65 protein-coding genes and 4 tRNA genes (2 of these 69 only partly in view) are annotated in these 52,267 nt (G+C 66.7%); 54 read left to right on the top strand and 15 right to left on the bottom strand.

The features are described 5' to 3' along the window. On the top strand, positions 1–1,781 hold the 3' portion of the coding sequence (locus BGO82_RS10130) for a methyl-accepting chemotaxis protein (RefSeq protein ID WP_291305430.1). It extends 31 nt beyond the left edge of the window; only the last 1,781 of its 1,812 coding nucleotides appear in the window; its start codon lies beyond the left edge, outside the window; its stop codon occupies positions 1,779–1,781. 3 nt (positions 1,782–1,784) lie between these two features. On the opposite strand, the gene BGO82_RS10125 is transcribed toward BGO82_RS10130, so the two are convergent. Genes BGO82_RS10125 through BGO82_RS10105 form a run of 5 tightly spaced genes read right to left on the bottom strand, consistent with a single transcriptional unit; the run spans position 1,785 to position 4,330 of the window. Beyond that, positions 1,785–2,582: an alpha/beta hydrolase gene (locus BGO82_RS10125; RefSeq protein ID WP_291305429.1), complete on the bottom strand. Its 798-nt coding sequence runs from the start codon at positions 2,580–2,582 to the stop codon at positions 1,785–1,787. Positions 2,583–2,595: 13 nt separating this feature from the next. Continuing rightward, a complete protein-coding gene (locus BGO82_RS10120; protein ID WP_291305428.1) occupies positions 2,596–3,102 on the bottom strand; it encodes an SRPBCC domain-containing protein in 507 nt (168 codons plus the stop codon). A gap of 11 nt (positions 3,103–3,113) precedes the next feature. After that, positions 3,114–3,344 (bottom strand): hypothetical protein, encoded by a 231-nt coding sequence (locus tag BGO82_RS10115; RefSeq protein ID WP_291305427.1) that lies wholly within the window; start codon positions 3,342–3,344, stop codon positions 3,114–3,116. Beyond that, on the bottom strand, positions 3,341–3,967 hold the full coding sequence (locus BGO82_RS10110; RefSeq protein ID WP_291305426.1) for an SRPBCC domain-containing protein: 627 nt from the start codon (positions 3,965–3,967) through the stop codon (positions 3,341–3,343). The genes BGO82_RS10115 and BGO82_RS10110 overlap by 4 nt, the downstream gene beginning before the upstream one ends. Before the next feature lie 18 nt (positions 3,968–3,985). Continuing rightward, complete coding sequence (locus BGO82_RS10105) at positions 3,986–4,330, bottom strand: metalloregulator ArsR/SmtB family transcription factor (protein WP_291305425.1); 345 nt, start codon at positions 4,328–4,330, stop codon at positions 3,986–3,988. A 194-nt stretch (positions 4,331–4,524) separates the two neighbouring features. Here BGO82_RS10105 and BGO82_RS10100 point away from each other — a divergent pair, with 194 nt between their 5' ends. Genes BGO82_RS10100 through BGO82_RS10080 form a run of 5 tightly spaced genes read left to right on the top strand, consistent with a single transcriptional unit; the run spans position 4,525 to position 7,533 of the window. Next, entirely contained in the window at positions 4,525–4,956 is a 432-nt protein-coding gene (locus BGO82_RS10100) for a YciI family protein (protein WP_291305424.1), read from the top strand. A gap of 10 nt (positions 4,957–4,966) precedes the next feature. Beyond that, positions 4,967–5,338 carry a YciI family protein gene (locus tag BGO82_RS10095; RefSeq protein ID WP_291305423.1) on the top strand — a complete coding sequence of 124 codons (372 nt, stop codon included), beginning with the start codon at positions 4,967–4,969 and terminating at the stop codon, positions 5,336–5,338. A gap of 9 nt (positions 5,339–5,347) precedes the next feature. After that, positions 5,348–5,767 (top strand): YciI family protein, encoded by a 420-nt coding sequence (locus tag BGO82_RS10090; protein ID WP_291305422.1) that lies wholly within the window; start codon positions 5,348–5,350, stop codon positions 5,765–5,767. Positions 5,768–5,809: 42 nt separating this feature from the next. Then, entirely contained in the window at positions 5,810–7,066 is a 1,257-nt protein-coding gene (locus BGO82_RS10085; RefSeq protein WP_291305421.1) for an RNA polymerase sigma factor, read from the top strand. After that, the gene (locus tag BGO82_RS10080; RefSeq protein ID WP_291305420.1) at positions 7,063–7,533 is read left to right on the top strand and encodes a GNAT family N-acetyltransferase; all 471 of its coding nucleotides are present in this window, start codon (positions 7,063–7,065) and stop codon (positions 7,531–7,533) included. Before BGO82_RS10085 ends, BGO82_RS10080 begins: the two co-directional genes overlap by 4 nt. Here BGO82_RS10080 and BGO82_RS10075 read toward each other — a convergent pair whose 3' ends face one another. The 4 genes from BGO82_RS10075 to BGO82_RS10060 all read right to left on the bottom strand — a co-directional run bounded on the left by BGO82_RS10075 (position 7,534) and on the right by BGO82_RS10060 (position 11,152). Further along, positions 7,534–7,884: a cupin domain-containing protein gene (locus BGO82_RS10075; protein WP_291305419.1), complete on the bottom strand. Its 351-nt coding sequence runs from the start codon at positions 7,882–7,884 to the stop codon at positions 7,534–7,536. It lies immediately after the preceding gene. Positions 7,885–7,954: 70 nt separating this feature from the next. Continuing rightward, positions 7,955–8,209 carry a PilZ domain-containing protein gene (locus BGO82_RS10070; RefSeq protein ID WP_291305418.1) on the bottom strand — a complete coding sequence of 85 codons (255 nt, stop codon included), beginning with the start codon at positions 8,207–8,209 and terminating at the stop codon, positions 7,955–7,957. A 106-nt stretch (positions 8,210–8,315) separates the two neighbouring features. Further along, complete coding sequence (locus tag BGO82_RS10065) at positions 8,316–10,076, bottom strand: adenylate/guanylate cyclase domain-containing protein (protein ID WP_291305417.1); 1,761 nt, start codon at positions 10,074–10,076, stop codon at positions 8,316–8,318. Between the two features lie 83 nt (positions 10,077–10,159). Beyond that, positions 10,160–11,152 carry a hypothetical protein gene (locus tag BGO82_RS10060; RefSeq protein ID WP_291305416.1) on the bottom strand — a complete coding sequence of 331 codons (993 nt, stop codon included), beginning with the start codon at positions 11,150–11,152 and terminating at the stop codon, positions 10,160–10,162. A gap of 140 nt (positions 11,153–11,292) precedes the next feature. On the opposite strand from BGO82_RS10060, the gene BGO82_RS10055 reads away from it, so the two are divergent. From BGO82_RS10055 to BGO82_RS10045, 3 genes are all read left to right on the top strand, one after another. Further along, positions 11,293–11,871 carry a nitroreductase gene (locus tag BGO82_RS10055; protein ID WP_291305415.1) on the top strand — a complete coding sequence of 193 codons (579 nt, stop codon included), beginning with the start codon at positions 11,293–11,295 and terminating at the stop codon, positions 11,869–11,871. A 57-nt stretch (positions 11,872–11,928) separates the two neighbouring features. Further along, positions 11,929–13,068, top strand: coding sequence for a transglycosylase SLT domain-containing protein (locus BGO82_RS10050; protein ID WP_291305414.1), 1,140 nt, complete (start codon positions 11,929–11,931; stop codon positions 13,066–13,068). 83 nt (positions 13,069–13,151) lie between these two features. Further along, positions 13,152–14,363, top strand: coding sequence for a DUF2336 domain-containing protein (locus tag BGO82_RS10045; RefSeq protein WP_291305413.1), 1,212 nt, complete (start codon positions 13,152–13,154; stop codon positions 14,361–14,363). Positions 14,364–14,388: 25 nt separating this feature from the next. Here BGO82_RS10045 and BGO82_RS10040 read toward each other — a convergent pair whose 3' ends face one another. Continuing rightward, positions 14,389–15,165 carry an NAD kinase gene (locus tag BGO82_RS10040; protein ID WP_291305412.1) on the bottom strand — a complete coding sequence of 259 codons (777 nt, stop codon included), beginning with the start codon at positions 15,163–15,165 and terminating at the stop codon, positions 14,389–14,391. A 144-nt stretch (positions 15,166–15,309) separates the two neighbouring features. Here BGO82_RS10040 and BGO82_RS10035 point away from each other — a divergent pair. Next, positions 15,310–15,384, top strand: a tRNA-Thr gene (locus BGO82_RS10035). Positions 15,385–15,439: 55 nt separating this feature from the next. On the opposite strand, the gene BGO82_RS10030 is transcribed toward BGO82_RS10035, so the two are convergent. Beyond that, a complete protein-coding gene (locus BGO82_RS10030; protein WP_291305411.1) occupies positions 15,440–16,180 on the bottom strand; it encodes a metallophosphoesterase family protein in 741 nt (246 codons plus the stop codon). Between the two features lie 79 nt (positions 16,181–16,259). Between BGO82_RS10030 and BGO82_RS10025 the strand changes: the two genes are divergently transcribed. Then, the gene (locus tag BGO82_RS10025; protein ID WP_291305410.1) at positions 16,260–16,913 is read left to right on the top strand and encodes a DUF1345 domain-containing protein; all 654 of its coding nucleotides are present in this window, start codon (positions 16,260–16,262) and stop codon (positions 16,911–16,913) included. Between the two features lie 109 nt (positions 16,914–17,022). Here the strand turns inward: BGO82_RS10025 and BGO82_RS10020 are convergent, their stop codons facing one another. Beyond that, the gene (locus BGO82_RS10020; RefSeq protein ID WP_291305409.1) at positions 17,023–18,051 is read right to left on the bottom strand and encodes a hypothetical protein; all 1,029 of its coding nucleotides are present in this window, start codon (positions 18,049–18,051) and stop codon (positions 17,023–17,025) included. A 13-nt stretch (positions 18,052–18,064) separates the two neighbouring features. On the opposite strand from BGO82_RS10020, the gene BGO82_RS10015 reads away from it, so the two are divergent. The 4 genes from BGO82_RS10015 to rlmB all read left to right on the top strand — a co-directional run bounded on the left by BGO82_RS10015 (position 18,065) and on the right by rlmB (position 19,467). After that, on the top strand, positions 18,065–18,358 hold the full coding sequence (locus tag BGO82_RS10015; RefSeq protein ID WP_291305408.1) for a hypothetical protein: 294 nt from the start codon (positions 18,065–18,067) through the stop codon (positions 18,356–18,358). 139 nt (positions 18,359–18,497) lie between these two features. Beyond that, a tRNA-Tyr gene (locus BGO82_RS10010) sits at positions 18,498–18,582 on the top strand. Positions 18,583–18,611: 29 nt separating this feature from the next. Further along, positions 18,612–18,685, top strand: a tRNA-Gly gene (locus BGO82_RS10005). 29 nt (positions 18,686–18,714) lie between these two features. Next, positions 18,715–19,467: a 23S rRNA (guanosine(2251)-2'-O)-methyltransferase RlmB gene (gene rlmB / locus BGO82_RS10000; RefSeq protein ID WP_291305407.1), complete on the top strand. Its 753-nt coding sequence runs from the start codon at positions 18,715–18,717 to the stop codon at positions 19,465–19,467. A 15-nt stretch (positions 19,468–19,482) separates the two neighbouring features. Here rlmB and gcvA read toward each other — a convergent pair whose 3' ends face one another. After that, positions 19,483–20,367 (bottom strand): transcriptional regulator GcvA, encoded by an 885-nt coding sequence (gene gcvA / locus BGO82_RS09995; RefSeq protein WP_291305406.1) that lies wholly within the window; start codon positions 20,365–20,367, stop codon positions 19,483–19,485. 103 nt (positions 20,368–20,470) lie between these two features. Here gcvA and BGO82_RS09990 point away from each other — a divergent pair, with 103 nt between their 5' ends. Continuing rightward, positions 20,471–20,641, top strand: a complete 171-nt coding sequence (locus BGO82_RS09990; protein ID WP_291305405.1) for a hypothetical protein — start codon at positions 20,471–20,473, stop codon at positions 20,639–20,641. A gap of 73 nt (positions 20,642–20,714) precedes the next feature. On the opposite strand, the gene BGO82_RS09985 is transcribed toward BGO82_RS09990, so the two are convergent. Next, the gene (locus BGO82_RS09985; protein WP_291305404.1) at positions 20,715–21,020 is read right to left on the bottom strand and encodes a hypothetical protein; all 306 of its coding nucleotides are present in this window, start codon (positions 21,018–21,020) and stop codon (positions 20,715–20,717) included. Between the two features lie 184 nt (positions 21,021–21,204). Here BGO82_RS09985 and BGO82_RS09980 point away from each other — a divergent pair. The 11 genes from BGO82_RS09980 (at position 21,205) to BGO82_RS09930 (ending at position 35,489) form a co-directional block, all read left to right on the top strand. Next, positions 21,205–21,280 (top strand) — tRNA-Trp (locus BGO82_RS09980). A gap of 225 nt (positions 21,281–21,505) precedes the next feature. Further along, complete coding sequence (locus tag BGO82_RS09975; protein WP_291305403.1) at positions 21,506–22,417, top strand: hypothetical protein; 912 nt, start codon at positions 21,506–21,508, stop codon at positions 22,415–22,417. A gap of 325 nt (positions 22,418–22,742) precedes the next feature. Beyond that, complete coding sequence (gene secE, locus BGO82_RS09970; RefSeq protein ID WP_291305402.1) at positions 22,743–22,937, top strand: preprotein translocase subunit SecE; 195 nt, start codon at positions 22,743–22,745, stop codon at positions 22,935–22,937. A 37-nt stretch (positions 22,938–22,974) separates the two neighbouring features. After that, positions 22,975–23,505 (top strand): transcription termination/antitermination protein NusG, encoded by a 531-nt coding sequence (gene nusG / locus BGO82_RS09965; protein ID WP_291305401.1) that lies wholly within the window; start codon positions 22,975–22,977, stop codon positions 23,503–23,505. 119 nt (positions 23,506–23,624) lie between these two features. After that, positions 23,625–24,053: a 50S ribosomal protein L11 gene (gene rplK / locus BGO82_RS09960; protein WP_291305400.1), complete on the top strand. Its 429-nt coding sequence runs from the start codon at positions 23,625–23,627 to the stop codon at positions 24,051–24,053. Between the two features lie 4 nt (positions 24,054–24,057). Next, positions 24,058–24,747: a 50S ribosomal protein L1 gene (gene rplA / locus BGO82_RS09955; RefSeq protein ID WP_291305399.1), complete on the top strand. Its 690-nt coding sequence runs from the start codon at positions 24,058–24,060 to the stop codon at positions 24,745–24,747. 317 nt (positions 24,748–25,064) lie between these two features. After that, on the top strand, positions 25,065–25,583 hold the full coding sequence (rplJ, locus tag BGO82_RS09950; RefSeq protein WP_291305707.1) for a 50S ribosomal protein L10: 519 nt from the start codon (positions 25,065–25,067) through the stop codon (positions 25,581–25,583). Between the two features lie 70 nt (positions 25,584–25,653). Beyond that, positions 25,654–26,031, top strand: coding sequence for a 50S ribosomal protein L7/L12 (gene rplL, locus BGO82_RS09945; RefSeq protein WP_291305398.1), 378 nt, complete (start codon positions 25,654–25,656; stop codon positions 26,029–26,031). Positions 26,032–26,272: 241 nt separating this feature from the next. Next, the gene (gene rpoB / locus BGO82_RS09940; RefSeq protein WP_291305397.1) at positions 26,273–30,427 is read left to right on the top strand and encodes a DNA-directed RNA polymerase subunit beta; all 4,155 of its coding nucleotides are present in this window, start codon (positions 26,273–26,275) and stop codon (positions 30,425–30,427) included. Between the two features lie 85 nt (positions 30,428–30,512). Continuing rightward, the gene (gene rpoC, locus BGO82_RS09935) at positions 30,513–34,703 is read left to right on the top strand and encodes a DNA-directed RNA polymerase subunit beta' (protein WP_291305396.1); all 4,191 of its coding nucleotides are present in this window, start codon (positions 30,513–30,515) and stop codon (positions 34,701–34,703) included. A gap of 117 nt (positions 34,704–34,820) precedes the next feature. Next, positions 34,821–35,489 carry an O-methyltransferase gene (locus BGO82_RS09930; RefSeq protein ID WP_291305395.1) on the top strand — a complete coding sequence of 223 codons (669 nt, stop codon included), beginning with the start codon at positions 34,821–34,823 and terminating at the stop codon, positions 35,487–35,489. Here BGO82_RS09930 and BGO82_RS09925 read toward each other — a convergent pair. Further along, complete coding sequence (locus BGO82_RS09925) at positions 35,467–35,961, bottom strand: MarR family transcriptional regulator (protein WP_291305394.1); 495 nt, start codon at positions 35,959–35,961, stop codon at positions 35,467–35,469. The genes BGO82_RS09930 and BGO82_RS09925 overlap by 23 nt on opposite strands. A gap of 55 nt (positions 35,962–36,016) precedes the next feature. Here BGO82_RS09925 and BGO82_RS09920 point away from each other — a divergent pair, with 55 nt between their 5' ends. The 27 genes from BGO82_RS09920 to secY form a co-directional block, all read left to right on the top strand. Beyond that, positions 36,017–36,985, top strand: coding sequence for a zinc-binding alcohol dehydrogenase family protein (locus BGO82_RS09920; RefSeq protein WP_291305393.1), 969 nt, complete (start codon positions 36,017–36,019; stop codon positions 36,983–36,985). Between the two features lie 390 nt (positions 36,986–37,375). Beyond that, positions 37,376–37,747, top strand: a complete 372-nt coding sequence (rpsL, locus tag BGO82_RS09915) for a 30S ribosomal protein S12 (RefSeq protein WP_291305392.1) — start codon at positions 37,376–37,378, stop codon at positions 37,745–37,747. Between the two features lie 12 nt (positions 37,748–37,759). Further along, positions 37,760–38,230, top strand: coding sequence for a 30S ribosomal protein S7 (gene rpsG / locus BGO82_RS09910; protein ID WP_291305391.1), 471 nt, complete (start codon positions 37,760–37,762; stop codon positions 38,228–38,230). A gap of 15 nt (positions 38,231–38,245) precedes the next feature. Next, entirely contained in the window at positions 38,246–40,336 is a 2,091-nt protein-coding gene (gene fusA, locus BGO82_RS09905; protein ID WP_291305390.1) for an elongation factor G, read from the top strand. Between the two features lie 65 nt (positions 40,337–40,401). Continuing rightward, positions 40,402–41,592: an elongation factor Tu gene (gene tuf / locus BGO82_RS09900; RefSeq protein ID WP_291305389.1), complete on the top strand. Its 1,191-nt coding sequence runs from the start codon at positions 40,402–40,404 to the stop codon at positions 41,590–41,592. A 60-nt stretch (positions 41,593–41,652) separates the two neighbouring features. Next, a complete protein-coding gene (gene rpsJ / locus BGO82_RS09895; protein ID WP_035038345.1) occupies positions 41,653–41,961 on the top strand; it encodes a 30S ribosomal protein S10 in 309 nt (102 codons plus the stop codon). A gap of 81 nt (positions 41,962–42,042) precedes the next feature. After that, a complete protein-coding gene (gene rplC / locus BGO82_RS09890) occupies positions 42,043–42,744 on the top strand; it encodes a 50S ribosomal protein L3 (protein WP_291305388.1) in 702 nt (233 codons plus the stop codon). After that, the gene (rplD, locus tag BGO82_RS09885; RefSeq protein ID WP_291305387.1) at positions 42,744–43,364 is read left to right on the top strand and encodes a 50S ribosomal protein L4; all 621 of its coding nucleotides are present in this window, start codon (positions 42,744–42,746) and stop codon (positions 43,362–43,364) included. The genes rplC and rplD overlap by 1 nt, the downstream gene beginning before the upstream one ends. Then, complete coding sequence (locus BGO82_RS09880; protein ID WP_291305386.1) at positions 43,361–43,654, top strand: 50S ribosomal protein L23; 294 nt, start codon at positions 43,361–43,363, stop codon at positions 43,652–43,654. The genes rplD and BGO82_RS09880 overlap by 4 nt, the downstream gene beginning before the upstream one ends. A 13-nt stretch (positions 43,655–43,667) precedes the next feature. After that, positions 43,668–44,498 (top strand): 50S ribosomal protein L2, encoded by an 831-nt coding sequence (gene rplB / locus BGO82_RS09875; RefSeq protein ID WP_291305385.1) that lies wholly within the window; start codon positions 43,668–43,670, stop codon positions 44,496–44,498. Positions 44,499–44,501: 3 nt separating this feature from the next. Next, positions 44,502–44,780, top strand: a complete 279-nt coding sequence (rpsS, locus tag BGO82_RS09870; RefSeq protein WP_291305384.1) for a 30S ribosomal protein S19 — start codon at positions 44,502–44,504, stop codon at positions 44,778–44,780. A 1-nt stretch (position 44,781) separates the two neighbouring features. After that, positions 44,782–45,162 carry a 50S ribosomal protein L22 gene (gene rplV / locus BGO82_RS09865; RefSeq protein WP_291305383.1) on the top strand — a complete coding sequence of 127 codons (381 nt, stop codon included), beginning with the start codon at positions 44,782–44,784 and terminating at the stop codon, positions 45,160–45,162. Continuing rightward, positions 45,162–45,944, top strand: coding sequence for a 30S ribosomal protein S3 (gene rpsC / locus BGO82_RS09860; protein ID WP_291305382.1), 783 nt, complete (start codon positions 45,162–45,164; stop codon positions 45,942–45,944). The genes rplV and rpsC overlap by 1 nt, the downstream gene beginning before the upstream one ends. A gap of 13 nt (positions 45,945–45,957) precedes the next feature. Continuing rightward, a complete protein-coding gene (gene rplP, locus BGO82_RS09855; RefSeq protein WP_291305381.1) occupies positions 45,958–46,371 on the top strand; it encodes a 50S ribosomal protein L16 in 414 nt (137 codons plus the stop codon). A gap of 12 nt (positions 46,372–46,383) precedes the next feature. Then, positions 46,384–46,578 (top strand): 50S ribosomal protein L29, encoded by a 195-nt coding sequence (rpmC, locus tag BGO82_RS09850; RefSeq protein ID WP_291305380.1) that lies wholly within the window; start codon positions 46,384–46,386, stop codon positions 46,576–46,578. A 10-nt stretch (positions 46,579–46,588) separates the two neighbouring features. Continuing rightward, positions 46,589–46,822 carry a 30S ribosomal protein S17 gene (rpsQ, locus tag BGO82_RS09845; RefSeq protein ID WP_291305379.1) on the top strand — a complete coding sequence of 78 codons (234 nt, stop codon included), beginning with the start codon at positions 46,589–46,591 and terminating at the stop codon, positions 46,820–46,822. 58 nt (positions 46,823–46,880) lie between these two features. Further along, complete coding sequence (rplN, locus tag BGO82_RS09840; RefSeq protein ID WP_291305378.1) at positions 46,881–47,249, top strand: 50S ribosomal protein L14; 369 nt, start codon at positions 46,881–46,883, stop codon at positions 47,247–47,249. Next, positions 47,249–47,563 (top strand): 50S ribosomal protein L24, encoded by a 315-nt coding sequence (gene rplX / locus BGO82_RS09835; RefSeq protein WP_291305377.1) that lies wholly within the window; start codon positions 47,249–47,251, stop codon positions 47,561–47,563. The genes rplN and rplX overlap by 1 nt, the downstream gene beginning before the upstream one ends. After that, positions 47,556–48,113 (top strand): 50S ribosomal protein L5, encoded by a 558-nt coding sequence (gene rplE, locus BGO82_RS09830; protein ID WP_291305376.1) that lies wholly within the window; start codon positions 47,556–47,558, stop codon positions 48,111–48,113. The genes rplX and rplE overlap by 8 nt, the downstream gene beginning before the upstream one ends. 20 nt (positions 48,114–48,133) lie before the next feature. Beyond that, the gene (gene rpsN / locus BGO82_RS09825) at positions 48,134–48,439 is read left to right on the top strand and encodes a 30S ribosomal protein S14 (RefSeq protein WP_291305375.1); all 306 of its coding nucleotides are present in this window, start codon (positions 48,134–48,136) and stop codon (positions 48,437–48,439) included. Positions 48,440–48,451: 12 nt separating this feature from the next. Further along, positions 48,452–48,850 carry a 30S ribosomal protein S8 gene (rpsH, locus tag BGO82_RS09820; RefSeq protein ID WP_291305374.1) on the top strand — a complete coding sequence of 133 codons (399 nt, stop codon included), beginning with the start codon at positions 48,452–48,454 and terminating at the stop codon, positions 48,848–48,850. Between the two features lie 98 nt (positions 48,851–48,948). Then, complete coding sequence (gene rplF, locus BGO82_RS09815; RefSeq protein ID WP_291305373.1) at positions 48,949–49,482, top strand: 50S ribosomal protein L6; 534 nt, start codon at positions 48,949–48,951, stop codon at positions 49,480–49,482. A 12-nt stretch (positions 49,483–49,494) separates the two neighbouring features. After that, entirely contained in the window at positions 49,495–49,857 is a 363-nt protein-coding gene (gene rplR, locus BGO82_RS09810; protein WP_291305372.1) for a 50S ribosomal protein L18, read from the top strand. Between the two features lie 22 nt (positions 49,858–49,879). After that, on the top strand, positions 49,880–50,410 hold the full coding sequence (gene rpsE, locus BGO82_RS09805; protein ID WP_291305371.1) for a 30S ribosomal protein S5: 531 nt from the start codon (positions 49,880–49,882) through the stop codon (positions 50,408–50,410). Then, positions 50,411–50,599 (top strand): 50S ribosomal protein L30, encoded by a 189-nt coding sequence (gene rpmD, locus BGO82_RS09800; RefSeq protein ID WP_291305370.1) that lies wholly within the window; start codon positions 50,411–50,413, stop codon positions 50,597–50,599. It begins immediately after the preceding gene. Positions 50,600–50,611: 12 nt separating this feature from the next. Continuing rightward, a complete protein-coding gene (gene rplO / locus BGO82_RS09795; protein WP_291305369.1) occupies positions 50,612–51,103 on the top strand; it encodes a 50S ribosomal protein L15 in 492 nt (163 codons plus the stop codon). A 77-nt stretch (positions 51,104–51,180) separates the two neighbouring features. Next, positions 51,181–52,267 carry the 5' portion of a preprotein translocase subunit SecY gene (gene secY / locus BGO82_RS09790; RefSeq protein ID WP_291305368.1) on the top strand. It continues 248 nt past the right edge of the window, so 1,087 of the gene's 1,335 nt are visible here — the first part of the coding sequence; it begins with the start codon at positions 51,181–51,183; the stop codon falls past the right edge of the window.

Genomic DNA, 52,267 nt, shown 5'->3' with positions numbered 1-52,267 from the left:
TGTCGGATCACGACGCGGCGGCGACGCTTGCAGCCTTCTCGCGGTCGCAGGGGATCATCGAATTTGCGCTCGACGGCACCATCCTCGGCGCCAACGACAATTTCCTCAAGACGATGGGTTACACGCTGGCCGAGATCAAGGGACGGCACCATCGCATGTTCGTCGACCCGGCGGAGGCGCAGTCGCCAGACTATGCGGAATTCTGGCGCCGCCTCTGCCGCGGCGAGCACGACGCCGCCGAATACAAGCGCATCGCCAAGGGCGGCCGCGAGGTGTGGATCCAGGCGTCCTATAATCCGGTTCTGGATCGGCACGGAAAGCCGTGCAAGGTCGTCAAGATCGCCGCCGACGTCACCGCCCGCAAGCTGGCCGCGGCCGATGCCCAGAGCCAGCTCGCGGCCATCGGCCGCGTTCAGGCGGTGATCGAATTCAACCTCGACGGCACCATCCTCACGGCCAACGAGAATTTCTGCAGGGCAATGGGCTACGGCCTCGACGAGATCGTCGGCCATCATCATCGCATGTTCGTCGACCCGGCCTACGCGCAGAGCGCCGACTATGCCGCGTTCTGGGACACGCTGCGCCGCGGCGAGAGCCTGGCGGCCGAATACCGGCGCCTCGGCAAGAATGGCCGCGAAGTCTGGATTCAGGCGTCCTACAATCCGATCTTCGATGTCAGCGGCAGGCCGTACAAGGTGGTGAAATACGCCACCGACGCCACCGACGCCACGGCGCGCAAGGAGGCGGTCAAGGTGCTGGGCGCCCATCTCAGCCGGCTGGCGGACGGCGATCTGACCGCGGTGATCGACGATGCGTTCAAGGGCGATCTCGAGAAGGTCCGCGTCGCCTACAACGGCACCGTGGCCACCATGCGCGACATCGTCCGGCGATTGCGCACGGCATCGAGCTCGCTGAAGACCGCGACCGGCGAAATCCTGTCGGGCGCCAACGATCTTGCCGACCGAACCACCAAGCAGGCGGCCGCCGTGGAGGAGACCTCGGCGGCGCTGGAGCAGCTCTCGACCACGGTCGGCGACAATGCGGCGCGCGCGGCCTCGGCCAGCGCCAAGGCGAAGGCGGTGTCGGTGACGGCGTCCGAAGCCAATGGCGTCATGACCGAAGCCAACGATGCCATGGAGCGCATTTCGGCCTCCTCGACCAAGATCTCCAACATCATCGGGCTGATCGACGACATCGCGTTCCAGACCAATCTGCTGGCGCTCAACGCCTCGGTGGAGGCGGCGCGGGCCGGCGATGCCGGCAAGGGCTTCGCCGTCGTTGCGATCGAAGTCCGGCGCCTGGCGCAATCGGCGGCCGGCGCATCCTCGGAGGTCAAGGCGCTGATCGAGCAATCGTCCGGCGAGGTGGCGACCGGCAGCCGCAAGGTGGCCGAGGCGACGCAGAAGGTCACCGCGATGCTGGAAGGCATTCACGAGAACGGCGTTCTCATCGAGCAGATCACGCGCGCCACCTCGGAGCAGTCCGGCGCCATCGTCGAGCTCACCTCGGCGGTCAAGCAGGTCGACGAGATGACGCAGCACAACGCCGCCCTGGTGGAAGAGACCAACGCCGCCATCGAGCAGACCGAGGGCCAGGCGAGCGAGCTCGACCGGATCGTCGACACCTTCGTGCTCGAGGACGGCGGGCGCGGCGCTCCGGAGGCGGCCCGCCAGCATCCGCCCGCGACGCGGCCGCCGCGGGGAAAGGCCGCCGCCGCGGCGCGTGTCTACCTCGCCGAGGGCAATGCCGCGCTCAAGCGGGAGGACTGGACCGAGTTCTGACCGTCAGCCCGCGACGAACGCCCTGATCAGCGGCGCGATGGCGCCGGCGGCGACCATGTGGTTCTGGCCGGGCAGCGTCCTGTGCGTGGCGTTGGGCAGCGCGCGGCTGATCGCCGACTGCGCATTCTGCATCCAGGCGTCGGACTTGCCGCCGCCGACATTGAGCACCGGCATGGTGACGTTCGGCCAGGCCGCCGGCGACGGCGGGCTCGAGGTCCAGTAGGGAGCGCACAGCGCGGTATCGTAAGCGAGGGTGGGGGCGACCGGGGCCAGCTTGCGCAGGATGCCCATGATCTGCATCATCAGCAGCCCGAAGCCGGGCACGCCGACATTGCGCAGGAACAGCTTCACGGCACCGACGTGGTTGCCGTAGGCCAGCAATTGCGTGAGCCGCGGAACATAGGCCGGGTCGGCCTGGTGGCTCGGATCGGCATAAATCGGGGCCTCGTAGAGCACCATTTTGGCAATCCGGCCGGCCGGCAGGCTGTTGCCGGCCGCCAGCGCCAGCGGCACGCCGGACGAAATCGCGTACAGCGCGGCGGTGCCGCCGGCCGCCGTGATGACCGCATCGAGGTCCTCGACCTCCCGGGCGACGGCATAGGGCCTGGCGTCGCCGCTTTCGCCGCGGCCGCGACGATCGTAGGTGTAGACGGTGAAGCGGTCCCTGAGCGCGGCCGCGAGCGCGCCGGACGGACCGGAGGCGCGCCAGCACAGCGCGCCGTCGACGATGACGAGGGCCGGGCCGGCGCCCGCCACGGAGTAGCCGATGCGGGTGCCGTCCCTGGACGCAACGAAGGGCATCTCGATCTCCTTTTCACGCCGATCCGAGGGGGATGGTCTTGAGGTATTCGGCCAGCCGGTCGTTGCCGATGCTCACCATGCCGGTGAAGCCGCGCCGCAGATTTTCATCGCGCGCCGTGACCGACGCGCAGCGCACGGTGACCGTGACCACGGTGTTCCGGCCCTGGTCGGCCAGCGCGATGGTGGAGTCGAGTTCCAGCGGCGGCAGGCCGTCGAGGCCGAACACCCAGTCAGCGGGGGCGTCGCGATAGTGCAGCATGGTATCGGGCACGATGTCGAGATAGACGCTGGCATAGCCCCAGCCGCGGCCGTCGGCATACTGCCAGCGCACCTTCCACACGCCGCCGACCCGCAGGTCGATGCGGCACTCGATGAGCGTGGTATCGCGCGGGCCCCAGAAATGCGCCATGTGCTGCGGCTCGGTGTAGCATTTGTACACCAGCCGCCGTGGCGCCTCGAAGCTGCGCGTGATGGTGAAATAGGCCTCGCCCGGCGGGGCGTCGACGATGTTCTCGGACATTGCCATCTCCGTCAGGCGTCGAGGAAGCCGGCGACGGTAGCGGCCAGCCGCGGGTCGTTGCCGATGCTGTAGTGGGTGGCGTCGGGGATGATCACCTCGAGGATGACGTTGTCGGTCGGATACTCGCGGCCGTCGGGGCCGATCATCACGTGCCGCCAGCTCCCGCCGCTGCGGAAGTCGAGCGTTTCGGTGCGGCTGATGACCAGCGTCCTGCCGTCGCCGGTGGCGGGGGCGGCGATCATTTCACCGGTTCCTGCAACTCGGCCAGCAGGTCGTCGAGCTGGGCCAGCGACTCGCGGGCGCCGGTTTCCATGCCGCTGGCAACGACCGCGTCGCGTGCGGCGAGGCTGCCCAGATTGGCGACGGCCCGGTAGAACGTCTTTTCGCCCCGCGCTTCGAAAGTGTGGGTCTCGGTCAGCAGGTCGTTCTCTTCATACATGCCTTCGACGGCGAAAGTGTTGACGATCCGGGCCGGCGTCTCGATGTCCTTGTAGGTGCCGTGAAAGACGATCGCCGGTGCGCCGCCTGGGGGCTGCGTGACGTAACGCCACTTGCCGCCGACACGGAACTCGAAGGTGTCGATCCGGCTCACCGGCGACATGGATTTGGGTCCGAACCAGCGGGCGACGTGCTGCGGTTCGCTGAAGCATTTCCACACCAGGGCGCGCGGCGCGTCGAATGTGCGGGTGGTGATCATCACAGGCTGATCGCTGGGATAGTCGAATCTGAGATCGGTCATGTCGCGTTCCCTGTCTTTCAAGCTGTTGTTGAGATAGGCGCCGAGCCGGTCGAGACTGGCGTTCCAGAGGCGAAGATAGAGCGCTGCCCAGCCGGGACGGCGCGGGAAGGGAATGATGTCGCCCATCGCACGCCGCTCGACGCGTCAGTTGCGGGGGCCATCGGCGTCTCCCTTCTGCAACTCGGCCAGATAGTCCTCGAGCCGGTCGAGGCTGGCCTCCCAGAACTTGCGGTAGTCCTCGAGCCAGCCGGCGACATCGCGCAGTGGCGCCGCCTCGAGCTTGCATGGGCGATATTGCGCATCGCGGCCGCGCGAGATCAGCCCGGCCCCCTCCAGCACCTTGAGGTGCTTGCTGACGGCGGCGAGGCTCATGTCGTAGGGCGCGGCCAGTTGCTTCACCGTGGCCTCGCCCGCCGCCAGGCGGGCAAGAATGCCCCGGCGCGTCGGGTCGGCGAGGGCGGACAGGGTGAGGCTCAATCTGTCGGTCATGTTGTTCAACCGGATGGTTGTAAACTATATGGTTTAATATAGCGGCAGCTATTGCATTGTCAACCGCTGAGTTAAATAAAGATTGTCGTGATAATTCAGCAGCTTGAGAGAAAGTTCAAAAATCTCGCCGAACGGTGTCGATTCCGGATGCGGCATTTCGTTGTGTCTGCAGACGCCAGAAACGGAGAATTGCAATGCGCTTCATGGTCATCGTCAAAGCCAATGCCGACAGCGAAGCCGGCGCCATGCCGACATCCGCACAGCTCGCCGCCATGGGCCGGTACAACGAGCAACTCATCGATGCCGGCATCATGCTCGCCGGCGAGGGGCTGCATCCCTCGTCCAAAGGCGCTCGCATCGCCTTCGGAGAGAAGGGCGCCAGCACGGTCAAGGACGGACCGTTTACCGAGGCCAAGGAGCTGGTCGCCGGCTTCTGGATCCTGCAGGTGAAGTCGCTCGAGGACGCCATTGCGTGGGCGCGCCGCGCGCCGATGGAACCGGGCGACGAGCTCGAGATCCGGCAGGTGTTCGAGACCGCCGACTTCGATGCCGACCCCATCACCGAGGAACACCTGCGCAAGGAGCAGGAGTTCCGCGACCGCACCCAGAAACCCGTCACCAATTGAGGACCGACCAATGCGCTACTTCATGACCATCATTCCCGGCGAAGGCTACGATTCCGGCGCGAGGCCCGTGCCGCAGGAAATCATGGACGCCATGGGCCCCTACATCGAGAAGGTGGTCGCCTCCGGGGCGCTGATCTCGACCGGCGGGCTGCAGCGCTCCAGCGGCGCCAGGCGGATCGCCGGCCGCAGCGGCCACGCCGTGACCACCGACGGCCCCTTCGCCGAGGCCAAGGAGGTGATCGGCGGCTATGCGGTGATCGAGGCGCCGGACCTCGCGGCGGCCGAAAAGATCGGCGCCGAGTTCGTCCAGCTGCACATCGACAACCACATGCCCGACATCACCGTCGAAATCCGCCAGATCGACGGCGGCTACAACGTTTAGGAGGCCGGGATGCAGTTCATGGTGATCCGCAAGGCCGACGCCGAGACCGAGGCCGGCGCCATGCCCAGCCAGCAGCTCATCGACGACATGACGTCGTACAACGAGAAGCTGGTGCGGGCCGGTGCCATGAAGCAGGGCGCCGGACTGCTCGCCAGCCGGCACGGCGCCCGCGTGTCGTTCGCCAACGGCAGCCCGAGCGTGATCGACGGGCCGTTCACCGAGGCCAAGGAGCTGGTCGCCGGCTATTCGATCATCGAGGCGCACTCGCTCGCCGAGGTGATCGAGCTGGTCAAGCAATGGCCGCCGAGCGACGGGCACGGCAATGTGCAGATCGAAATCCGGCCGCTCGCCACCGCCGAGAGCCTGGGGTTCAGCGACGCGCAGCGCGATCGTTACGAAAAGCTGGTGCAGCAGCAGATGCAGCAATAGCGGCTTGCGGCGGCGGAGCGGATTTGATCCACTCCGCCGCCCATGACCCAGATCGAAACCCATCGCGCTGTCGAGGCCGTGTGGCGCATCGAGGCCGCAAGGCTCATCGGCAGCCTCACGAAGCTGACGCGCGACGTGGGGCAGGCGGAGGAGCTTGCCCAGGATGCGCTGGTCGCGGCCCTGCGCGACTGGCCGCAGAACGGCATTCCGAACAATGCCGGCGCGTGGCTGATGCAGACCGCCAAGCGCCGCTTCATCGACCATTTCCGGCGCTCGAAGGTGCTGGCGCGCAGCCTGCCGGAGCTGGCCTATGGCGAGGAGCTGCGCCAGGAGGATGCACCCGATCTCGACGCCCGCCTCGACGACGACGTGAAGGACAATGTGCTGAGCCTGATCTTCACCGCCTGTCATCCGGTGCTCGGCCCCGAGGCCCGCGCGGCACTGACGTTGCGGCTCGTCGGCGGGCTCAGCACCGCCGAGATCGCCCGCGCCTATCTTGCCGCCGAGCCGACGATCCAGCAGCGCATCGTGCGGGCCAAGAAGACGCTCGCCGATGCCCACGTGCCGTTCGAGGTGCCGCGCGGCGAGGAACGCCTGCAGCGCCTCGGCTCGGTGCTGGAGGTCGTCTATCTGATCTTCAACGAAGGCTATTCGGCGACGGCCGGCGACGACTGGATGCGCACCGAGCTTTGCGACGAGGCGCTGCGGGTCGGGCGCATTCTCGCGCAGCTCATGCCGGACGAGGCCGAGGTGCACGGGCTGCTGGCGCTGATGGAAATCCAGGCCTCCCGCGCGGCGGCGCGCGTCAAGGCGGACGGCACGCCGATCCTGCTGCTCGAGCAGGACCGCACGCGCTGGAACCAGATTCTGATCCGGCGCGGGCTCGCGGCGCTCGCCCGGGCCATCGAGCTCGATGGCGCGATGGGGCCGTATACGTTGCAGGCCGCCATCGCCGCCTGCCACGCGCGCGCGCGCAAGGCGGCCGACACCGACTGGCGGCAGATCGCGGCGCTCTATGACGAGCTCGCCCTGGTCACGCCGTCCCCGGTGATCGAACTGAATCGGGCGGTCGCGCATTGCATGGCACATGGACCCGAAGCCGGCTTGCGCCTGCTCGAGCCGTTGCAGGAGCTGCCGGCGATGCGCAACTATCATCTGCTGCCCAGTGTGCGTGGCGATTTCCTCACACGGCTGGGCCGTCACGACGAGGCGCGGGTGGAGTTTCGGCGTGCCGCCGAGCTGACCGGCAATGCGCGCGAGCGCGAGCTGTTGCTGAAGCGGGCGGCGGGGCAGGGATGAGCAGGCTCGACATCCGCATCGCTCATCCCGACGACCGGCTCAATCTCATCGATTTGCAGCGCCGGGCGTCGCTGGCGGCCGAAGAGGGCGAGATGCGGCAGCGCCTGCTCGACGAGCCGGGCCTGATCGATCTCGACGAGGAGATGCTGGCCAACAACGAGGTGGTCGTCGCCCAGATCGGCGATCGTATCGTCGGTTTCGCCACCATCGTCGCCCACGACGGCAACGACGCGGAGCTCGAGGGGCTGTTCGTCGAGCCCACGCATTGGCGGCAGGGCATCGGCACGGCGCTGCTGCACGCCATCGAACGCGAGGCGGCGGCGTGGGGCGCGAGCCGGCTGCACGTGCTCGCCAATGCGCGTGCGATGCCGTTCTACGAGGCCATGGGCTTCGTCAGGGTCGGCGAGAGGAAGACGCCGCTCGGGCCGGTGGCACCGCTGCTGGCAAAGCCGGTCGTGCCGCGCTGATCAGGCCGCGAAGGTCGCGCTGATGTGAGCGGCGATCCGGCTGCCGCGCGGATTGGCCGAGCGGACGAGAAGCCGCGCGATGGTGTCGCCGGCATTGCGGTAGGCGTAGGAGACGCCGGCCGGCACGCGCACGAAATCGCCGCTGAGCACCAGCCCGGCCGCGCCGCCGATCATGAATTCGAGCATCCCGTCCTCGACCAGGAACAGCGTTTCAGCGCGATCGTGGCTGCGGGCGGGCATCTGCACCCCGACGGGCACGTAATGAGCAGTGGCCCCGTGGCGGAAATCGCAGTCGTCGTTGGCAACGATCGCGGTACGCTGGCCGGCAATGACAAAAGCCCGGTGACGCATCGGGTTCCCTCCAGTCTGATGCCCCGGGCCGAGCCATAGGGCGGGCTGGATGAACCGCAGTTGAACGCCGTCAGTCGAGAAACTGCACGCCCATTTCCTTGAGCGCCCGCCAGGCGACGCGGCAATGCTGCGGCCGGTGCCGCGGCACCAGCAGGTCGAACTGGTCGGGAATGCCGCGTACGGTCGCGACTTCGAGCTTGGCGCCGCCGTCCGACAGATTGCGGATCACGCAGCCCAGGCGGGTCCGCCCGCCGTCATAGGCGATCGTCGCCGAAATCGCGGTGTTGCGCCGTGGCGAGAGGCGTTTTTCGAGCCGAAGGTCCAAGAGCCGAGTTCCCGAGCGATGCCTCGGCACTCTATCGGCGCAGCGTTGCGAACGCGGCAACGCAAAGCCGACAATTGTTCGGGATCGCGGCGGTGCGCGTTAACGCCTATTTCAGGCCGGCCAGCTCGAGCCCGCCGACATAGCGGTCGAGCAGCGCCGGTTCCATGAACCGCAGCCCGTCGCGCAGCGAGGCCGCGCTCATCACCGGGCGCAGATAGATGAATTTGTCGAGCGCGTCGCGCGCCAGCTCCATCTGGCCGGAATTGGCGTAGTAGGTGGCGAGGTCGCGATACGGCCAGGTCAGCCCCGGGCGTTCGGACAGCGCCTGCCGGGCGAAATCGATCGCCCGCTCCGGGCGGCCGGCGGCGAAATGGGCGAGCCCCGTCCCCAGATGCACATTGAACGCGAACGGGTCGAGCGGCGACCGCCGTGCCGACTGCTCGAACGCCTTGAGGCCGTCTTCGGGCCGGCCGGTGTAGACGAGGCCGTAGCCGCGCCGCATCCATGCCCAGGCATGGTTGGGGTCGAGGTCGAGCGCCCGCTGCGCCAGATTGACCGCGTGCCGCACGTCGCCGCCGAGCTGCATCATGGCCGAGGCCAGGGCGGTGAGGGCCGTCGGGTCGTCGCCGGCGGTCATGGTGGCGATCTCGATGAGCCGGTGCCCCTCGGCGCGCTCGGTTTCGATGTCCGTGGTCCAGTTGTAGGCCACCTGCTGGCCGTGGGCCCAGGCGGCGAGCGCCGCCGCGAGCCCGTAGGTCGGCTCCAGCGCCAGCGCCTTGGTCAGGTAGGAGATGGCCTGCGGATTTTCCGCCATGCGATGCGCCCAAAGATGCGGCAGCGCCCGCATCACGAGGTCGTACGCCGCCAGCGTCTCCGGGCGCTTGCTGCGGGCGCGTTCGACCTCGGCGCGACGGATCGAGGGGTGGAGCGCGCTCGCGACCTCGGCCGCCACCTTGTCCTGCAGGTCGAACAGGTCGGACACGGCGCCGTCGATCCGGGTCGACCAGATGTGGTTGGCGGTCTCGGTCTCGATGAGCTGGGCGGTGATGCGCACCCGCTCGCCGACCCGCCGCACGCTGCCCTCGACCGCATAGCGGACGCCGAGCTCGCGCCCGGCCTGGCGCACGTCCACGGCCCGGCCCTTGTAGGAGAAGGCCGAATTGCGCGCGATGACGAAGAAATCGCGGATGCGGGAAAGTGTTGCGGTGATTTCCTCGACCACGGCGTCAGCGAAATAGGCCTGGTCGGCCTCGCCCGACAGATTGTCGAACGGCAGCACCACCACCGACGGCCGGCTGGAGGGCGGCGGCGGCGGCACTTCCGCGGCCTGCTTCTGCGTCACGCCGTCGGGATGCCAGACGAAGATGCGCACCGTCTTGCTGACGTTCTTGAGGTCGAGCGGCCCGAGGTCGGTGAACTGCAGGTCGGTGCGACCGTCGAGATACTGGTACATCCATTTGGTGATGGCCATGCCGCCGGGCGGCGAGATCGCCTGCACCCGCACCGACAAATTGACGCCCGAGCCGTAGAGATCGTCGCCGGCCACCAGCACGTCGGCGAGCACGATGCCGGCGCGCACCTGAAATCTGCCGCCGCCGGGCACGCTCAACTGGCGCTCGAAAAGTTCCTTCTGCAGGTCGGCGACCCATTCGACGGCGGCGACGACGCTCTGGAATTCGGCCAGCAGGCCGTCGCCCATGGTCTTGAATACCTTGCCGCCATAACGGCCGATGGTGCGCGCGACCAGCCGGTCGTAGACCCGCTGCACGAGGCGCAGGGTCTGCCGCTCGTTGATCTCGGCCAGGCGCGAGTATCCGACGACGTCCAGCGAGACGATCGGAACCAGACGCCGGTCTGGTTGTGCCATGATGTCCGCCCCCCGGCGGGTTAACGCGCCGCTTATAGCATCCGGAACGGGTGCAGCAATGAAATCGGATGGGTGTGAAGGCGTCAGTAGACGGTCGTCAAAACTTCGATTTCTTTGGGCTGGCCCGGCTGAACTTCGAACTGACGATTGTAGACTTTGTCCCCGCGCTTGGCGAAGACGAGGTAGTCGCCCTCCTGCAATACGGTCGAGGGGAAGGCGCCCGTATTGGTGAAGATCGTGGTTCCGTCGGCGGTCTTGACCGTCCAGTCGATGTCGGCGATGGCCTCGCCGCCGGCCTCGCTGACCAGCTTGAACGAGACCTGCGCCGCCTTGTGGTAGAGGGTCGCGTCGGTCAACTGGCCGGGGTCGACCTTGAGGTCGGCGCGCACCACCGCGTTCACGTCGCCGAAATACGACACGATGTGATAGGTGCCGGCGTTGACGGTGATGATGTCGTTCGCCCCCAGATTCTGGGCGATCAGCGCGCGGTCGGCGTCGGTCTGCCCGGCGGTGAAGACGTCGAAACGGAGCAGGTTGATCGGAATCTGGACGTCGCCGGTGACGGCGGCGTTGAGCCTGAGCCCGCCCGCCTCGAGCACCATGGATTTGTCGTTCTCGCCTTCCTTGACGGTCAGCGTGTCGCTGGCCTGCGCCCGGCCATAGGCGACGTGCACGACGTAACTGCCGGGCACCAGCTTGACCTTCGCCACCGCCTGGTCGGACTTGGCGGCGAGCTGGAGCTGGCCCGAACCGTCGGGCTTGGCGGCGAAGATGCGCCAGACGAGCCCCTGTTCGATCGTCTTGCCGCCGTCGGAGACCAGGGCTTCGAGCCGGACCGGCTGCGGATCCGCCACGGCGGCGATGGCCTGCGTTGCCGTCGCCGGCGGGGCGGGCGCCGCGTCGGCGGACGGAGCGGCGCCTCCCTCCGATGCGGCCCCGGGAGCCAGCGGCGTGCCCTGCTGGCCGCTGTCGGACGTGGCGTCGGGCGCCGCGGCGCCGTCGGCGAGGGGAGCGTGGAAGGTCGGCAGCGGCGCCGGCATCAACGGCGCGTCCTGGGCGAACGCCGGCGCTGCCATGAGCGCCACCATCGCGATCCATCGCCATAATTTCAAAGCAGGATTCCCGTGCCGCCCGACTCCCGCGGGGCGATGCATCGCTACCCTTGGAATGGGGAAAAGCTGTGTCATAAGGGGCGAGCACCTGCAAGGATCAGAACATGCCTGCCAACGCCGCTCTGCGCGACTACCTGAAGACCCGCCGTTCCGTCGGTATCGGCTTTCTCAAGGACCCCGGCCCGAGCCCGGACGAGCTCAACGAAATCCTCGCCATCGGCACCCGCGTGCCCGACCATGGCAAGCTCACCCCCTGGCGGCTGGTGGTGATCGAGGGCGACGCGCGCCTCGCCGCCGGCGAAAAGCTGGCCGAAATCGCCAAGCGCAACAACCCGGCGCTGGACGAGGCGTCGCTCGCCAACGAACGCAGGCAGTTCCTGCCGGCGCCGGTGACCATCGGCGTCATCTTCTCGCACAAGCCGCTCGCCAAGGCGCCCGAGCTCGAGCAATTGCTCTCGGCCGGCAATGTCTGCTTCAACCTGATGCATGCCGCCTTCGCGCTGGGCTATGCGGCGAGCTGGGTGACCCGCTGGTTCGCCTTCGACACGGCGGCGCAGCAGATGCTGGGGGCGCGCGGCGGCGAGCGCTTCGTCGGCTTCGTCCACATCGGCACGCCCACCACCACGATCGAGGACCGCGACCGTCCCGACCTCGCCAAGGTGGTGACGCGCTGGAACGGTTAACCGGACGTTAACGGCTGTTAGCGCTTTGTTAACCGACGACAGCCACCCGGATTCGCCATGGGCGTCCAACCCATCACCATTCCGCAGAGCCTCGCCTACGTGCTCAACAACGCAGGCGACAAGAGCGGCGTCGACTTCAATTATCTGCTCGACACGGCGCAGCGGGAATCGTCGCTGAACCCGACGGCCAAGGCGCCCAGCTCGTCGGCCGTGGGCCTGTTCCAGTTCCTCGACTCGTCCTGGCTGCAGGTGATGAAGCAGGAGGGGCCGCGGCTCGGCTACCAAAAATATGCCGACGCCATCACCCAGGACCGCGACGGCGATTACGTCATCAAGGACAAAAAGCTCCGCGCCGACGTGCTGAAGCTGCGTGAGGACCCGCAGGTCGCCGCCGACATGGCGGCCGCCTTCACCCGCTCGAACGGCTCCTATCTGCAGCAGAAGTTCGGGCGCATGCCGAGCCCGGGGGAGCTGTACATCGCGCACTTTCTCGGTCCGCAGGGCGCCGAAAAACTGTTCAACGCCGGGTTGCAGGACCCCGACCAGGTCGCGGCGCGGCTGTTTCCGCGGCAGGCCAAGGCCAATCCGCGCATCTTCTATGCCGATGGGCACGCCCGGACGATCCGCGAGGTCTACAAGGCGCTGGTGGCGCAGCATGACGGCATCGTCGCCGCCGACGTGGTGCCCGACCCGAAATTCGCCGCCCAGCAGCTGGCGGCCGACCCCACCGCCAAATGGTCGACCGACGCCGTGCCGTCGCGGTTCACCAAGGCCGACATGTCGTTCAACGCGCTGTTCAGCACCGAAGCCTCGACGGGGGTGCCCAAGCCGCTGATCGGCGAGGAGGCCGCTGCGCCGCTGCTGCAGGCGCAGGGCCTGCAATCGCCGCTGGCGCTGATGCCGCAGGGGCAGGCGAGCCCCCTCGATCTGACGGGCGGTCCCGAGCCGCTCCAGGCGATCGACGACGCGATGAGCGGGCCGCAGGACGATACCGGCGACTCGTCGGCCCTCGGATTTGCGCCCTTGCCGACGCCCGCGCCGCTGCTGCCGCCGGGCGTCGCGGCGCCTGTCCCTGACGCCGCCCCGGCGGCGGAGATGATGCCTCCGGCCCCGGACGTGCCGCGGCCGCGGGTGCTGATGACCCATCCGCCGCTCGCGGACAGCGCCTTCGTCACGCAGCTCTACAGCCGCCGCTGATCGTTACCGGGCTCTCAACGAACAGGGTGAACCGTTCCTTAAGCCTCGGCCGCTAAGGTCTTTCCGGTCGTCCGGAGAGTTCGATGGTTGCGTATCAGGACTTCGTCGCCCTCAGTCAGTCCGGCGACAGCGAAGCGCGTGGGCAGGCGGCTCATCTCGCGGCGCAGGCCTATCTCCGCCACACCGGGCCGGCCGACGAGCATGCCGCCCTCTACGCTGCGCTGATCGGCTTTCTCGACGATCCCTCCGTCCGCGTCCGCGCCGCGCTCGCCTATGGCCTGCTGCATGCCGCCGACGCCCCGCGTCCGATCCTGCTGGCACTACTGCAGGACAGCGAAGTCATCTCGCGGGCGGTGGCGCAATATTCGCCGGCGCTGATCGACGCCGACCTCGTCGGCCTCGTGCGCAAGGCGGGGAGCGTGATGCTGCTGGCCGTGGCCCTGCGCGAACGCATCAGTGCCCGGGTGGCGCAGGCCCTGATCGAGCGCAATGAGCGCAGCGTCACGCTGAAGCTGGTCGGCCGCCAGGACGTGCCGGTGCCGCCGGTGCAGCTCAGTGCTCTTGCGATCGAGCAGGGGATCGGCGACGCCGAACTGCGCGGCCTGCTGCTCGAGCGCACCGACCTGCCGGCCAGCGCCCGGCTGCTGCTGGTCGAGGCCGCGGTGGAACATTTGCGCCGCGCCCGCATCGTCAAGGGCGCCATTGCGGCGCCGCGGCTCGAGCGGCTGCTGCGCGACGCCATGGACAGCGCGCTCACCGCCATCGGCGAGACCGAGGCCGAGGCGGATTCGACGCCGTTCGCCGCCGAGCTGGTCGAGAGCGAGAAGCTCTCCGCCCGGGTGATGCTGCACGCGGTGGTCAACGGCCACGTGCTGTTCTTTGCCGACTGCCTCGCGACGCTCGCCGCCGCGCCGCGCGAAAAGGTCTTCTCGCTGCTTGAAACCGGCAGCCGCCCGGCGCTCAACGCCTTGCTCGTCCGCTGCGGCCTGAGCCAGGGCGTGTGCAATCTGATCGCGCGGCTGATCTTCCATGCCCGCGCCGCCGACCTCGCGGACGATGTCGCCGCCCGCCATTTCGTGGTGACGGCACTGACCGAGGAACTGATCGTCGAGCACGAGGGCGTGATTCCGCCCGAGCTCGAAGACGCCTTCGCCTATCTCAGCGAGCAGAATGTCATTCTGGCCCGGCGCGCCGCCCGCGGCGTGATGTCGGCCTTCGCCGGCGACGTGGCCGGCGACCGCGCCATGCCGGCGCTGCTGCCGGACGAGCAGCGCCTGGCGCTGCCCGCGGCCTAGCCATGCGGCGCTCCGGCTGGCCGGACTAGTAGCGGAACTGCTCGCTGAGCACGCGCTCCTCGAGCCCCGTGCCGGGGTCGAACAGCAGCGTCACCTGGTGCGCCCGCGTCTCGCGCACCACCACTTCGGCGACGTGCTTGAACTCGACATTGTCGGCCACGGCGCTGACCGGACGCTTGTCGATCTCGCGCGGGCGGAAGGTGACCACCGCATTGTTGCCGAGGATGGCGCCGCGCCAGCGCCGCGGCCGGAACGGCGAAATCGGCGTCAGCGCCAGGAGCGGCGCGTCGATCGGCAGGATCGGTCCGTGCGCCGAGAGGTTGTAGGCGGTCGAGCCGGCCGGCGTGGCGAGCAGGATGCCGTCGCAGATCAGCTCGTCCATCTGCGTCTTGCCGTCGACGACGATCTCGACCTTCATCGCCTGGTAGGTCATGCGGAACAGCGACACCTCGTTGAGCGCCAGCGCATCGTGCTGGACGCCCGATGTGTCGAGCACATGCATGGCGAGCGGCGTGATCCGCGTCGGCTTGGCCGCGGCCAGCCGGTCGACCAGCCCCTCATCGGCAAAATCGTTCATCAGGAAGCCGACGGAGCCGCAATTCATGCCGAACACCGGAATGTGCCGCTCCATCACCTTGCGCAGCGCTTCGAGCATCAGGCCGTCGCCGCCGAGCGCCACCACCACCTCGGCCGCATCGAATCCCACGTCGCCGTAGCGGTCGCGGAGGCGGGCCATGGCAGCGTCGGCCTCCGGCGTGCCACTCGACAGGAAGGTGAGGCGATCGGGGGAAAAGTCCGGCACGGAGGGCTCCTCGGCAAGGCCGAGCCTGCCTAGCATGCCGGTTGCGCCCGACCAACAGCGGGTTGCCGGACGATCAGCGCCGTTAGCGATCCCCCGATCCGCGGCTTGCCGCGAGCCCAGGCGCGATGCTAGCAGAGCCCGGTTGCCGGCGTAGCACAGCGGTAGTGCAGCGGTTTTGTAAACCGAAGGTCGGGAGTTCGATCCTCTCCGCCGGCACCAAAACAATCAGCGATTTCGGCAGCTTGGAGCGACGATCTGCCGCCTGCCCGACGCCTTACCGGCTGGCGGGCGCGCCGCTGACGGAAAAGAATTCCGTGGCGCCATCGGGCGTGACGCGGACCGCCGACAGCGTGCCGGTATGGTAGCAATGGGTGTCGACGTCGATCCGGTGCGGCGTCGCGACGATGCTGCGGCCGGGCGTGTGGCCGTGCACCACCCGCAGCCCGCCGGTCAATTGCGAGGTCAGGAACGGGGCGCGGATCCAGACCAGGTCCTCGTCGCTCTGCATCGCCAGCGGCACGCCCGGCCGGATGCCGGCATGCACGAACAGCCAGCCCGGCAGCGACAGGCTGATCGGCAGTGCGGCGATGAACTGGCGGTGGGCGTCGGGAAAGGCCGCGAGCGCCGCCAGGGTGCCGGCCTGGCTGCGCAGCGGCCGGCCGATGGCGAGCCCGTAGGAGGCGAGGGTGGTCGTGCCGCCCTCATCGAGATAGTAGGCGTGCGCCGCCGGGTTGGCGAAGAAATCGAGCAGCATCGCCTCGTGGTTGCCGAGCAGGGCGAACCGCCGGAAGCCGGCGGGGGCAGGGGCCATCACATGCTCGATCACCTCGCGCGACCGGGGGCCGCGGTCGATGTGGTCGCCGACCGTCACCAGCCATTTTTCGCCCTCGATCGCCGCGCCGTCGCGCGCGATCACCGCTTCCAGCGCCAGCAGCTGCTCGAAGCAGCCATGCACGTCGCCGATGGCGTAGATGGCGGCAGGCCAGGTGTGGAAGGCGAGACGAGGATGCGGCATTGTCGTTCCAATATCCGATCGTGCAGATCGGGCAATGGCCTTGCGGACGTTTGAGGGCCGCAGACGACAGGAGAGCGACATGCTCGGCACCACCCGGCACAGGAATTTCTACATCGCCGCCGCACTGGGCCTGGCCGTCGGGCTGATTCTGCTCGTGCTCGACGGCGGGCTCGCTTTCGCCAGTGCGGTGAACGTCTTCTTCCTGAGCTACCTCGTGCTGACCGCAGCGGCGGCGCGCAAGCTGTCGGCGGAATTCCTGCGCCGCTACGCCGCCGAGGAGGACGCGCCGGCGGGGCTGATCCTGCTGGTGATGCTGGCCGCGGTGGCGGCGGCGGCGGCGTCGCTGTTCATTGCCTTGCGCAATCCGCAGAATCTGGTGTCCAGCCAGCTTGCCCTCGGCGTGGTGTCGGTGCTTCTGGGCTGGTTCGCCGTCCATACCATGTGGGCGATGCACTATGCCTACGAATACTATCAGGCCGCCGATCGCGGACGCGGCAAGCCGAAATCCGGCAAGATCGCCGCCGGGCTGGACTTTCCGGGCGGCGAGGAGCCCGACGGCATTGCGTTCGCCTACTTCGCCTACGTCATCGGCATGACGGCGCAGACATCGGACACGGCGATCACCTCCAACGCCATGCGGCGGCTGGTGTTGGTGCACGGCATCTTTTCGTACTTCTTCAACACGGTGATCGTCGCCGCGGCCGTCAATATCGTGGTCGCCTTCGGCCATTGACCACGGAGACGCGACCCCTGAAAAATAGCGTGACTTGCCACGAAGCAGTCACGGCAAAAGCGCAGTTCCTGGTGTAACACTAGGCGCAAGAGCCCCGCCGAGGGCTCAATCAACAATCTTGCGACCAAAGAGGAAATCCCATGCAGATCAAACTGATTGCCGGGCTGCCGATGGTGCTGGCAGCGAGCCTGATGCTCAGCGCCTGCGGCGGCAACACGCCTCCGACCAGTTCGTCGTCGAGCTCGAGTGCCGCTACGGAAGCGTCGGCCGACCAGGCAGCGGCGTCCTCCGCGGCCGAGGCCAAGGCGAGTTCCGAAGCCGCGGCGGCGTCGTCGGCTGCCGCCGAGAAAGCCGCGAGCGACGCTGCGGCATCGTCCTCAGCAGCGGCTGCGGCTGCATCCTCGTCGGCCGCGGCGGCATCGGCCGCGGCTGCGTCTTCCTCGGCGGCCGCTGCCGCTGCGTCATCGTCGGAAGCCACGGCATCCGCCGCCGCGGCGTCGTCGTCAGCGGCCGCAGCATCTGCCGCCGCAGCGTCGTCCTCGGCCGCGGCCGCCGCACTCGCCAGCTCGTCGGCCGCCGCGGCCACGACGTCATCGTCCGAGGCGCCCATGGCGGCCGCCGCCACCTCGTCCTCCGCACCGGCCGAGAGCTCTTCGTCCGAAGCCGCAGTGCCTGCCTCGAGCTCGGAGAATCCGGCTGTGGCGGCAGCGACCTCGGAAGCGATGGCGCCGGCCTCCTCGTCGATGGAGATGGCGGCCATGACCGCGAGCTCGTCCGAGGCGCCAGCCAGCGCGTCGGCGGCGATGACCAGTTCCTCCACCGAAGCCCCGGTGGCCTCGTCCTCCGCAGCGCCGTCATCGTCCTCGATGGAGATGGCGGCGATGACGACGAGTTCGTCTGAAGCCGTCGCCAGTTCGTCCTCGGAAGCCTCCGCTGCTTCGTCGTCGGAAGCGCCGTCTTCGTCCGAGATGGCGATGGCTCCGGCGTCTTCGTCGATGGAGATGTCCGCGATGACGGCAAGCTCCTCGGAAGTGGCGGCGCCGTCGTCCTCGTCGTCGGAAATGGCGGCATCCTCCGCGGCCTCGTCCGCCGAACCGGCCGCCGCAGCCACCGGCAAGCTGGCGGCCAGCGCGCTCACCGGCGATGTCGGCGTGGCGGCTCCGGGCTCGAAAGCCGACGGCTTCGGCTATATCGGCGTGTGGGCCAAGGATGCGGCGGCCTGCGCGGCGACCGGCACCGCGTCGGAGGCCGACTTCGCGGTCATCACCGGCTCGACTTTCCGCGACGGGCCGAGTGCATCCTACGGCAATTTCGGTGCGCTGGTGGACGGCAAGGCGACGCTGGAGGCCGGCGGCGGCAGCGGGTCGCGCACGATCGCCATCGCGCAGACGTCGCCCGATGCCCTGACCATCGACGGCAAGGCCTACATCCGCTGCACGCCGTAAGGCAGGCGGAAAACCACGACGGGCCGCGGTTCGCCGCGGCCCTGTCGTTTTCCCGGTTGACAGCCTCCGACCCCATCACCATAAACCGCCACGGCGCGCGCAGGGACCTGTTCGCGCCTTATATCTTCCGTCTCTAAGTGGAGGGGTGGGAGAGTGGTTAAATCCGGCAGACTGTAAATCTGCTCGCTTAGCGTACACTGGTTCGAATCCAGTCCCCTCCACCACTCCCCGCCAGGGAGTCTCGGCCCGGACTGCGGGTGTAGCTCAATGGTAGAGCAGCAGCCTTCCAAGCTGAATACGAGGGTTCGATTCCCTTCACCCGCTCCATCCCTTCGTGTGCGCAGAGGCCGGGCTGAATGAGCGTCAACAAGTTTCCGCCCAAGCCGAAATACGACCCCGACAGCGGGCCGGTGTACCTGTACGGGCTGCACACGGTGCGCGCCGCGCTCGACAATCCGCGGCGCGACAAGCGCGAATTGCTGACCACGCCCAATGCCCTCGCGCGCCTCAAGGAGACCGGTCCGATCGGCAAGGTCCGGCAGCGCGAGGTCACGCCGAAAGAGCTCGACCGGCTGCTCGGCGGCGAGGCGGTGCACCAGGGCGTGGCGCTCGAGGTCGCCCCGGTCAGCCGCTTCGGGCTCGACGATATCGCGCCGTTGCGGCTGGTGGTGGTGCTCGATCAGGTGACCGACCCGCACAATGTCGGCGCCATCCTGCGCACCGCCTGCGCCTTCGGCGCCGATGCGCTGCTGACGACGCAGCGCTACGCCCCGCGCGAGACCGGCGTGATGGCCAAGGCCGCCTCCGGCGCGCTCGACCTGGTGCCGCTGATCGAGGTGCGGAATCTCGGCGACACGCTGGAACTGCTGAAACGCCGCGGCATGCATGTGCTGGGGTTCGATTCCGACGCTCCGACCCCTCTGGCGCCGCGCCGTGACGGCGGTCCGCTCGCCATCGTCCTCGGCGCCGAGGGCAAGGGCCTGCGGCAGCGCACGCGTGAATTGTGCGACGAGATGGTGCGGCTCGACATGCCGGGGCCGATCAAGTCGCTGAACGTCTCCAATGCGGCGGCGATTGCGCTTTACGCCGCGACCACGGCGCGCGGCTGAGCCGCCGGCGTTCCGTCAGTTGCGGATTTCGGTGGCGATCCAGTCGCGGAACGCCTTGATCTTGGGCACGTTTCGCCGCCCTTCCGGAAACGCCAGCCAATAGGCGTTGCCGTCTTCGCTCAGCGTCTCGTAGGGCGCGACCAGCCGGCCGGCGGCGATCTCGAGCTCGAAGAACTCCGGGATCAGCAGGGCCGCGCCGCCACCGGCCATGGCGGCGCTGGCGGTGATCGACTGCAGCAGGATGGTCGGGGCGTTCTCGCGCTTCAGGGCGTCGAGCGGCAGCCGGTGCACCGCGAACCAGCGGTCCCACCACGGATCCATCGGGTCGAGCAGGGGGACCTTCAGCAGGTCCGCATGCGTGCGCAGCCCGCCGACGCTGGCCGCGAGATCCGGCGAGAGCATCGGGGTGAAACGGACATCCACCAGCTTCAGCGAGGTCAGTCCCTCCCATTTGCCCTTGCCGGCACGGACGACGACGTCGACCTCCTCGCGGGCGAAATCGACCAGCCGCGTCGTGGTTTCCATGCGCACGGCGATCTGCGGGTGCTGCAACTGGAACTTGCCCAGCCGCGGGCTCAGCCATTGCGCGGCGAAGGTGTGCATGGTGTTGACGGTGAGCGTCGTGCGCTCCTGCCGGCCGAAGCGGCCATAGGCGTCGCGCAGCAGGTCAAAGGCCTCGCTGGTGCGCGGCGCGAGCCATTGCCCGGCCTCGGTCAGCGCCAGCGCCCGCGGGCGGCGCAGGAACAGCGGCGCGCCCAGCCGCTCCTCCAGCAGCTTGATCTGATAGCTCACCGCCGCCTGCGTCATGCCCAGTTCTGCGGCGGCGCGCGTGAAACTGAGGTGGCGGGCGGCGGCCTCGAAAACGCGGATGGCGGCGAGCGGGGGGAGGGCGTCGGTCATTGGCATAAGTCCAGCTTATGCACACTAGCGGACATCGCGTTGGAATTCGAGCCCCGGCGGGTGCATCTCTGCAGCATCGAAACGCCACCCGCAGGAGATCGGAATGCTGTATCGGGACAAGGTTTTGGGCCGGCACCGGATCGGCATCCGCGCGCTGGCGGCGCTCCGCATGGCGCTGAGCCGGCAGCGCCAAAACGATCTCGATCTGCTGGCGATGAGCCCGCATCTGCGCCGCGACCTCGGACTCGACGGCGACCTCAGGCGGCGGAAATGACATCGCCCCGGCGCGGGCCGGGGCGAACGGGCGCAGCAGCCGCTGCGGGCAGCGGCCGCCACAGCGGCTGCGACTACTTGCAGTCGTAGAGGTGGCCGGCGCCGGCGGGCGCCTTGGTGCAGCTCGGCATCGCCGGCAGCTTCGGCGCGGCCGGAACGACCACGGCGGCGGTCTTCGGCGCAGCCTTGGGGGCCGGGGTCACCTTGTGCCAGAACGCGTCGCTCTCGCTCTTCCAGGCCGACAGGCAGTCCGGCATGAGCGGCAGGATGAAGCAGACCGGCTTGGGCGTGCTGGCGGCGGGCGCGTCGGCGGCGAGCACGGTGGTGGCCGGCATGGCAGTGGAGGCGACGAGCGCCGCGGCAATCAGGATTTTTTTCATTGGATTTCCCCTGGACGAACCCGCGCTGAGCCGCGGGTGCGCCGGGAAGCTATGCCAGAGCGAAAACGCCGACAATCATATGTGTGCCAATTCTGCACACTGCGCGGATTCGGCAACACTCGGGCGCGGCGCCGTAACGGCTTGCGCCGCGGCCGCTTTGCGATTAGACGAAGCACCGCCTCGGAGGGGTATAGCTCAGTTGGTAGAGCATCGGTCTCCAAAACCGAGGGTCGCGGGTTCAAGTCCTGCTGCCCCTGCCAGGCATAAGGCCTCTTGATGGCCATCGCCCGGCGCCGGATCGCGGCGCCCGGCCGGAATTCCATGCAACACTGTCAGGTTATCGCGGGACGGAATCGCGTCTCTGCCGGCGACTGTCACGGCGCGGTGCCACGGCTGGCGCCGCGTGGCCTCGCCTCCACCCGAATTGCCTTGAATTTTCAGCGCTTTGTGGCGGAATGGCGCGAGGGCTGTTCGAGGGGGGAGCGATGAAGGTGACGCTGGATCTGACCGAGCTGGTGGCCAGGGGGGAGCTCAGCCGGGAGGAGGCCGACCGGCTGGCCAAGCTCGGGGCGGCCGGGACCGGATCGCTGGGCAGCAACATCCTGCTGTCGTTCGGCATGGTGGCGGTGGCGCTGGGGGGCGGGTTCCTGTTTCCCAGTGCCCAGGCGGTCATCCTGATCGGGGTGATCCTGTTCGTGCCGGGGCTGGCGCTGATCCTCAACCGGGCGACGAAATGGGAGCTGTTCGCGCAGTCCTGCGTGACGCTGGGCGCGCTCGGCATTGCCGGCGGCGCCATCGTGCTGTCCGACAATTCGCCGCTGGTGGGCGTCGGGCTGACGCTCGGGCTCGGCGCGGCGGCGTTCCTCGCGCGCTCCGGCCTGCTGGCGGCGCTGGCCATCCTGCAATTGTCGTACGTGCTGGGGACCGGCACCGCCTATTGGCACGCCAGCTATTTCTTCGGCGTCGACCGGCCGGCCTTCACCATCTCGATGCTGATCGTGGTGGCGGTGGCGCTGTTCCTGGTCTCGCGGCAACTGGCCTCGGCCTACGAGCGGGTGGCGATCATCGCGGCGCGCACCGCCATCCTGATGCTGAACGGCGCCTTCCTCGTCGGCTCGCTGTTCGGCGATACGACGCTGGGCTGGCCGGCGAGCTGGTTCAGCGTCGCCTGGGCCGTGCTGCTGGTCGTCGCGGCGGTCTGGGGCATCTACGAGAATCGCCGCTGGGTGGTGAACGCCGCCGCCGTGTTCGGCGCCATCCACTTCTACACGCAATGGTTCGAATATCTGGGCGCCAACCCGCTGTCGGTGCTGGGCGGCGGCATCCTGCTGGTGCTGTTCGGCCTGGCGCTGCGCTGGCTCAACGGGCGGCTGCACAGGGCGCCGGCGCTGGCGTGAGGGGGGGGGAATGGTGAATGGTGAATGGTGAATGGTGAATGGTGAATGGTGAATGGCAGGAGCGTCGACGCTTCGTGCGGCCGTTCACCGCTTACCATTCACTATTCACTATTCACCATTCACCACTCCGGCTTGAACGGATCGCGGGGCGACCCCACATGTCGGGCCGGCGCGCCCACCGGGCCGCCGCTTTCCCCGACGATTCGCTGTTGCATTTGAGTGGACAGTTCACTAGATAAGCCGCTCTCAGCCGCCGGGGTGACTCGCGCGGCAGTTTGTTATTGGGCAAATCGCCCCCCAGACTGTTTCGTTGAAAGTGATGCCGATGGCCGTGATGAACCCCGTCAAATTCCTGCAGGAAGTCCGGCAGGAAGTCGGCAAGGTGACCTGGCCGACGCGCCAGGAGACGCTGATTTCGACGGTGATGGTGCTGGTGATGGTGGCGCTCGCGAGCGCCTTCTTCCTGGCGTCGGACCAGATCATCTCCTGGTTGGTGCAGCTCGTCCTCAGCATCCGCTAAGCGGATCGGACACGGAATTTCGGAGACTAAGCGCGGCATGGCCAAACGCTGGTACATCGTTCAGGCGTACAGCAACTTCGAGCGGAAGGTTGCCGAGGACATCCGCCAGAAGGTGGCGCAGAACAAGCTTCAGGACCTGTTCGAGGACGTGATCGTCCCGACCGAGAAGGTCGTGGAGATGCGCCGGGGCCGCAAGGTCGACGCCGAGCGCAAATTCTTCCCGGGCTACGTGCTGGTGAAGATGGACATGACCAACGAGGCGTTCCATCTGATCAAGAACACGCCCAAGGTCACCGGTTTCCTCGGCTCGGGCGACAAGCCCATGCCGATCTCGGAGAAGGAAGCCATGGCCATCCTGCAGCAGGTGCAGGAAGGCGTGGAGCACCCCAAGCCCTCCGTCTCGTTCGAGGTGGGCGAGCAGGTGCGCGTCGCCGACGGCCCGTTCGCGAGCTTCAACGGCGTCGTCGAGGAAGTCGACGAGGAGCGCGCGCGGCTCAAGGTCGAAGTGTCGATTTTCGGGCGGCCGACACCGGTCGAGCTCGAATACGGTCAGGTCGAGAAGGTCTGATCCCTGGGGCAGGCGACTGCCCGAAACTGTGGGAGGGATGGCGGCCGCCAAGCCGCCTGGCACCCGAACCACAGCGTCTAGCCGCCGGGTGACGCCGGCAAGAGAGTGAAGGACGTAACATGGCAAAGAAAATCACTGGCTACCTGAAGCTTCAGGTGCCGGCCGGCTCGGCGACCCCGTCGCCCCCGATCGGTCCCGCGCTCGGCCAGCGCGGCCTCAACATCATGGAATTCTGCAAGGCCTTCAACGCCGCCACGCAGAACCAGGAAAAGGGCGCCCCGACCCCGGTCGTGATCACCATTTTCGCCGACAAGAGCTTCTCGTTCGAGACCAAGCTGCCGCCGGTGACCTATTACCTGAAGAAGGCGATGAACCTGAAATCGGGCTCCAAGCTGCCGGGCAAGGACTCGGCCGGCACCATCACCAACACGCAGATCCGCGAGATCGCCGAGGCGAAGCTCAAGGACCTCAACGCCTACGACGTCGACGCCGCCATGAAGATGATTGCCGGCTCCGCCCGTTCGATGGGCATCCAGGTGGAGGGCTGAGCAGATGGCTGGCAAGCGTACGACTGAGATCGCCAAGGGCGTCGACCGCAAGAAGCTGTATGCGCTCGGCGACGCCGTGAAGATGGTCAGGGACCGCGCCAAGGCGAAGTTCGACGAGACCGTGGAAGTGGCGATGAATTTGGGCGTCGACCCGCGCCATGCCGACCAGATGGTCCGCGGCGTGGTCAATTTGCCCAACGGCACCGGCAAGACCGTCCGCGTCGCCGTGTTCGCCAAGGACGCCAAGGCCGAGGAGGCCAAGAAGGCCGGGGCCGACATCGTCGGCGCCGAGGACCTCGTCAACGAGGTCATGGGTGGCAAGATCGAGTTCGACCGCGTGATCGCGACCCCGGACATGATGCCGCTCGTCGGCCGGCTGGGTAAGATCCTCGGGCCGCGCAACCTGATGCCGAACCCCAAGGTCGGCACCGTGACGCCCGACGTCGCCGGGGCCGTGAAGGCCGCCAAGGGCGGCGCCGTGGAGTTCCGCGTCGAGAAGGCCGGCATCATCCATGCCGGCGTCGGCAAGGCCTCGTTCAGCGAAGCCGCGCTGCTCGAAAACATCAAGGCGTTCACCGACGCCGTGACCAGGGCCAAGCCGGCCGGCGCCAAGGGCACCTATGTCAAGCGCGTCGCCGTGAGCTCGACCATGGGCCCCGGCGTGCACGTCGATCCGGCGTCGCTGAGCGCCTAAGCAATTCGGGCGGCGCGAGCCGCCCGGACGCCGCCGCAAGGCGGCAAAGTCCTGTCCGAGACTGCATGGTGGCGCGAGCCTTAATTCCTCGAATTCGGGGGCCTGCAATAGACGGGGTAAGAACCGATTTCGACGGGTCGAACGGCCCGCCGGCCGCGGTTCGAACCAGGCCAGTTGCCGCCGAAGGGGCAGTTCGCTCCCGACGCGTCGGCTCGGTTGACAGGCATCAACCGCTGACCTCGCGCAATCGGGGGCAGCAATTGGCAGACGGTCCGGACGGTGCTTTGCGCCTGCCGGGCCAAATGTGGAGACTAAGAGTGGAAAGAGCGGAAAAGCGTGAGGTCGTCGCCTCGCTCCAGTCCTCGTTCGCCGAGGCTGGATCGATCGTCGTCGCGCGCAATGCCGGCCTCACCGTCGCTGATCTGGAGACTCTGCGCGTGCAGATGAAGCAGGCCGGCGGCAGCGTGAAGGTCGCCAAGAACCGCCTGGCCAAGCTTGCTCTCAAGGACACCAGCACTGCGGACATCTCGGGCCTGTTCGAAGGCCCGACGGTCATCGCCTTTGCCAAGGACCCCATGACGGCGCCGAAAGTGGCGTCGGCCTTCGCGGACAAGAACCAGAAGTTCGAAGTCCTCGGCGGCTCGATGGGCATGACGGGTCTCGACCCGGCCAAGGTCAAGGCGCTCGCCACGATGCCTTCGCTCGATCAGCTGCGTGCGATGATCGCCGGCATGCTCAAGCAGCCCGGCACGCGCATCGCCTCGATCCTGCAGGCACCCGGCGGCCAGATCGCTCGTGTCCTTTCGGCGCACGCCGAGAAGGGCAACGAAGCCTAGGGCTCAACTCACGGGGCCGCACGCGGCCCCACTGGTTCGAACTGCAACGAAACATCAATAGGACAAACAAATGGCTGATCTCGCCAAAATCGTAGACGACCTCTCGGCTCTCACCGTGCTCGAGGCGTCCGAACTCTCCAAGATGCTCGAAGAGAAGTGGGGCGTCTCCGCCGCCGCTCCGGTCGCCGTCGCGGCTGCCGGCCCGGCTGCCGCCGCTGCCGCTCCGGCCGAGGAAAAGACCGAGTTCGACGTCGTGCTCGCCGCCTTCGGCGACAACAAGATCAACGTGATCAAGGAAGTCCGTGCGATCACGGGCCTGGGCCTCGGCGAGGCCAAGGCGCTGGTCGAAGGCGCGCCCAAGACCGTCAAGGAAGGCGTTGCCAAGGCCGAGGCCGAGGACATCAAGAAGAAGCTCGAGGCGGCTGGCGCCAAGGTCGAGCTCAAGTAAGCTTGAACACGAGTTCGGTGGCGCCTACGGGCGCCGCCGTATTTTCGCCGCGAAGTTGAATAGAAGCGGCATCGCGTTCGTCTCGCCACCTCCGGGCGCATTGGGGGCTTCGGCGAGCATATTCGTTGCGGAACGACTACCCAACATTAATTCGAAGGGCAGATTTCCTGAGGTCCGACGGCTGATGGTCGGGGCTTTGGACATTTGCTTCCGAGACATCGACAGAAAGATAGGAGCGGGTATGGCTACCACGTTCAACGGCCGCCGGAAGGTTCGCAAATCCTTCGGCAGCATTCGCGAAGTCACGGAGATGCCAAATCTGATCGAGGTGCAGAAGGCCTCGTACGATCAGTTCCTCCTCGTGGACGAGCCCAAGGGCGGGCGTCCGGAAGAGGGGCTGCAGGCTGTCTTCAAGTCTGTTTTCCCGATCACCGACTTTTCCAACACGGCGTCGCTGGAATTCGTGAAATACGAATTCGAGCAGCCGAAGTATGACGTCGACGAGTGCCGGCAGCGCGACATGACCTTCGCAGCGCCGCTCAAGGTGACGCTGCGCCTGATCGTGTTCGAAGTCGACGAGGAGACCGGCGCCCGCTCCGTCAAGGACATCAAGGAGCAGGACGTCTACATGGGCGACATGCCGTTCATGACCATGAACGGCACCTTCATCGTCAACGGCACCGAGCGCGTCATCGTTTCGCAGATGCACCGCTCGCCGGGCGTGTTCTTCGACCACGACAAGGGCAAGACCCATTCGTCGGGCAAGCTGCTGTTCGCCGGCCGCATCATCCCGTATCGCGGCTCCTGGCTCGACATCGAGTTCGACGCCAAGGACATCGTCTATGCGCGCATCGACCGCCGCCGCAAGATCCCGGTGACCAGCCTGCTCAAGGCGCTCGGCATGGACGCCGAGGAAATCCTCGCGACCTACTACAAGACGCTCAACTACGAGCGGAACAAGAAGGGCGACGGGTGGAAGAAGCCGTTCGACCCGGAGTCGATGAAGAACTCCAAGCCGACCTTCGACCTGATCGACGCCAAGACCGGCAAGGTCGTGCATGAGGGCGGCAAGAAGCTGAGCGCGCGCCAGGCCAAGAAGCTGGCCGAGCAGGGCGTGACGCATCTGGTCGCGACCGACGAGGACCTCTACGGCACCTACATCGCGCAGGACCTGGTCAATCTCAGCAACGGCGAGATCTACGCCGAGGCGGGCGACGAGATCGACGAGAAGCTCCTGAAGAAGCTGACCGAGGCCGGCTTCGACGAGCTGCCGATCCTCGACATCGACCACGTCACCGTGGGCGCCTATCTGCGCAACACGCTGGCCGTCGACAAGAACGAGTCGCGCGAGGACGCGCTGTTCGACATCTACCGCGTCATGCGTCCGGGCGAGCCGCCGACCATCGAGACGGCCGAAGCCATGTTCAAATCGCTGTTCTTCGACAGCGAGCGCTACGACCTCAGCGCCGTGGGCCGCGTCAAGATGAACATGCGCCTCGAGCTCGACGCGCCCGACACCATGCGCACGCTGCGCAAGGAGGACATCGTCGAGGTGGTGCGCACGCTGGTCAACCTGCGTGACGGCCATGGCGAGATCGACGACATCGACAACCTCGGCAACCGCCGGGTGCGTTCGGTCGGCGAACTGATGGAGAACCACTACCGGCTCGGCCTGCTCCGCATGGAGCGCGCCATCAAGGAGCGCATGAGCTCGGTCGAGATCGACACGGTGATGCCGCAGGATTTGATCAACGCCAAGCCGGCAGCGGCGGCGGTGCGCGAGTTCTTCGGCTCGAGCCAGCTCAGCCAGTTCATGGACCAGACCAACCCCTTGAGCGAAGTGTCGCACAAGCGGCGCCTGTCGGCCCTCGGGCCGGGCGGTCTGACGCGTGAGCGCGCCGGCTTCGAGGTGCGCGACGTGCACCCGACCCACTACGGCCGCATCTGCCCGATCGAGACGCCGGAAGGTCCGAACATCGGCCTGATCAACAATCTGGCGACGTTCGCGCACGTCAACAAATACGGCTTCATCGAAACCCCGTACCGCAAGATCATCAACGGCAAGGTGACCGACGAGGTCGTCTATCTGTCGGCGATGGAGGAGTCCAAGCACTACGTGGCGCAGGCCTCGGCGCCGCTGAACGCCAAGGGCGAGTTCACCCAGGACCTCGTCGTGGCGCGTCACGCCGGCGACAACGGCCTGACCCCCAAGGAGACCGTCGACCTGATGGACGTGTCGCCCAAGCAGGTCATCTCGGTCGCCGCCTCGCTGATCCCGTTCCTCGAGAACGACGACGCCAACCGCGCCCTGATGGGCTCGAACATGCAGAAGCAGGCGGTGCCGCTGCTGCGTGCCGAGGCGCCGTTCGTGGGCACCGGCATGGAGTCGGTGGTCGCCCGTGACTCGGGCGCCGCCATCGTCGCCAAGCGCAAGGGCATCGTCGACCAGGTGGATGCGACCCGTATCGTGATCCGCGCCACCGAAGAGACGGATGCGTCGAAGTCGGGCGTGGACATCTACAATCTGATGAAGTTCCAGCGCTCGAACCAGTCGACCTGCATCAACCAGCGTCCGCTGGTGGTGGTGGGCGACCACGTCGAGGCCGGCGACATCGTCGCCGACGGCCCGTCGACCGAACTGGGCGATCTCGCCCTCGGCCGCAACGTGCTCGTCGCCTTCATGCCGTGGAACGGCTACAACTTCGAAGACTCGATCCTGCTCAGCGAGAAGATCGCCATGCAGGACGTGTTCACCTCGATCCACATCGAGGAATACGAGGTGATGGCCCGCGACACCAAGCTCGGGCCCGAGGAAATCACGCGCGACATTCCGAACGTGTCGGAAGAAGCGCTGAAGAACCTCGACGAAGCCGGCATCGTGCACATCGGCGCCGAAGTCGGTCCGGGCGATATCCTGGTCGGCAAGATCACGCCCAAGGGCGAAAGCCCGATGACGCCGGAAGAAAAGCTGCTGCGCGCCATCTTCGGCGAGAAGGCCTCCGACGTCCGCGACACCAGCCTGCGCGTGCCCCCGGGCGACGCCGGCACGGTGGTCGAGGTGCGCGTGTTCAACCGCCACGGCATCGACAAGGACGAGCGTGCCATGGCCATCGAGCGCGAGGAAATCGAGCGCCTGGCCAAGGACCGCGACGACGAGCAGTCGATCCTCGACCGCAACGTCTATGCGCGCCTGAAGGAGATGCTGTTCGGCAAGGCGGCGACCGCCGGCCCCAAGGGCTACGTGGTCGGCACCAAGCTCAACGACCAGATCTTCGACGCGCAGCCGCGCGCCAAATGGTGGCAGTTTGCCGTCGAGGACGACAAGCTGATGCAGGAGAAGGAAGCTCTCAACGCCCAGTACGAGGAGAGCCGCCGGCTTCTGGAGCAGCGTTTCATCGACAAGGTCGACAAGCTGCAGCGCGGTGACGAACTGCCGCCGGGCGTGATGAAGATGGTCAAGGTCTTCGTCGCCACCAAGCGCAAGATCCAGCCGGGCGACAAGATGGCCGGCCGTCACGGCAACAAGGGCGTGGTGTCGCGCATCGTGCCGGTCGAGGACATGCCGTACCTCGCCGACGGCACGTCGGTGGACATCGTGCTCAACCCGCTGGGCGTGCCCTCGCGCATGAACGTCGGGCAGATCCTCGAGACCCATCTGGGCTGGGCCTGCGCCGGCGTCGGCCGGAAGATCAACGAGATGCTGCGCATCTACCAGCAGAAGGGCGATCTGAAGCCGCTGAAGAAGGAAGTCGGCGCGCTGTTCGAAGGCGACAAGTCGGTGACCGACCTCGACGACGACAGCATGGTTCGCCTCGGCGAGCATCTGAGCAAGGGCGTGTCGATCGCAACGCCCGTGTTCGATGGCGCCAAGGAAGCCGACATCGTCGCGATGCTGGAACGCGCCGGGCTTGACTCGTCGGGCCAGTCGACCGTCTTCGACGGCCGCACCGGCGAGGCGTTCGACCGCAAGGTGACCGTGGGCTACATCTATATGCTGAAGCTCCACCACCTGGTCGACGACAAGATCCATGCCCGCTCGATCGGCCCGTACTCGCTCGTCACCCAGCAGCCGCTCGGTGGCAAGGCGCAGTTCGGCGGCCAGCGCTTCGGCGAAATGGAGGTGTGGGCCCTCGAAGCCTACGGCGCCGCCTACACGCTGCAGGAAATGCTGACCATCAAGTCGGACGACGTGGCCGGCCGCACCAAGGTCTACGAGGCCATCGTGCGCGGCGACGACACCTTCGAAGCCGGCGTTCCGGAAAGCTTCAACGTGCTGGTCAAGGAAATCCGGTCCCTGGGTCTCAACGTCGAACTTGAGATGGCCGAGGGCACCGAGCTTCCCGCGCCCGGCGCGCACGAAGCCGAACTTGAAGCTCCTCAGAAGGCGGCGGAGTGATCCGCCCCCTTCGCCCATCCATTGGAAACACGCCTCGCCAGTCGCGCTTCTCCCCACGCGCCTGACGGAGACGAGGAGATACTGAATGCATAGCCACAATCACGTCATGGACCCGTTCAACCCGCAGGTCCCGGTGCAGATGTTCGATCAGATGAAGATCAGCATCGCCAGCCCGGAGAAAATCCTGAGCTGGTCGTACGGCGAGATCAAGAAGCCCGAGACCATCAACTACCGCACGTTCAAGCCGGAGCGTGACGGCCTGTTCTGCGCGCGCATCTTCGGGCCGGTGAAGGACTACGAGTGCCTGTGCGGCAAGTACAAGCGCATGAAGTTCAAGGGCGTCATCTGCGAGAAGTGCGGCGTCGAAGTGACGCTAAGCCGCGTGCGCCGCGAGCGCATGGGCCACATCGAGCTGGCCGCGCCGGTCGCCCACATCTGGTTCCTGAAGTCGCTGCCGAGCCGCATCGCGCTGCTCCTCGACATGACGCTCAAGGACATCGAGCGCATCCTCTATTTCGAGCAGTATGTCGTGCTCGATCCCGGCCTGACGCCGTTCACCACGAATGAGCTGCTGACCGAGGAGCAGTACCTCGACGCCCAGGACGAATACGGCGCCGACAGCTTCACCGCCAAGATCGGCGCCGAGGCCATCCGCGAGATGCTGCAGGGGCTCGACCTCGAAAAGATCGCCGCGGATCTGCGCGTCGAGATCGCCGAGTCGACCACCGAGCTCAAGCCCAAGAAGCTGGCCAAGCGGCTGAAGGTCGTCGAGCAGTTCATCCTGTCGGGCAACAAGCCCGAATGGATGATCATGACCGTCGTGCCGGTGATCCCGCCGGAGCTGCGCCCGCTCGTCCCGCTGGACGGCGGCCGCTTCGCCACGTCCGATCTCAACGACCTCTACCGCCGCGTCATCAACCGCAACAACCGCCTGAAGCGGCTGATCGAGCTGCGCGCGCCGGACATCATCATCCGCAACGAAAAGCGCATGCTGCAGGAAGCGGTGGATGCGCTGTTCGACAACGGCCGCCGCGGCCGCACCATCACCGGCGCCAACAAGCGTCCGCTGAAGTCGCTCAGCGATATGCTCAAGGGCAAGCAGGGCCGGTTCCGCCAGAACCTGCTCGGCAAGCGCGTCGACTATTCCGGCCGGTCGGTGATCACCGTCGGTCCGGAGCTGAAGCTGCACCAGTGCGGGCTGCCCAAGAAGATGGCGCTCGAACTGTTCAAGCCGTTCATCTATTCGCGGCTCGAGGCCAAGGGCTTCAGCTCGACGGTGAAGCAGGCCAAGAAGCTGGTCGAGAAGGAAAAGCCGGAGGTCTGGGACATCCTCGACGAGGTGATCCGCGAGCATCCGGTGCTGCTCAACCGCGCGCCGACGCTGCACCGCCTCGGCATCCAGGCGTTCGAGCCGATGCTGATCGAGGGCAAGGCCATCCAGCTGCATCCGCTGGTGTGCGCCGCCTTCAACGCCGATTTCGACGGCGACCAGATGGCCGTGCACGTGCCGCTGAGCCTCGAGGCGCAGCTCGAGGCGCGGGTGCTGATGATGTCGACCAACAACATCCTGCACCCCGCCAACGGCCAGCCGATCATCGTGCCGAGCCAGGACATCGTTCTGGGCCTGTACCATCTCTCCCTCATGAACGAGGGCGAGCCGGGCCAGGGCATGGCGTTCTCCGACATGGGCGAGATCGAGCACGCGCTCGCCAATGGCGTGGTCACCATGCACACCAAGATCAAGGGCCGCGTGAAGGTCTGGGACGACAAGGGCGAGTACACCACCAAGATCGTCGAGACCACGCCGGGCCGCATGATGCTGGGGCAGCTGCTGCCGCACCGCAAGGCCGTGCCGTTCGAGACCGCCAACCAGCTGATGACCAAAAAGACCATCTCCAAGATGATCGACACGGTCTATCGCGGCTGCGGCCAGAAGGAGACGGTGATCTTCTGCGACCGCATCATGGATCTCGGCTTCAAGCACGCCGCCCGCGCCGGCATCTCGTTCGGCAAGGACGACATGGTGATCCCCGCGTCCAAGCAGAAGATCGTCGAGGACACCCGCAAGCTGGTCGAGGAATTCGAGCAGCAGTACAATGACGGCCTCATCACCCAGGGCGAAAAGTACAACAAGGTGGTCGACGCCTGGGCCAAGTGCGGCGACAAGATCGCCGACGAGATGATGAAGGGCATCGCTGCCGTTCAGATCGACAAGGAGACCGGACGTCAGAAGCCGATCAACTCGGTCTACATGATGAGCCATTCGGGCGCCCGCGGCTCGCCGGCGCAGATGAAGCAGCTCGCCGGCATGCGCGGCCTGATGGCGCGTCCGGACGGCTCGATCATCGAGACCCCGATCACGGCCAACTTCAAGGAAGGCCTGAACGTTCTCGAGTACTTCAACTCCACCCACGGCGCCCGCAAGGGCCTCGCGGACACGGCGCTGAAGACCGCGAATTCGGGGTACCTGACCCGCCGCCTCGTCGACGTGGCGCAGGACTCGATCATCACCGAGCTCGATTGCGGCACCAGTGCCGGCCTCACCATGGAGGCGATCATCGACGCCGGCCAGGTCGTTGCGACCCTCGGCCAGCGCATCCTCGGCCGCACCACGGCCGAGGCGGTGCATCACCCCGAGACCGGCAAGGTCATCGTCAAGGCCAACACGCTGCTGGGCGAAAAGGACGTGGACGCCATCGAGGCGGCCCGCGTGCAGTCGGTCAAGATCCGCTCGCCGCTCACCTGCGAGCTGCGCATCGGTTGCTGCGCCGCCTGCTACGGCCGCGACCTGGCCCGCGGCACGCCGGTCAATATCGGCGAGGCCGTCGGCGTCATCGCGGCGCAGTCGATCGGCGAGCCGGGCACCCAGCTCACCATGCGCACGTTCCACATCGGCGGCACGGCGCAGGTGGTCGACACCTCGTTCCTCGAGGCCGGTGCGGAAGGCAAGATCGCCATCCGCAACGCCAATCTGGCGAAGGTGGCGGGCGGCCGGCACGTGGTCATGGCGCGCAACGTCGCGCTCGCCATCCTCGATCCGGATGGCAAGGAGCGGGCGTCGCACCGCGTGGCCTATGGCGCGAAGCTGCTGGTCAACGAGGGCGACGAGGTCAAGCGCGGCCAGCGTATCGCCGAGTGGGATCCGTACACCCGCCCGGTGCTGGCCGAAGTCGACGGCGAAGTGGCCTTCGAGGACCTGGTCGACGGCGCCTCGATGGCGGAAACCACCGACGAGACGACCGGCTTCACCAAGCGCCTCGTCACCGACTGGCGCACCAACCAGCGCGGCGAGCACCTGAAGCCGGCCATCACCATCACCCGCAAGGGGGCGGTGGCCAAGCTCGACCGCGGTGGCGAAGCCCGCTACCTGCTGTCGGTGGACGCCGTGATCGCGGTGGAACCCGGCGACAAGGTGGCCCCCGGCGACGTGCTCGCGCGTATCCCGCTCGAGAGCGCCAAGACCAAGGACATCACCGGCGGCCTGCCGCGGGTGGCCGAGCTGTTCGAGGCCCGTCGTCCGAAGGATCACGCCATCATCGCCGAGATCGATGGCACCATCCGCTTCGGCCGCGACTACAAGAACAAGCGCCGCATCATCATCGAGCCCGAGGACAAGACCTCGGAGCCGGTGGAGTACCTGATCCCGAAGGGCAAGCCCTTCCATCTGCAGGAAGGCGACACCATCGAGAAGGGCGAGTACATCCTCGACGGCAACCCGGCCCCGCACGACATCCTTGCCATCAAGGGCGTCGAGGAGCTGGCGCGCTACCTCGTCAACGAGATCCAGGAGGTCTATCGCCTCCAGGGCGTGCTGATCAACGACAAGCACATCGAGGTCATCGTCCGGCAGATGCTGCAGAAGGTCGAGATCACCGAACCGGGCGACTCGGGCATGCTCAAGGACGAGCAGCTCGACAAGCTCGATTTCGACGAGCTCAACGACCAGCTGGTGGCCGACGGCAAGAAGCCGGCCAAGGCGGTTCCGGTGCTCTTGGGCATCACCAAGGCGTCGCTGCAGACCCGCAGCTTCATCTCGGCGGCCTCGTTCCAGGAGACCACCCGCGTCCTCACCGAGGCGGCGGTCTCCGGCAAGGCCGACCTGCTCGAAGGGCTCAAGGAGAACGTCATCGTCGGCCGCCTCATCCCGGCGGGCACCGGTGCGTCGACCACCAAGCAGAAGTCGATCGCGTCCAAGCGCGACGACCTCATCCTCGAGGAGCGCCGTCGCCAGGCCGAGACCGTGCAGATCCCGGCGCCGGCCGAACCGGCCGAGTAAGGCGAAAGCCCATCGACGAGACTTGAAGGGGCGCTCCGGCGCCCCTTTGTTTTGCGCGCAGCTTGTCAGAGACCCGGTCCGGCGCTAACCCGATTCGAACCCATGAGGTCGGACGAGATGAGCGAAAAAGCCTGGGGCGCGGTTGATGCGTATATCGAGGCCAGCCTGCTGGCCGATGCCGATCCGATTTTCGGGCAGGTGCTGCGCGCCAATGCGGCGGGCGGGCTGCCGGCGATCGACGTGTCGCCGGCGCAGGGCAAGTTCCTGAGCCTGCTGGTGGCGATCTCGGGGGCGCGCAACATCCTCGAGATCGGCACGCTGGGCGCCTATTCGACCATCTGGATGGCGCGGGCGCTGCCGCAGGACGGCCGGCTGCTGAGCCTCGAATTCTCCGAGCGGCACGCCGCCGTGGCGCGGGACAATCTGGCGCGGGCCGGGCTGCTCGAACAGGTCGAGGTGCGCGTGGGCGCGGCGCTCGACAGCCTGCCCCAGGTCGAGGCGGACGGGCTCGGGCCGTTCGACCTGATCTTCATCGACGCCGACAAGCCCAACAATCCGGGCTATCTCGACTGGGCGCTGCGGCTGTCGCGGACGGGCACGGTGATCGTGCTCGACAATGTGGTGCGCGACGGCCGGGTGGTCGACGCCGCCTCCGACGACCGCAACGTCAAGGGCGCCCGCGCCGCTTTCGAGCTGCTCAAGGCGCATCCGCGGATCGACGCCACGGCGCTGCAGACGGTGGGCGCCAAGGGCTGGGACGGCTTCATTCTGGGGCTGGTGCGCTAGCCCCGCCGCGGACCGTGCCGGTCAGCCGCTCGAGCAGGCCGACGAGCCGGTCGAGATCCGCCTCGCTCCAGTCGGCGAGGGCGAGGCGCGCGAGGCGCTCGCGGGCCCGGTCCAGCGCCTCGGTCATCCGCCTGCCCGCCGGCGTGACGGTGGCGACCGTGACGCGCTGGTCGGCCTCGCCGCTGGCGCGCGCCACCAGCCCGAGCGCGCTGAGCTTCTTGAGCTGCCGGCTGACGGTGGTGTAGTCGCGGCCGGCCCGGTCGGCGAGCTCGCCGACGCTGATCGGCCCGAAGCGCTCGATCGCCACCAGCAGCGGAAACAGCGCCCGGTCGAGCTGGATGCCGGCTTCCGCCAAGAGCGCATCGTCGTTCTGCGCCCGGTTCATGGCGCTCACGATCTCCATCAGCGCCAGATGCAGCCGCTTCACCTGTCCCGACATGCGTGTATTTTGCACATTCTTGCTTGACGTCATCGCCGGCCGCTCCCTATATATGTGCACAATACACATATATCGAAAGGACGCAATCATGAAGGCGGCAGTTGTTTCGGCGGCGGGGGAGGCCCCGGCCTATGTCGATTTCGCGGAGCCGGTGGCGGGCGAGGGCGAAGAAATCGTCACCGTCACCGCCGCCGCGATCAGTCCCGTCACCCGCAGCCGGGTCGCGGGCTCGCATTATTCGTCGACCGGGACGTATCCGGTGATTCCGGGCGTCGACGGGGTGGGGCGCCGGGCGGACGGCCAGCGCATCTTCTTTTTCATGCCGCGGCCGCCCTATGGCACGCTGTCGGAGCGGACGGTCATCCGCACCGGGACGGGCATTCCGCTGCCCGACGACCTCGACGACGTGACCGCCGCCGCCATCGGCAATCCGGGCGTCTCGTCCTGGGCGGCGCTGGCCGAGCGGACGCAGTTCGCGCCCGGCCAGACGGTGCTGGTGAACGGCGCCACCGGCACCTCGGGGCGGCTCGCGGTGCAGATCGCGAGGCACCTGGGGGCGGGGCGGGTCATCGCCACCGGCCGCAACCGCGACATGCTGGAGCGCCTGCGCGGGCTGGGCGCCGACGCGGTGATCCCGCTCGGCGACGACGACGCCGCGCTGGAGGCAAGCCTCAAGGCCGAATTCGCGCAGGGCGTCGACGTGGTGCTCGACTACCTTTGGGGCGCGCCGGCGCGGGTGGCGCTGGTCGCGGCGGCGCGGGCCGGCCGCGAGGACCGGCCGCTGCGCTTCGTGTCGATCGGCTCGGTCGCCGGGCCCGAGATCGCGCTGCCGAGCGCCGTGCTGCGCGCGTCGACCATCGAGCTGGTGGGCAGCGGCCTCGGCAGCCTGCCGCCAGAGCGGCTGCGGGGGTCGATCGCGGCGCTGCTGGCGGCGGCGGGCGCCGGCCGACTCGGCCTCGACACCAGGCTCGTTCCGCTCGCCGGCATCGCCGCCGCCTGGACCGCCGGCGACGACGGCGCGCGGACCGTCGTGCGGCCCGGCGCGGCAGGCGTTTGAGCCTGGCCGGGCCGGACGCGGCGAGGGCAGGGCGGCCATGCAGAAAGCTGTGCAAAGAATCCTTGACGCCCGGACTCATCGCCTATAGAGAGGCGCCACCTTAGCGGTCGGTCGTGAGCGCCAACCGGGTATCTGCCACCTTGTGCGGGCATCCAAGGCTCTCAAACACACCGCCAAAGGCGAGACTTGTAGCAAATCTTTGTGCGCATGAACGCTTCCGTTCCTGGGAAGTGGTCCGCTGCATTGAGAAGGCGCCGCGATCCGGGACGGATCGGCAGGGCGCCGTTTCGGTTTGCTCATGTCTTGCAGGAGGCGGTTGGCCGGACGAGCCCGTTGGGGCGCGGTCGGCCAGAGCGCAAAGTGACGAATTTGGCGATGGAAAGAGCGTGAATGCCGACCATTAATCAGCTTATCCGCAAACCTCGGACGACCAAGCCGAAGCGGAATAAAGTCCCGGCGATGGAGCAGAATCCGCAGAAACGCGGCGTCTGTTCCCGTGTCTACACGACCACCCCGAAGAAGCCGAACTCGGCGCTGCGCAAGGTCGCCAAGGTCCGTCTGACCACCTCGCGCGAAGTCATTTCCTACATCCCCGGCGAAGGCCACAATCTGCAGGAGCACTCGGTGGTGCTGATCCGCGGCGGCCGTGTGCGCGACCTGCCGGGCGTGCGCTACCACGTGCTGCGCGGCGTCCTCGACACCCAGTCGGTGAAGGATCGCAAGCAGCGCCGTTCCAAGTACGGCGCGAAGCGGCCGAAGTAAGGAGATCGAGATATGTCCCGTCGTCACCGCGCCGAGAAACGCGAAGTCATCCCCGATCCCAAGTTCGGCGATATCGTCGTCACCAAATTCATGAATTCGCTGATGGAAGACGGCAAGAAGTCCGTCGCCGAGAGCATCGTCTACGGTGCCTTCGACATCGTGCAGCAGAAGTCCAAGCAGGACCCGATCAACGTCTTCCACACCGCGCTCGACAATATCCGTCCGGCGGTGGAAGTGCGCTCGCGCCGCGTCGGCGGCGCCACCTACCAGGTGCCGGTCGAAGTCCGCACCGACCGCCAGCAGGCCCTCGCCATCCGCTGGCTGATCGAAAGCGCCCGCAAGCGCGGCGAACACACCATGAAGGAGCGCCTCAGCGGCGAACTCATGGATGCCCTCAACGGCCGCGGCCAGGCGGTCAAGAAGCGCGAAGACACGCACCGCATGGCGGACGCCAACCGCGCCTTCTCGCACTACCGCTGGTAATTGGAGACCTGACCGATGGCCCGCGAATATCCCATCAACGAATACCGCAATTTCGGCATCATGGCCCACATCGATGCCGGCAAGACCACCACGACCGAACGCATCCTCTACTACACCGGCAAGTCCCATAAGATCGGCGAAGTCCATGACGGCGCCGCCACCATGGACTGGATGGAGCAGGAGCAGGAGCGCGGCATCACCATCACGTCCGCGGCGACCACCACCTTCTGGAAGGGTCGCAACGGTCGCATGCACCGCTTCAACATCATCGACACGCCCGGCCACGTCGACTTCACCATCGAAGTCGAGCGCTCGCTGCGCGTGCTCGACGGCGCCATCGCGCTGCTCGACGGCAACCAGGGCGTCGAGCCGCAGACCGAGACCGTGTGGCGCCAGGCCGACAAGTACGAAGTGCCGCGCCTGATCTTCGTCAACAAGATGGATAAGATCGGCGCCGATTTCTATTTCTGCGTCGACACCCTGCACAAGCGCCTCGGCATCAAGACCGCCGTGGTGCAGCTGCCGATCGGCTCCGAGAGCAATTTCGCCGGCGTCGTCGACCTCATCGAGATGAACGCGCTCGTCTGGCACAATGAAGAGCTGGGCGCGCAGTGGGACGTCGTCGACATCCCGGCCGACCTCAAGGAGAAGGCCGTCAAGTATCGCGAGCAGCTGATCGAGACGATCGTCGAGATCGACGATGCCGCGACCGAGGCCTATCTCAACGGCGAGATCCCGGACAAGGACACCATCCGCCGGCTGATCCGCCAGGGCACCATCAACTCGAACTTCTTCCCGGTGTTCTGCGGCTCGTCCTTCAAGAACAAGGGCGTGCAGCCGCTGCTCGACGGCGTCATCGACTTCCTGCCCTCGCCGATCGACATCCCGGCGATCAAGGGCATCGACGTCAAGACCGATACCGAGATCGAGCGTCATGCCTCCGACGACGAACCGCTGTCGATGCTGGCCTTCAAGATCGCCAACGACCCGCACATGGGCTCGCTGACCTTCTGCCGCATCTATTCGGGCCACCTCGAGCAGGGGGCGATGCTGGAGAACACGGTCAAGGAGAAGCGCGAGCGCGTCGGCCGCATGTTCCAGATGCACGCCAATTCGCGCGAGCAGATCAATGAAGCCTATGCCGGCGACATCGTCGCCATCGTGGGCCTCAAGGACACCACCACCGGCGACACGCTCTCGGACCCCAACCACAAGGTCATCCTCGAGCGCATGGAGTTCCCCGAGCCGGTGATCGACATCGCCGTGGAGCCCAAATCCAAGGCCGACCAGGAAAAGATGGGCCTCGCCCTCGCGCGCCTTGCCGCCGAGGACCCGAGCTTCCGTGTCAAGACCGACGAGGAATCTGGCCAGACCATCATCTCCGGCATGGGCGAGCTTCACCTCGACATCATCGTCGACCGCATGAAGCGCGAGTTCAAGGTGGAGGCCAATATCGGTGCGCCGCAGGTGGCGTATCGCGAGGCGATCACCAAGGGCGTCGAGCACGACTACACCCACAAGAAGCAGTCGGGTGGCTCGGGCCAGTTCGCCCGCATCAAGTTCCGCATCGAACCCAACGAGCCGGGCGCCGGCTTCGAGTTCAAGTCGGAAGTGGTGGGCGGCAACGTGCCCAAGGAGTACGTGCCGGGCGTCGAAAAGGGCGTGGCCTCGGTGATGGGTGCCGGTCCGGTGATCGGCTTCCCGATCGTCGATGTGAAGTTCACCCTGACGGACGGCGCCTACCACGACGTCGACTCGTCGGTGCTGGCCTTCGAAATCGCCGGCCGCGCGGGCTTCAAGGAGGCCATCGAGAAGGCCTCCCCGAAGATCCTCGAGCCGATCATGCGGGTTGAAGTGCTGACCCCGGAAGACTATGTGGGCGACGTCATCGGCGACCTCAATTCCCGTCGCGGCCAGATCCGCGGCACCGAGGCGCGGGGCATTGCCCAGGTCATCGACGCGATGGTTCCGCTGGCCAACATGTTTGGCTACGTGAACTCGCTGCGCTCGATGAGCCAGGGCCGCGCCCAGTACACCATGACGTTCGATCACTACGAGCAGGTTCCGCAGGCAGTCGCCCAGGAAGTCCAGGCCAAGTACGCCTGACCTGAACGGATCGAAGAGTAAGACGAAAACCAAAGCCGGCCCGACGGGCTGTTTAGGAGATAGCGATGGCTAAGGAAAAGTTTTCCCGCAACAAGCCGCATTGCAACATCGGCACCATCGGTCACGTCGACCATGGCAAGACCTCGCTGACGGCTGCGATCACCAAGGTGCTCGCCGAGACGGGCGGCGCCCAGTTCAAGGCGTATGACCAGATCGACGCCGCGCCGGAAGAGAAGGCGCGCGGGATCACCATCAACACCGCGCACGTCGAGTACGAGACGGCCAACCGTCACTACGCCCACGTCGACTGCCCCGGCCACGCCGACTATGTGAAGAACATGATCACCGGTGCCGCCCAGATGGACGGCGCGATCCTGGTCGTGTCGGCCGCCGACGGCCCGATGCCGCAGACCCGCGAGCACATCCTGCTCGCCCGTCAGGTCGGCGTGCCGGCCCTCGTCGTGTTCCTCAACAAGTGCGACATGGTCGACGATCCGGAGCTGCTCGAGCTCGTCGAGCTCGAAGTGCGCGAGCTGCTGAGCTCGTACGAATTCCCCGGCGACGACATCCCGATCATCAAGGGCTCGGCCACCGAGGCGCTCAACGACGGCGACAAGAAGCTCGGCCACGACGCCGTGCTGGAGCTGATGGCTGCGGTCGACAGCTACATCCCGCAGCCGGCCCGTCCGGTCGACCAGCCGTTCCTGATGCCGATCGAAGACGTGTTCTCGATCTCGGGCCGCGGCACCGTGGTGACCGGCCGTGTCGAGCGCGGCATCGTCAAGGTGGGCGAGGAAGTCGAGATCGTCGGCATCAAGGCGACGCAGAAGACCACCGTCACCGGCGTCGAGATGTTCCGCAAGCTGCTCGATCAGGGCCAGGCCGGCGACAACATCGGCGCGCTGATCCGCGGCATCGAGCGTACCCAGGTCGAGCGCGGCCAGGTGCTGTGCAAGCCCGGTTCCGTGACCCCGCACACCGAGTTCGTGGCCGAAGCCTACATCCTGACCAAGGAAGAAGGCGGCCGCCACACTCCGTTCTTCGCCAACTACCGTCCGCAGTTCTATTTCCGCACCACCGACGTGACCGGTGTGGTGACCCTGCCGGAAGGCACCGAAATGGTGATGCCGGGCGACAACGTGAATATCACCGTGCAGCTGATCGTGCCGATCGCCATGGAAGAGAAGCTCCGCTTCGCTATCCGTGAGGGCGGCCGCACTGTCGGTTCGGGCGTCGTCGCCAAGATCCTGAAATAAGGTTCTATCGCGGCGCGCGCATGAGCGTGCGCCGCGTGCCATTCTGGTTGGGAAAGCAAGATGAACGGTCAAAACATTCGCATCCGCCTCAAGGCGTTTGACCATCGCGTGCTCGATACGTCGACGCGCGAGATCGTCAATACCGCCAAGCGGACGGGCGCGCAGGTCCGCGGACCGATCCCGCTGCCGACGCGGATTGAGAAGTTTACGGTGAACCGCTCGCCGCACATCGACAAGAAGTCGCGCGAGCAGTTCGAAATCCGCACCCACAAGCGCCTGCTCGACATCGTCGATCCGACGCCGCAGACCGTGGATGCGCTGATGAAGCTCGATCTCGCCGCCGGCGTCGACGTCGAAATCAAGCTCTAACGGGTTTTTCGCGCCGGCCGCGCAACAGGGTCCTCTTGCAACAATGACCCGGCCGGGCGCCTAGGAAAAAGGGTACAATCGATGCGTTCTGGTTTGATCGCACAGAAGCTGGGCATGACCCGCATATTCAAGGCGGACGGCACGCACGTCCCCGTGACCGTGCTCGGGCTGCAGAACTGCCAGGTGGTGGGCCAGCGCACCGAGGCCAGGGACGGCTACACCGCGCTGCAGCTCGGCGCCGGCACCGTCAAGACCAAGAACATCACCAAGGCCGACCGCGGGCAGTTCGCCGTCGCCAAGGTGGAGCCGAAGCGCGAGATCACCGAGTTCCGCGTCGACGCGGCCAATCTCATCGAAGTGGGCGCCACGATGCAGGCCGACCATTTCGTCGAGGGCCAGCTCGTCGATGTGACCGGCACCTCGATCGGCAAGGGCTTTGCCGGCGGCATGAAGCGCTGGAACTTCCACGGCCTGCGCGCCACGCACGGCGTGTCGGTGTCGCACCGCTCGCATGGTTCGACCGGCCAGCGCCAGGACCCCGGCAAGGTGTTCAAGGGCAAGAAGATGGCCGGCCACATGGGCGACCGCCGCGTCACCACGCAGAACCTGCGCGTGGTCAAGACCGATGTCGAACGCGGCCTGATCATGATCGAGGGTGCGGTTCCGGGCGCCAAGGGCGGCTGGATCCAGATCCGCGACGCGGTCAAGAAGCCGGCACACAAGGACGTCGTTTCGCCGGGCAAGTTCACGCCCGCCGCGGCCGCCGCCGGGGAGAGCAAATAATGGACATCCAGGTCACTTCCCTCGACGGCAAGGACGCCGGCTCGCTGAGCCTCAAGGACGAGATTTTCGGCCTCGAGCCCCGCGCCGACATCCTGCACCGCATGGTGCGCTACCAGGGCCTCAAGGCCATGGCCGGCACCCATGACGTGAAGAATCGCGCCGAGATCGCCCGCACCGGCAAGAAGTCGGTGAAGCAGAAGGGCTCGGGCGGCGCCCGTCACGGCAGCCGCCGCGCTCCGCAGTTCCGCGGTGGCGGTCGTGCGTTCGGCCCGACCCCGCGCAGCCACGCCATCGACCTGCCCAAGAAGGTGCGGGCCCTGGCGTTGAAGCTGGCGCTCTCGGCCAAGGCGCAGGCGGGCGAACTGTCGATCGTCGATACGCTCAAGACCAGCGAGGCCAAGACGGCGACGCTGCGCGCCACCTTCGGCAAGCTCGACTGGTCGAATGCGCTGATCGTCGACGGCGCCGAGCTCGACCAGAACTTCGCGCTGGCCGCTCGCAACATCCCGCAGATCGACGTGCTGCCCATCCAGGGCATCAACGTCGCCGACATTCTGCGCCGCAACCGGCTGGTCCTGAGCAAGGCTGCCGTCGAAGCGCTGGAGGCGCGGTTCGCATGAGCAAGTACAGCAATTACGACATCATCCGCTCGCCGGTGGTGACCGAAAAGTCGACGCTCGCCTCCGAGCACGGCCAGGTGGTGTTCGACGTGGCGATCGATGCCACCAAGACCGAGATCAAGGCGGCCGTCGAAGGCCTGTTCTCGGTCAAGGTCAAGGCGGTCAACACCCTGGTGCGCAAGGGCAAGACCAAGCGCTTCCGCAATACCAAGGGCGTGCGCAACGACGTCAAGAAGGCAATCGTAACCCTCGTCGACGGCCAGTCGATCGATATCTCGACCGGCGTCTAGAGGAGGAAGAACCATGGGTCTCGTAACTTACAATCCGACGTCTCCGGGTCGCCGCTTCCTGATCACGACCGATCGGTCGGAGCTGTGGAAGGGCAAGCCGGTCAAGACGCTGACCGAAGGCCTCAGCGCCTCGGGCGGCCGCAACAACACCGGCCGCATGACCTCGCGCCACCGTGGCGGCGGGCACAAGCGCTCGTACCGGCTGGTCGACTTCAAGCGCACCCGTTTCGACGAGGTCGCGACGGTCGAGCGGCTGGAATACGATCCCAACCGCACCGCCTGGATCGCGCTGATCAAGTACAACGACGGCGAGCTGGCCTATATCGTGGCGCCGCAGCGCCTGGCCGCCGGCGACAAGGTCGTCTCGTCGCTGTCGACCGTCGACATCAAGCCGGGCAACGCCATGCCGCTCGAGCGCATGCCGGTCGGCACGATCGTCCACAATGTCGAGATGAAGCCGCGCAAGGGCGGCCAGATCGCGCGCTCCGCCGGCGCCTATGCGCAATATGTCGGCCGCGACGCGGGCTGGGCCATCCTCCGCCTCAACTCGGGCGAGCAGCGCCGCGTGCATGGCTCGTGCCTCGCCACCGTCGGCGCCGTGTCCAACCAGGACCACGCCAACACTGTGGTCGGCAAGGCCGGCCGCAGCCGCTGGCTCGGCATCAAGCCGCAGACCCGCGGCATCGCCATGAACCCGGTCGACCACCCGCATGGCGGCCGCACCAAGGGTGGTATGCACTGGACCACGCCGTGGGGCGGTGCCGCCAAGGGCCAGAAGACCAGAAGCAACAAGCGGACGGACAAGTTCATCGTCCGCAGCCGTCACGTGAAGAAGGGCCGCTAAGCCATGACTCGTTCAATCTGGAAGGGTCCGTTCGTCGACGGCTACCTGCTCAAGAAGGCCGAGAAGGTTCGCGACGGCGGCCGCAACGAAGTGATCAAGATGTGGAGCCGCCGCTCCACCATCCTGCCGCAGTTCGTCGGGCTGACCTTCGGCGTGCACAACGGCCACAAGCACATCCCGGTCTCGGTGTCCGAGGAAATGATCGGCCACAAGTTCGGCGAGTTCGCGCCGACCCGTACCTATTACGGGCACTCGGCCGACAAGAAGGCCAAGAGGAAGTAACATGGGCAAGCCGAAGACCAAGCGCGCGCTCAAGGACAACGAGGCCAAGGCCGTCCTGCGCCTGTTGCGCACCAGCTCGCAGAAGCTGAACCTCGTCGCGCAGATGATCCGCGGCAAGAAGGTGGACAAGGCCCTGGCCGAGCTGACCTTCTCGCGCAAGCGCATCGCCGGCCCGGTGAAAAAGACGCTCGAGAGCGCCATCGCCAATGCCGAAAACAACCACGGCCTGGACCCGGACGCGCTCGTCGTGGCCGAGGCCTATGTCGGGGACTCGCTGGTGATGAAGCGCTTCATGGCCCGTGGCCGCGGCCACTCGGCGCGCCTCGAGCACACGTTCTCGAACCTCACCATCGTGGTTCGCCAAGCTGAGGAGACCGCATAATGGGTCAGAAGATCAACCCGATCGGTCTGCGCCTCGGGATCAACCGCACCTGGGACAGCCGCTGGTTCGCCAACAAGGGCGAGTACGGCAAGCTGCTGCAGGAAGACATCAAGATCCGTGAAACCCTGCTCGACGACCTCAAGCAGGCCGCGGTGAGCAAGGTCGTCATCGAGCGTCCGCACCGCAAGTGCCGGGTGTCGATCCACACTGCCCGTCCGGGCATCGTGATCGGCAAGAAAGGCGCCGACATCGACAAGATCCGCGCCAAGGTGAAGTCGTTCACCGACAGCGAAGTGCACATCAACATCGTTGAAGTGCGCAAGCCCGAGACCGACGCCAACCTCGTGGCGCAGGGCATCGCCCAGCAGCTCGAGCGCCGCGTGGCGTTCCGCCGTGCCATGAAGCGCGCCGTGCAGACGGCGATCCGCATGGGCGCCGGCGGCATCCGCGTCAACGTCGGCGGTCGTCTCGGCGGCGCCGACATCGCCCGTACCGAGTGGTACCGCGAGGGCCGCGTGCCGCTGCATACGCTGCGCGCCGACATCGACTACGGCGTGGCCGAGGCCGAGACCACCTATGGCGTCATCGGCGTCAAGGTGTGGATCTTCAAGGGCGAAGTGCTCGAGCACGACCCGATGGCGCATGAACGTCGCGCCACCGAGGGCGGCGAGGGCGCCGGCCAGGGTGCGCCGCGCCGCGAGCGCGACGATCGTCCCGACGGGGAGCGTCGCGGGCCGCGTGGCCGCCGCAACGCCGACACCGACGGCGCGACCGCGAACTGAGAAGGCAGGATAGATGCTGCAGCCAAAGAAAACCAAGTTCCGCAAGGCGCACAAGGGCCGCATCCATGGCAATGCCAAGGGTGGCACCGAGCTCGCTTTCGGCCAGTTCGGCCTGAAGTCGCAGGAACCCGAGCGCGTCACCGCCCGCCAGATCGAGGCGGCCCGCCGCGCCATCACCCGCGAGATGAAGCGCGCCGGGCGCGTGTGGATCCGCGTCTTCCCGGACCTGCCGGTTTCCAAGAAGCCGGTGGAAGTCCGCATGGGCAAGGGCAAGGGATCGGTCGAGTACTGGGCGGCGCGCGTCCATCCCGGCCGCATCCTGTTCGAGATCGACGGCGTCCCGCCGGACGTCGCCAAGGAAGCGCTGCGCCTGGGCGCCATGAAGCTTCCGATCATCACGCGGGTCGTGACCCGCATTCCGGACTAAGGACGAGATACAATGGCGAACTCCGATCTTAGGGCCAAGACGCCCGACGAACTGAAGGACCAGCTCCTCGGCCTCAAGAAGGAGCAGTTCAACCTGCGCTTCCAGCGCGCGACCCAGCAGCTCGAAAAGCCCGGCCGCGTCAAGGAAGTGCGTCGCGAGATCGCCCGGATCAAGACGATCCTGGGCGAAAAAGCCGCGGCGAAGTAAGGAGAGACGAATGCCCAAGCGCGTGTTGCAGGGGACCGTGGTCTCCGACGTGAACGAAAAGACCGTGGTGGTGCGCGTCGACCGCGCCTTCACCCATCCGGTGATGAAAAAGACCGTGCGGCGGTCCAAGAAGTACCATGCGCATGACGAGGCCAATTCGGCCAAGGTCGGCGACACGGTGTGGATCGAAGAGTGCCCGCCGATTTCGAAGAACAAGCGCTGGACCCTGGTCCAGCACGCCTAAAGAACAGGATTTCAGCCCGCCGTGAGGCGTGGCGAATGGAACGAGAAGGCATCAAGCCATGATCCAGATGCAGTCAAATCTCGACGTTGCCGACAATTCCGGCGCGCGTCGCGTCATGTGCATCAAGGTGCTCGGCGGCTCGCACCGCAAGTACGCCTCGGTGGGCGACATCATCGTCGTGTCGGTGAAGGACGCCATCCCGCGCGGCCGCGTCAAGAAGGGCCAGGTGATGAAGGCCGTCGTGGTGCGGACCGCCGCCCCGGTGCGCCGCACCGATGGCTCGATCATCCGCTTCGACAAGAACGCCGCGGTGCTGATCAACAACCAGGCCGAGCCGATCGGCACCCGCATCTTCGGGCCCGTGCCGCGCGAGCTGCGCAGCAAGAACCACATGAAGATCATTTCGCTCGCGCCGGAGGTGCTGTAATGGCCGCCAAGATCAAGAAGGGCGACAAGGTCGTCGTCCTGACCGGCAAGGACAAGAAGAAGACCGGCACCGTGCTGCAGGTGTTCCCGACCGAGAACCGCGCCACCGTGCAGGGTCTCAACCTGGTGCGCCGTCACACCAAGCAGACGGCGGCGCAGGATGCCGGCATCTTTACCAAGGAGTCCCCGATCCACCTGAGCAACCTCGCGCTCGTGGATGCGGCGGGCAAGCCGACCCGCGTTGGGTTCAAGATTCAGGACGACGGCAAGAAAGTGCGCGTCGCCCGTTCGACCGGAGATGTGATCGATGGCTGAGACCGCTTACGTCCCGCGTCTGCGCACGCAGTACGAAGACCAGATCAAGGCCGACCTGCTCAAGCAGTTCGGCTACAAGAACGTCATGCAGTTGCCCAAGCTCGAAAAGATCGTGCTGAACATGGGCGTCGGCGAGGCGGTCAACGATTCCAAGAAGGTGAAGGCGGCCGCCGCCGATCTCGAAAAGATCGCCGGCCAGAGGCCCGTCATCACCCATGCGCGCAAGTCGATCGCCGGCTTCAAGGTCCGCGAGAACATGCCGCTCGGCGTCAAGGTCACGCTGCGCAAGACGCGCATGTACGAATTCCTCGACCGCCTGGTGAACGTCGCCCTGCCGCGCGTGCGCGACTTCCGCGGCCTCAACCCGAACGCCTTCGATGGCCGCGGCAACTACGCCATGGGCATCAAGGAACACATCATCTTCCCCGAGATCTCCTACGATCAGATCGAGCAGGTCTGGGGCATGGACATCGTGGTGTGCACCACGGCCAAGACCGACGACGAGGCCCGCGCCCTGCTGCGCGCCTTCAATTTCCCCTTCCGGCAGTAAGAGGGGGCAGAGGACGATAAATGGCAAAGACCAGCTCTATCGAGAAGAACAACCGCCGCAAGAAGCTGAGCAAGCAGTATGCGGGCAAGCGCGCCAAGCTGAAGCAGATCGCGATGAACCACGCGCTCAGCATGGAAGACCGTTTCGCCGCGCAGCTCAAGCTCGCCGAACTGCCGCGCAACTCTTCTCCGGGCCGTGTGCGCAACCGCTGCGAAGTCTCGGGCCGTCCCCGCGGCTACTACCGCAAGCTGAAGCTGAGCCGCATCGCGCTGCGTCAGCTCGGCAATTTCGGGCAGGTGCCCGGCATGGTCAAGTCGAGCTGGTAAGGAGACCGAGCAATGAGCCTTACTGATCCGATCGGCGATATGCTGACCCGCATCCGCAACGCGCAGATGCGCCGCCGCGATACCGTGTCGACGCCGGCCTCGACCATGCGCGGCCGCGTGCTCGACGTGCTGAAGTCGGAGGGCTTCATCCGCGGCTACTCCGAGCAGAAGACCGAGACCGGCCTCAACGAATACGAGATCGAGCTCAAATATGCCGACAACACCCCGGTGATCCGGACGATCGAGCGCGTCTCGCGTCCCGGCCGCCGCGTCTATGTGTCGGTCAAGAACATCCCGTCGGTGATGAACGGCCTCGGCGTGTCGATCCTGTCGACCCCCAAGGGCGTGATGGCCGATCACGAAGCGAAGTCCCAGAATCTGGGTGGCGAGGTAGTCTGCCGCGTCTTCTAAGACAGGCATGCGCCCGAAAGCGGGTTTCCGGTTTTCGGACCGGCGCATGCGCAGAATAGAAGGCACGTCATCGACGATGACTCCGAAGGAAAGCTAGAATGTCCCGTACAGGCAAGAAACCCATCGCTCCGGTGAGCGGCGTCACGGTCGCGATCAGCGACCGCACCGTCACCGCCAAGGGCCCCAAGGGCGAAACGTCCCTGACCCTCATGGATATCGTCAACGCCAGGCAGACCGACGAGGGGATCGTCATCGAGCCGGCGAACGACACCAAGGAGGCCCGCGCTGCCTGGGGGACCACCCGCGCGCTGATCGCCAACATGGTCAAGGGCGTCAAGGACGGCTTCGAAAAGAAGCTGCAGATCCAGGGCGTGGGCTTCCGCGCCGCCATGGCCGGCAAGGATCTGAAGCTGAGCCTGGGCTTCAGCCACGAAGTGGTGTTCCCGGCGCCCGTGGGCATCACGCTCGCCGCCCCGACGCAGACCGACATCACGGTCTCGGGCATCGACAAGCAGCAGGTCGGCCAGGTGGCCGCCGATATCCGCGCCTTCCGCAAGCCCGAGCCCTACAAGGGCAAGGGCGTCCGCTACGCCGACGAATACGTCGCGCGCAAGGAAGGCAAGAAGAAGTAAGGAGCGCCAGACATGCCCATCAGCCACAAGGGAGCAGAACGGCGCAAGGCGCGCGTTCGTAAAGCCATCCGGGCCCGTGCCTATGGCCGCCCGCGTCTGAGCGTGCACCGCTCGGACAAGAACATCTACGCCCAGATCATCGACGACGCGTCGGGCCGCACGCTCGCCGCGGCCTCGACCCTCGACAAGGACGTCAAGGGTTCGGTCAAGAACGGCGGCTCGCAGGATGCGGCCAGCGCCGTCGGCAAGCTGATCGCCGAGCGCGGCAAGGCGGCCAAGGTCGAGGAAGTGATCTTCGACCGCGGCGGCTACCTCTACCACGGCCGCGTCAAGGCCCTGGCGGACGCTGCCCGCGAAGCCGGCCTCAAGTTCTGATCGCGCGAAAGAGAGAGACGACATGAGAGACGTTCAAGAGCGCGAAAGCGAATTCATCGACCGCCTGGTCCACATCAACCGCGTCGCCAAGGTGGTGAAGGGCGGCAAGCGCTTCGGCTTTGCCGCGCTGGTGGTGGTGGGCGACCAGAAGGGCCGCGTCGGCTTCGGCCACGGCAAGGCCCGCGAGGTGCCCGAGGCCATCCGCAAGGCGACCGAGCAGGCCAAGCGCCAGCTCATCCGCGTGCCGCTGCGCGAGGCCCGCACCCTGCATCACGACGTCACCGGCCGCCACGGCGCCGGCAAGGTCGTGCTGCGCTCGGCCGTGCCGGGCACCGGCATCATCGCCGGCGGTCCGATGCGCGCCATCTTCGAGACGCTGGGCGTCAACGACATCGTCGCCAAATCGACCGGCACCTCGAACCCGTACAACATGGTCCGCGCCACCTTCGAGGCGCTCAAGCAGGTCGACAGCCCGCGTTCGGTCGCGGCCCGCCGCGGCCTCAAAGTGTCCGACCTGCAGGCCCGTCGCGGCCAGGAAGCGGTGGAGGCGTAAATGGCTGACAAGACCGTAACCGTCGAGCAATACGCGTCCCCCTCGCGCCGCACCGCCGACCAGCGGGCGACCCTGGTCGGGCTCGGGCTCAACAAGATCCGCAAGCAGCGGACGCTCAAGGACACGCCGGAAGTGCGCGGCATGATCGGCAAGATCCCGCATCTCGTGCGCGTGGTCGAAGGTAAGTAAGGACTGACTGACATGGCTCGCTTGAACGAACTTCGCGACAATCAGGGCGCTAACAAGAAGCGCGTGCGCGTCGGCCGTGGCATCGGCTCGGGCGTCGGCAAGACCGGCGGCCGCGGCGGCAAGGGCCAGACGGCGCGCTCGGGCGTGGCCATCGGCGGCTTCGAGGGCGGCCAGATGCCGCTGCACATGCGCATGCCCAAGCGCGGCTTCAACGTGCCCAACGTGAAGCGCTACAACACCGTGCGCCTCGACCGCATCCAGGCCTACATCGACAGCGGCAAGCTCGACCACAAGGGCGTCATCGACGCCGCGGCGCTGGTCAAGGCCGGCGTCATCCGCCGCGCCCGCGACGGCGTGCGGCTGGTCAAGGGCCCGGTCGAATTCACCAGCAAGAAGGTGAGCTTCAACGTCACCCACGCCTCCGCCGGCGTGGTCGCGGCTATTGAAGCGCTGGGCGGCAAGGTCGATATGCCCAAGGCTGAAGAAACCAAGGCTGACGCCTGATCGCGCCGGGCCGCAGAGCGTGGCGCGTGATGGTCTTCGGTTTCCGTTCAGCCACGCACAATAGGGAATAGGCGATCATGGCGTCCGCAGCCGAACAGCTTGCCAAAAATCTGAACTTTTCGACCTTCGCCAAGGCGAAGGTCCTGCAGCAGCGCATCCTGTTCACCCTGGGCGCGCTGCTCGTCTATCGGCTGGGCACCTACATCCCGGTGCCGGGCATCGATCCGGACGCCTATGCGCAGACCTTCAAGCAGGCCCAGAACGGCATCTTCGGCATGTTCGACCTGTTCGCCGGCGGCGCCGTGCACCGCATGGCGATCTTCGCCCTCAACCTCATCCCCTACATCACCGCGTCCATCGTGGTGCAGGTGCTGACCACCGCCTCGCCGCGGCTGGAAGCGCTGAAGAAGGAGGGCGAGGCCGGCCGTCGCAAGATGAACCAGTACACCCGCTACCTCACGGTGGTGTTCTGCGCCATCCAGGCCTACGGCATCGCCGTCGGCCTCGAGGGCAGCCAGGGCGTGGTGCTCAATCCGGGCTGGTTCTTCCGCATCTCGACCATCGTCACCCTGGTGGGCGGCACCATGTTCCTGATGTGGCTGGGCGAGCAGATCACCTCGCGCGGCGTCGGTAACGGCATCTCGCTGATCATCTTTGCCGGCATCGTCGCCAACCTGCCGACCACGATCGTGCAGACGCTGGAGCTGCTGCGCCAGGGCGCGCTGGCCGGCTTCTGGGCCATCGGCCTGCCGCTGCTCGCCATCGTGGTGATCGCCGTCATCGTGTTCTTCGAGCGGGCGCAGCGGCGGCTGCTGATCCAGTATCCGAAGCGCCAGGTCGGCAACAAGATGTTCCAGGGCGACACCTCGCACCTGCCGCTCAAGCTCAACACCTCGGGCGTGATCCCGCCGATCTTCGCCTCTTCGCTGCTGCTGCTGCCGGCGACCATCGCCTCCTTCGCCTCGCGCGGCGACGCCCCGCAATGGCTGGGCGTGGTGGCGGCGCTGCTCGGCCGCGGCCAACCGGTCTACCTGCTGACCTACGGCGTTTTGACCATCTTCTTCTGCTTCTTCTACACCTCGATCGTGTTCAACCCGACCGAGACGGCCGACAATCTGAAGCGCTCGGGCGGCTTCATCCCCGGCATCCGGCCGGGCGAGCGCA

The sequence above is a fragment of the Devosia sp. 67-54 genome (genome assembly GCF_001899075.1).
Taxonomy (GTDB): Bacteria; Pseudomonadota; Alphaproteobacteria; order Rhizobiales; family Devosiaceae; genus Devosia_A.
The sequence above is the reverse complement of the archived record's forward strand: the minus strand, read 5'-3'. Positions and strand labels throughout refer to the sequence as shown.

Excerpts from the sequence above, each read along its gene's own strand:
- BGO82_RS10125 (WP_291305429.1), bottom strand. The coding sequence starts at position 2,582 with ATGCCCTTCGTTGCGTCCAGGGACGGCACCCGCATCGGCTACTCCGTG.
- BGO82_RS10120 (WP_291305428.1), bottom strand. The coding sequence starts at position 3,102 with ATGTCCGAGAACATCGTCGACGCCCCGCCGGGCGAGGCCTATTTCACC.
- BGO82_RS10115 (WP_291305427.1), bottom strand. The coding sequence starts at position 3,344 with ATGATCGCCGCCCCCGCCACCGGCGACGGCAGGACGCTGGTCATCAGC.
- BGO82_RS10110 (WP_291305426.1), bottom strand. The coding sequence starts at position 3,967 with ATGGGCGACATCATTCCCTTCCCGCGCCGTCCCGGCTGGGCAGCGCTC.
- BGO82_RS10105 (WP_291305425.1), bottom strand. The coding sequence starts at position 4,330 with ATGACCGACAGATTGAGCCTCACCCTGTCCGCCCTCGCCGACCCGACG.
- BGO82_RS10100 (WP_291305424.1), top strand. The coding sequence starts at position 4,525 with ATGCGCTTCATGGTCATCGTCAAAGCCAATGCCGACAGCGAAGCCGGC.
- BGO82_RS10095 (WP_291305423.1), top strand. The coding sequence starts at position 4,967 with ATGCGCTACTTCATGACCATCATTCCCGGCGAAGGCTACGATTCCGGC.
- BGO82_RS10090 (WP_291305422.1), top strand. The coding sequence starts at position 5,348 with ATGCAGTTCATGGTGATCCGCAAGGCCGACGCCGAGACCGAGGCCGGC.
- BGO82_RS10085 (WP_291305421.1), top strand. The coding sequence starts at position 5,810 with ATGACCCAGATCGAAACCCATCGCGCTGTCGAGGCCGTGTGGCGCATC.
- BGO82_RS10080 (WP_291305420.1), top strand. The coding sequence starts at position 7,063 with ATGAGCAGGCTCGACATCCGCATCGCTCATCCCGACGACCGGCTCAAT.
- BGO82_RS10075 (WP_291305419.1), bottom strand. The coding sequence starts at position 7,884 with ATGCGTCACCGGGCTTTTGTCATTGCCGGCCAGCGTACCGCGATCGTT.
- BGO82_RS10065 (WP_291305417.1), bottom strand. The coding sequence starts at position 10,076 with ATGGCACAACCAGACCGGCGTCTGGTTCCGATCGTCTCGCTGGACGTC.
- BGO82_RS10060 (WP_291305416.1), bottom strand. The coding sequence starts at position 11,152 with ATGGCAGCGCCGGCGTTCGCCCAGGACGCGCCGTTGATGCCGGCGCCG.
- BGO82_RS10055 (WP_291305415.1), top strand. The coding sequence starts at position 11,293 with ATGCCTGCCAACGCCGCTCTGCGCGACTACCTGAAGACCCGCCGTTCC.
- BGO82_RS10050 (WP_291305414.1), top strand. The coding sequence starts at position 11,929 with ATGGGCGTCCAACCCATCACCATTCCGCAGAGCCTCGCCTACGTGCTC.
- BGO82_RS10045 (WP_291305413.1), top strand. The coding sequence starts at position 13,152 with ATGGTTGCGTATCAGGACTTCGTCGCCCTCAGTCAGTCCGGCGACAGC.
- BGO82_RS10030 (WP_291305411.1), bottom strand. The coding sequence starts at position 16,180 with ATGCCGCATCCTCGTCTCGCCTTCCACACCTGGCCTGCCGCCATCTAC.
- BGO82_RS10025 (WP_291305410.1), top strand. The coding sequence starts at position 16,260 with ATGCTCGGCACCACCCGGCACAGGAATTTCTACATCGCCGCCGCACTG.
- rlmB (WP_291305407.1), top strand. The coding sequence starts at position 18,715 with ATGAGCGTCAACAAGTTTCCGCCCAAGCCGAAATACGACCCCGACAGC.
- gcvA (WP_291305406.1), bottom strand. The coding sequence starts at position 20,367 with ATGACCGACGCCCTCCCCCCGCTCGCCGCCATCCGCGTTTTCGAGGCC.
- BGO82_RS09990 (WP_291305405.1), top strand. The coding sequence starts at position 20,471 with ATGCTGTATCGGGACAAGGTTTTGGGCCGGCACCGGATCGGCATCCGC.
- BGO82_RS09985 (WP_291305404.1), bottom strand. The coding sequence starts at position 21,020 with ATGAAAAAAATCCTGATTGCCGCGGCGCTCGTCGCCTCCACTGCCATG.
- BGO82_RS09975 (WP_291305403.1), top strand. The coding sequence starts at position 21,506 with ATGAAGGTGACGCTGGATCTGACCGAGCTGGTGGCCAGGGGGGAGCTC.
- secE (WP_291305402.1), top strand. The coding sequence starts at position 22,743 with ATGGCCGTGATGAACCCCGTCAAATTCCTGCAGGAAGTCCGGCAGGAA.
- nusG (WP_291305401.1), top strand. The coding sequence starts at position 22,975 with ATGGCCAAACGCTGGTACATCGTTCAGGCGTACAGCAACTTCGAGCGG.
- rplK (WP_291305400.1), top strand. The coding sequence starts at position 23,625 with ATGGCAAAGAAAATCACTGGCTACCTGAAGCTTCAGGTGCCGGCCGGC.
- rplA (WP_291305399.1), top strand. The coding sequence starts at position 24,058 with ATGGCTGGCAAGCGTACGACTGAGATCGCCAAGGGCGTCGACCGCAAG.
- rplL (WP_291305398.1), top strand. The coding sequence starts at position 25,654 with ATGGCTGATCTCGCCAAAATCGTAGACGACCTCTCGGCTCTCACCGTG.
- rpoB (WP_291305397.1), top strand. The coding sequence starts at position 26,273 with ATGGCTACCACGTTCAACGGCCGCCGGAAGGTTCGCAAATCCTTCGGC.
- rpoC (WP_291305396.1), top strand. The coding sequence starts at position 30,513 with ATGCATAGCCACAATCACGTCATGGACCCGTTCAACCCGCAGGTCCCG.
- BGO82_RS09930 (WP_291305395.1), top strand. The coding sequence starts at position 34,821 with ATGAGCGAAAAAGCCTGGGGCGCGGTTGATGCGTATATCGAGGCCAGC.
- BGO82_RS09925 (WP_291305394.1), bottom strand. The coding sequence starts at position 35,961 with ATGACGTCAAGCAAGAATGTGCAAAATACACGCATGTCGGGACAGGTG.
- BGO82_RS09920 (WP_291305393.1), top strand. The coding sequence starts at position 36,017 with ATGAAGGCGGCAGTTGTTTCGGCGGCGGGGGAGGCCCCGGCCTATGTC.
- rpsL (WP_291305392.1), top strand. The coding sequence starts at position 37,376 with ATGCCGACCATTAATCAGCTTATCCGCAAACCTCGGACGACCAAGCCG.
- rpsG (WP_291305391.1), top strand. The coding sequence starts at position 37,760 with ATGTCCCGTCGTCACCGCGCCGAGAAACGCGAAGTCATCCCCGATCCC.
- fusA (WP_291305390.1), top strand. The coding sequence starts at position 38,246 with ATGGCCCGCGAATATCCCATCAACGAATACCGCAATTTCGGCATCATG.
- tuf (WP_291305389.1), top strand. The coding sequence starts at position 40,402 with ATGGCTAAGGAAAAGTTTTCCCGCAACAAGCCGCATTGCAACATCGGC.
- rpsJ (WP_035038345.1), top strand. The coding sequence starts at position 41,653 with ATGAACGGTCAAAACATTCGCATCCGCCTCAAGGCGTTTGACCATCGC.
- rplC (WP_291305388.1), top strand. The coding sequence starts at position 42,043 with ATGCGTTCTGGTTTGATCGCACAGAAGCTGGGCATGACCCGCATATTC.
- rplD (WP_291305387.1), top strand. The coding sequence starts at position 42,744 with ATGGACATCCAGGTCACTTCCCTCGACGGCAAGGACGCCGGCTCGCTG.
- BGO82_RS09880 (WP_291305386.1), top strand. The coding sequence starts at position 43,361 with ATGAGCAAGTACAGCAATTACGACATCATCCGCTCGCCGGTGGTGACC.
- rplB (WP_291305385.1), top strand. The coding sequence starts at position 43,668 with ATGGGTCTCGTAACTTACAATCCGACGTCTCCGGGTCGCCGCTTCCTG.
- rpsS (WP_291305384.1), top strand. The coding sequence starts at position 44,502 with ATGACTCGTTCAATCTGGAAGGGTCCGTTCGTCGACGGCTACCTGCTC.
- rplV (WP_291305383.1), top strand. The coding sequence starts at position 44,782 with ATGGGCAAGCCGAAGACCAAGCGCGCGCTCAAGGACAACGAGGCCAAG.
- rpsC (WP_291305382.1), top strand. The coding sequence starts at position 45,162 with ATGGGTCAGAAGATCAACCCGATCGGTCTGCGCCTCGGGATCAACCGC.
- rplP (WP_291305381.1), top strand. The coding sequence starts at position 45,958 with ATGCTGCAGCCAAAGAAAACCAAGTTCCGCAAGGCGCACAAGGGCCGC.
- rpmC (WP_291305380.1), top strand. The coding sequence starts at position 46,384 with ATGGCGAACTCCGATCTTAGGGCCAAGACGCCCGACGAACTGAAGGAC.
- rpsQ (WP_291305379.1), top strand. The coding sequence starts at position 46,589 with ATGCCCAAGCGCGTGTTGCAGGGGACCGTGGTCTCCGACGTGAACGAA.
- rplN (WP_291305378.1), top strand. The coding sequence starts at position 46,881 with ATGATCCAGATGCAGTCAAATCTCGACGTTGCCGACAATTCCGGCGCG.
- rplX (WP_291305377.1), top strand. The coding sequence starts at position 47,249 with ATGGCCGCCAAGATCAAGAAGGGCGACAAGGTCGTCGTCCTGACCGGC.
- rplE (WP_291305376.1), top strand. The coding sequence starts at position 47,556 with ATGGCTGAGACCGCTTACGTCCCGCGTCTGCGCACGCAGTACGAAGAC.
- rpsN (WP_291305375.1), top strand. The coding sequence starts at position 48,134 with ATGGCAAAGACCAGCTCTATCGAGAAGAACAACCGCCGCAAGAAGCTG.
- rpsH (WP_291305374.1), top strand. The coding sequence starts at position 48,452 with ATGAGCCTTACTGATCCGATCGGCGATATGCTGACCCGCATCCGCAAC.
- rplF (WP_291305373.1), top strand. The coding sequence starts at position 48,949 with ATGTCCCGTACAGGCAAGAAACCCATCGCTCCGGTGAGCGGCGTCACG.
- rplR (WP_291305372.1), top strand. The coding sequence starts at position 49,495 with ATGCCCATCAGCCACAAGGGAGCAGAACGGCGCAAGGCGCGCGTTCGT.
- rpsE (WP_291305371.1), top strand. The coding sequence starts at position 49,880 with ATGAGAGACGTTCAAGAGCGCGAAAGCGAATTCATCGACCGCCTGGTC.
- rpmD (WP_291305370.1), top strand. The coding sequence starts at position 50,411 with ATGGCTGACAAGACCGTAACCGTCGAGCAATACGCGTCCCCCTCGCGC.
- rplO (WP_291305369.1), top strand. The coding sequence starts at position 50,612 with ATGGCTCGCTTGAACGAACTTCGCGACAATCAGGGCGCTAACAAGAAG.